This is a genomic window from Bacillus sp. AY2-1 (assembly GCF_008368965.1).
Lineage (GTDB): Bacteria > Bacillota > Bacilli > Bacillales > Bacillaceae_G > Bacillus_A > Bacillus_A thuringiensis_S.
Map to the genome: position 1 here is coordinate 1 of NZ_QPEL01000070.1, position 57,671 is coordinate 57,671.

The window sequence follows — 57,671 nt, forward strand, 5'->3', positions numbered from 1 at the left end:
GTTTTCCTCAAAATATAGAATTATTTATCTTACACCTAAAACATTAAAAATGGCTCTATATTTTTCAAAAGCACATAGATTAAACACACTTCTAAAAAATCAGAATCCCATAAAAATATATACTCACCATCGTTAGATTAGGAAAAAATTATAACACAAATTTTTGAGAATTATAAGCTACTTTCCCACTATATATACTATATTAATATAATATTACTTTAGTACTATCTGGCTGACGTGTTAAATAAAATTCATTATTCTTTTTATAAATCTCAATACCTTTTGTAAGTATCTTTACGTTATTTATAAAAATAGTTGAATCATTTACCCAAATATTTTCAACCAATTGCAATCCTTGATAAAAGAAATCATTTTCTATCATCATATGAAGTACATGTTTCGCTAATATTTCCGTTTTAAAACTATGTAAATCTATAAGGGTCTCCATCTATTCTAACCTCTTCCATTTATCTCTATTAATTTTCTCCGCAGCACATACATTATATGTAAAAATTACAATTGTTTCACCGAAATACTAATGCGCCTCTACGAAATAGATAGGAGATGGCTGAAAGAGAATTCCCTCAATATGCTCTATATTCATATAAATTTCAAATAATAAACAGTGAGTGGCGATGAAAAAACACTGATTATTAGCTGAATCAATCGAGCGTTTATAGACACCGCAATACAAATGCGTGTAAACGAAAATATAAAATCGCACCTTTTATATACGTAAAAGACGCGATTCTCTGTGTCATAAACAATAAAAAGACGCCCCTTTAGGAGCGTCTTCCACTATTACGCTTGTTGTTGCGCGCTATATAATTCTTCAAGTGGCTTCATGATAATTTTGTTAACGTCACCGATTACAACGTTTAGGCGTTGCTCAGTTTCCATTAATTTTGTAATTTTAGCATCTTGTTGAATGCGAGCTACAACTTCTTGTGCTTGTTGGTTGTCTTCTTCAGTGATTTCTTGGCCTTGCATCATTTTTTGTTGTAGGCTAAGTTGCATTGTACGGAACTCATCAAATAAGTTCTTTGAAGCCGCATCGGCTTGAACTGCTGCGTAGCTCTCTTTTAAAGTTTTGAAGTCTTCGTTTTCAGCGATTGCTTTTTGTAATTCATATGCAACATCATGAATGTTCTTTGTCATTTTATTTTTCCTCCTTTAGAAGGCTAGCGCTTTTCACTCGCACTGCCTTTTCAGTGCATTTACATACGCACCTCTTCTTACCATATCAAACTATGCAAGAGATGTGAAGAAATTTCACTTTTATTTCTATGTACTCACCTTATTATCTAAGAAACAATAGTAACAATCCTTGTACGAGTCCGATTATTCCACCTAATAATGCTCCTAAATACGTAATCATTTTCAATTCATTTTTCGTAATAGACAGAACTAAGTCTTCTAATCTTTCTGTTGAGAATGTAGACACTTCTTGCTGGACAATTTCCGCAAGATGTAGATTGTTTAGTATACTCTCTACGTTTTCTGTTCCCCACTTCAAGCCTTTCGTTACTGTGCTTGGAACCACTTTTTCAATAATTGTTTCTCGAACTGGCTCACATACTTGCTGAACAGATTGATTTAAAAACTTACTCACTGTTTCCTCTACTTTAACTGCTGACAACACGGAGCTTACAATCATTTCTTTCTCTACAAACGATTCTAATTCTTTTACATCTCTTCCTTTTAACTTTTCCCACTCTTTTTGCAGTACGTCAGTTAAAAGCTGCTTTGTACCATCTTGCCCTAAAAACTTAATAACTTCTGGCTGCACACGATCCACTACACTTACATTTCCTAAAAACATTCCGACTAAGTTAAGTAGCGTTCCGCGAGAAGCAAAGAAATCATCAATCATTTTTGAAAGACGGCCTTTCCCTTCTTCACTTTCAAAAAAGCTAATTCCTCGCTCTAAAATAAACGCCGAGACATTCGGAATCGCATTCTCTACTTTTTCATTTACAGAATGAGGTAAAGCCTGTTCCCATGTATATGTATAATACTCAGCTAAAAATGCCTGTATTTTTTCTGTAATCACATGTTCAATTTTTTGAGTCACTTCTTCTTCTACATGCGCTACATTCCATTTTTCTAACATATGTCGCAGTGATTGTTCATTCTTAATTACTTTATCCACTTCCACTTGCGCCCAGTGGATTAAACCTTTTTGAAACTCTTCATTTGTTAGCTTTTTTCCGATTCCTTCCGGTGTTAACAAATTTTCTACGACCATTTTCCCTAATTGAACAGCAAGTTCATCACGACGTTTCGGAATTAATCCTGGTGTAAATGGAACTTGAAACTTTCCGATATAAATAGGGCGATGAGGACGAAATAACATTTTTATCGCTAAATGATTCGTGTATCCCCCAATAATTGCTCCGAGTCCTGTCGTCGTTAACATATTTAACCATATATTCATTACAATCAACCTTTCACTTCTCCAAAACTATAGCATATCATCATACGGACAAAAGTATAATGGTATAAAAACGTATTTGCAATATATAGCTTCGCCTATTATGCAAATAGTAGTAAAGGAGTGATTTCGTTGGTTCTCGGTCTTTTAGCTTCTAAACTTCATTATGAGCAAACATATTACACCGAAATCGCTAAACGCGCTCGGCTTTATCATAATGTCGTTGCCCAGTTTACGCCATTTTGTATTGATCCTAAAACAGACCTTGTTTCTGGTCTTATTTACGATACAGATACAGGAAAATGGAAAGAGCAAACATTCCCTATTCCTTCTTATATATATGATCGTTATTCTTTTCACGAGGAAACAGACTTTGAAAAAGCAAAATCAATTATTCACTCTTTGCACAATCGTCCTTCCACTACCTTTTTAAATAACACACTTATTGACTTAAGCGAACTACATGATTTATTTCTCACGAATAAAAAATTATCTCCTTATATACCAAAATTTGAAATAGCAACGATACAAAACATTTTCAAACTGTTGTTAAAAACTAAAGATATTATTATACGCCCCACTAATATACATTCTAAGGATAACTTATATCGAATTGCTTACAAAAATAAAACGTTTCATATCGATACAGTAAATGAAAAATACCATACTTCTATTACAATCAAACGGACAGACGAATTTATATCTTGGTGTAAATCTAACATACGTTCATCCCGTTACATAGCGCACACTATGCTACAACCACCAAATCAATTAACATATCCACTCCACATTCGAACCATTTTGCAAAAAAACAAAGAACAAACTTGGAATGTTATCGGTCAATTTATACAAAAAAGCTCATTTCCTAATCAGCTTTTACCCTCAACAACGGACGATGATTCATTACATTCATTTTCAAAAATTAAATACGTACTATCTAGTACGGGTGTGCAACTATTGCAAGATGCTTTACACGACATTGTAAATGAAGTATTCCAAACACTAGATCAGTCTTATTCTTCGTTATTTGAACTAGAACTTTCCACCATTATGGATCAAAAAGGCGCAATTTGGCTTATGTATGTCAACACGATTCCCCCTTACGAACAATACATTCGTCATAGTGATTCATTAGCTGAAAAGATATTTCACGGACCACTTAAATTCAGTCGCTTTACACCATAATGAAAGGAGGTAAACCTATTTTGAAAGAACATATATATACATTAAACATTTCAGATGAACATCCAAATAGTATTACTTTACCTTACGTTTTTTCTATTACGCCACCTATTACATCCCTCTCCTTCGGTATACGTCACATTGCAAGTGAAGAGGTGAAAATTCATTATTCCTTTACTCGCGAAATTATTATCGGAAAACATATTGCTGAAAAACTTTTACTACCTCAATCAACCACTATTCATGCATTCACACAAAACCAAACAATTATTTTCGGACCATTAATCGGCATTTTCACAACTGGCTTTAACGATGATTCTTCTATCCCTTTAGGAAATCGTTCAATTGCCCTCAGTGAGTTGTTAACACCACCATTCTCATTACGACCGTTCGTATTCGTCTTTGGCGTTCAACATATAAACTGGGAAGAAGAAACGATTGAAGGATATTTCTTTCAAGAGAAACAATGGATAAAGAAAAAGGTTCCTTTACCAAATGTCATTTACGATCGATTACCAAATCGACAAGCAGAAAATTACAAACCAATCGTCAGAGCAAAAAGAAAGTTAGAACAAGACTACTCCATTCCATGGTTTAATCCAGGTTTTTTCAATAAATGGGAAGTTCATCAACTTCTTATGAAAGACGAATCAATTAGACCCTTATTACCAAACACAGAAGCATTTCAGCATTTTGAACAAGTAGAACGGTTTCTTGGCACGTATAAATCAGTGTACATGAAACCAATACACGGGAGCTTTGGTAGAAATATTCATCAAATATTTTATTCTCAAACAGAGAATTGCTACTACTGTCGTTATCGCGAAAATGAAGAAAATAAACTGAGAAAGTATCAATCATTAGAAACTCTTCTAAACCACGTATTAAAGGGACATGATTTAAAAAAGTTTATCGTACAGCAAGGTATTTCGTTACTTCGCTTCGATGGGCAACCTGTTGATTTCCGCATTCATACAAATAAAAATCATTTCGGTAATTGGATAGTTAGTGCAATCGTCGCCAAAATCGCCGGCAAAGGCAGTTTAACAACGCACGTAAATAGCGGCGGTGATACAAAATTGCTACAAGAGCTTTTTCCAGATTCAACGAAACAAGTTCAAATTGAAAACAAATTAAAACATACTGCCTTACAAATAAGTTACGCGCTCGATGAACAAGTAACCGGAAATATTGGAGAAATCGGTTTTGATATCGGTTTAGACACAAAGGAAAATCCGTGGCTCTTTGAAGCCAACTCTAAACCTGGGCGAACTGTATTCCAAGATGAAAAATTAAAAGAGCAAAGTGAAATGACGCGCCAGTTATTTTACGAATATGCCGTCTACTTAACTGAACATTCTTTACGTGATACAAAAGAAAAAATGTCTCAAATAAAATCAGGGGCTTCATCAAATACCGAACATATCCCTTCCCCTATGATTCACTCACAAATACAAAAACAAAAACTTCCACCTAGATAATAAGGTGGAAGTTTTCTATTTACACAAGTTTTACTACAACCTCTGTTTCCACGTTACATACTCCGCAATAAAAAATATGATTGCAATATTCATTTGAATTATTATGCGTTAAACCATCTACTGCATTTAATAATTCTTGATCCATATAGGCACTATAATCGTCTATGTAATCTACAGACTTCCCATAATCTTGGAGTATACTTTGGCAATTTTGACAAGAATATGTTTGTGATTCTAATGCGTTGCAAAGCGGGCAAATCCCCATCATGATTCCTCCATACGTTATCGTTTAAAGCCTCTCTTTTTTAGATTGAAGAGAGCACCTACCCATGCATAGGAGCGGTCACTCCATCCCTACTTAAAAATAGAACTATGAAGTTGCTACCGATTTCATTTCAATAAATCATAAATAAGAAGCTAATGATTAGCCTACAAGTAGCAGGCTACAATGAGAAAATTATATTTAATATCCTCCTTAGTTTGGCCTGTTTTCTTAAAAATACAACGATTACTCTTATTTCATAATTTACGAAATCAATAAGTTTTTTTGACAAAATTTACAAATTATTATTTTGTATATCTTTCTAGGTAACATCCATACTATGAGTACAAACTTAATTACCGATGGATTAGCGCCAACCGGGGCGATAATCTGGTTCAACTCCAGCTAGTCCAACCAAAAAAACTTTTATAACTCTAAGGAGGATATATTCCTATGGCAAACCAAAATTCTTCAAATCAATTAGTAGTACCAGGTGCAACAGCTGCAATCGATCAAATGAAGTACGAAATCGCTCAAGAATTTGGTGTACAATTAGGAGCAGATTCTACGGCTCGTGCTAACGGTTCAGTTGGTGGAGAAATTACAAAACGTCTAGTTGCAATGGCTGAGCAAAGCCTTGGCGGATTCCACAAATAAATATATATGGCAAAAAGGTCTCAAGGCATATGCCTTGAGACCTTAATTAATTTAACATTTGTAAAAACTTCTTCGTACGTTCTTCTTTTGGATTTGTAAATACATCTTCTGGTGTACCTTGTTCAACAACGACACCGCCATCCATGAAAATAACACGGTTCGCAATTTGATGTGCAAAACGCATTTCGTGCGTTACAATGACCATCGTCATACCTTCTTTAGCAAGTTCTTTCATTACTTTCAGAACTTCTTGAACAAGTTCAGGATCAAGTGCTGACGTCGGCTCATCAAATAGTAACACTTCCGGCTCCATCACAAGCGCGCGCGCAATTCCAACACGCTGTTGTTGTCCGCCTGATAATTGAAATGGATATAAATCCACTTTATCTGCTAAACCAACTTTTTCAAGGAAGTAGTTTGCTTTTTTCTTCGCTTCTTCTTTCCCTACTTTTTTCACTGTAATGAGTCCTTCCATTACGTTTTGAAGTGCTGTCAAATGAGGGAATAAGTTATGGTGCTGGAATACCATACCTGTTTGCGTACGAAGATTTACAATATCTTTCTTCGATACTTTTTGAGCAAAATTAAGCTCTTTATTGCCGATGCGAATGCTACCGGCGTTTGGTGTTTCTAGTACGTTAAGACAACGTAAGAATGTCGTTTTACCAGATCCAGACGGTCCAATAATAACAACAACCTCGCCTTTCTCAACTGTTAAATCTATATGCTTTAGTACGGTATTATCTCCGAAACTTTTTTGTAAGTGCTGAATTGAAATCATAAAAACAAAAACTCCTTTTGTAAAAGGATTATTTTAATGTGTAGCGTTCTGAACGCTTCTCTAACATCTGTTGTACGATTGATAATAAGAAACAAATAACCCAATAAATAAGACCTGCTTCAAAATAAACAATTAAAAACTCGTAGTTCATCGCCGCAATCTCCTGCGCTTTTCGGAACATTTCTGTTACTAAAATTAATGATGCTAATGAAGTATCCTTCACTAAGCTAATAAATGTATTCGAAAGCGGTGGAATTGATACGCGCGTTGCTTGTGGTAAAATAACACGTTTTAATGCTTGTGGATATGTCATCCCAATTGTGTAAGCTGCTTCCCACTGCCCTTTCGGAATGGAAAGGATAGAAGCACGAATAATTTCAGATGCATATGCACCGACATTTAATGAAAATCCAACAACTGCTGCTGTATATGGCTCAACTTCAATATTAAGAGTTGGAAGACCATAGAAAATAATAAATAACTGTACAAGAAGTGGCGTTCCGCGAATGATAGATACATAGATACGAGCAATCCATTGTAAAATACGACTACCAGAAATACGTGCGAGCGCTGTTAACGTTGCCAGTATAATCCCGATAATAAATGTAATAAGCGTTAATGGAATTGTCGTAAAAACAGCTTCCTTCAGCATAGGCATGAAGGAAGACTGCATAATATCTATCCAAGTAGACAATCGATCTGAAACCAATGCACTACTTAGATACATTTTCACCGAACCATTTTTTCGTTATTTTGTCATACGTACCGTCTTTTTTCATATCTTCTAACGCTTTATCTACTTCTTGTACAAGCTTAGTGCTACCTTTACGGAATAAGAATCCACTTTCTGAAGCTTCTTTTTCAGTATCTACAATTTTAATTTTCGCATCTTTTTTCGTTTCTAAGTAGTTTAGTACTGATAACTTATCATTGATTGTGAAGTCAACGCGTCCTGAAGCTAATAATTCTGCTGCTTGGCTAAATCCTTCTACACCAATAATTTCCGCACCATTTTTCTTAGCGATATCTGCATAGTTACTCGTTAAAGATTGTGCTCCTTTTAGTCCTTTTACATCAGCAAATGTAGCAGGCTTATCTTTATCTTTTGCAATAACTAATGCCGCTGAAGATGAAACGTATGGCTTAGAGAAATCGTATTTCTTTTGACGATCTTCACGAATACCAACTTCGTTTGCAACCATATCGAAACGTTTTGCATCTAGGCCAGCCAGTAAGCTATCCCATTGTGTTTCTTTAAATACAGGTTTTACACCTAAACGTTTTGCAACTTCTTCTGCTAATTCAACATCAAATCCAGTTAATTTATTGCTTGAATCGTGGAACGTAAATGGTGGGTATGTACCTTCTGTACCAATTACAAGTTCACCGCTTTGTTTAATCTTTTGTAACGCGTCTTGACTAGCTGTATCTTTTTTCTCTTCTTTACCGCAGCCGGCTACAATCCCGATCGCTAATGTAGTTACTGCAAGCACTGAAAATAATTTCTTCATGATTGTAATCCTCCAAGTATTCTGATAGGAATTTAAAAACTATATTGATTGTATGCAATCTTGAACAATTTTTCAATGAAAATGTTCTTATTTAGTTTATCCTTTTTCTTCATAATCAAACAAAAGGGAAAAATAACGCCACATACAAAAAATAAGTAACATTTTTTAATATAGCATTTATAAAGAAAAAGGTAAAACAATACTTCTTATTTAACTGTCGTAATTCGCTAAAGAGTCGACATGTTCATCAATAAAAAAGAACTTGTGAAAATCACAAGTTCTCCTCCATACCTATTAAGCACTCTGATTGCCTTCCATTTGCGTTTTATACATATCATAATAACGCCCACGCTTTTTCATGAGTTCATCATGAGACCCTTTTTCCAAAATCGTCCCTCTATCGAGCACAATAATTTGATCTGCGCTTTTAATTGTTGAAAGGCGGTGAGCGATAATAAACGTCGTTCTTCCTTTTTTCACAACTTCCAGCGCTTGTTGAATCATCGCCTCTGTTTCTGTATCAATACTAGACGTTGCTTCATCTAGTATTAAGATAGCTGGATCAAAAGCAAGCGCCCTAGCAAACGAAATAAGCTGACGTTCTCCAGTGGAAAGCGTACTTCCCTTTTCTGTAATTTCTTCATTTATATTGTTTGCAAATCTTTCAGCACCAACATCACGTAGCGCCTTTACAATGCGCTCTTTTGAAATTTTTTCGTTTTCTAAGCTTACGTTGGAAGCGACCGTCCCGCTAAAAAGAAACGGGTCTTGCAGTACGATTCCCATATGCTCACGAGTTGCTTGTTTCGGCATTTCTCTTACATCATGACCATCAATCGTAAGCTTTCCTTTTTCAAACTCATAAAATTGAAAGAGTACATTCATGATAGAACTTTTTCCTGATCCAGTATGACCGACAAGTGCCACTGTCTCGCCTTGTTTCGCTTCAAAAGAAATATTTTTTAACACTTCATCTTTTCCATTATAAGAAAATGATACATTATCAAATTTTACATTTCCTTTTAAACGAGGCATACGTTCTTCTTCTACCGCTTCTCCTTTTTCCTCTAACAATTCAAAGACACGTTCTGATGCAACGCGCGCTTGCTCTAAGTTTGCAAGCTGGTTCACCATATTCGTAATTGGCGAGAATAATCGTGTTAAATAATCGACGAACGCATACAGTACCCCAAGTGAAATAATACCTGTAGCACTTAATGACGCACCGCCGAAATACCAAATCACTCCTGTGAAAGCGATATTTCTTAATACAGCTACTAAGTTATGCGAAGTTGCTGCATTTAAATTTAAAATTTTATTTTGATACTTAAAATAATCGCCGTTTAATTCTTCAAATTCTTTTTTCGTTTCACGCTCTTGACGGAACGCTTGAATAATTGGCATCCCTTGAATGGATTCATTCACTGTTCCGTTAATATCGGATAAACGTGAACGCATTTTATGATTATATACAGACGCATATTTTCTATAAAGAATCGCCCAAACAATTAAAATTGGGATAATTAATAAACATAATGAAGCGAGCTTCACATCTAATAAAAATAGCGCAGCGAATATCCCAATAATATAAATGATACTAGAAACGAATGTTGCAAGTACAGTTACATATAAATCACGAATGGCCTCTGTATCATTCGTCACACGCGAAACAATTTTCCCCGCCGGTAAATGATCGAAATAACGAATCGGCAACGTTTGAATATGAGAAAACACATCTTCCCTCATAATTTGAATAATTTTGTTCGCTGCCTTCTGCAAGAAGAACTGCTTTCCGTATGCAAATAATGATACGACTACTAATAAAGCGAAATAGCCACCACCAAGTAATAATAGACGGTTTATTTCTGGTTTATAAAATGCAAACACTTCTTCTTTCGTTAATGCCTTCGCTTTATACACTTGCACCGCCTTACCATTTTGAACGGTAATCATATCACCTTTTACAGTACGTGACCCTTCAATATTCACTTTATTCGGTACAAAATAATATTGAAAACCGACTTGCATCACACGTACTTCTTTACCTTTTGTCTCGCCTTGTTCAAAGCGATCACTTCGCTTATAAAAAGCGCCATTATATGAAACAGCTTCTTCACTCTTTTCTGTTTCATACCAAGGTTTCTCTATCCCGACGATATGATCATCAATCATCGTTTTAGCGACGAAAGGACCAGCAAGCTCTGCAATGACGAAAATAAATAACATTAGCATCGCTGCAAAAATCGTCCCCTTCACTTTCATCGCATATTGAAACAATCGTTTTGAAACGCTCATATTTTCACCCCACTATCCGCACTTTCACTTTCACCTTGTTGTCTTTCAAACTGCTCAGCATACCAGCCTCCGCTCTGGATAAGCTGAGCATGTGTACCTTCTTCCATTACTTGCCCCTCATCCATAACGAGAATCCAATCCGCATGTTGCACTGCAGATAAACGGTGCGTCGTAATAATCGTCGTCTTTCCGCTTCTTTCTGTTCTTATATTTTCAATGATCGCTGCTTCCGTACGAGCATCTATAGCTGATAAAGAATCGTCCAAAATTAAAATTTCTGGATTTTGAATAACAGCTCGCGCAATCGAGATCCTTTGTTTTTGCCCTCCTGATAAAGAAACACCTTTCTCTCCAACGAGCGTTTCTAATCCTTCTGGTAAAAACTCTAAGTCTTTTTTAAACGCAGCAATTTCAATTGCTTTCTCAAGTTCTTCTTCCGTCGCTTCCCTATTTCCGAATAAAATATTTTCTCTCGCTGTTTTTGAGAACAAAATATGTTCCTGAGGTACATACCCAATCCATCCGAGTACATTTTCATTTGTTATTTTATCTAATGTCACATCAGAGACCGCAATATCTCCATCTCCAAGCGGATATTGACGAAGAAGCTGACGTACAAGCGTCGTTTTCCCGCTTCCTGTTTTTCCGACAACCCCTAGCGTTTCTCCTTGCTTTAATGTGAAAGAAACCTTTTTTAAATTTTCTTCAGTTGATGAAGGGTATGAGAAAGACACATCATCAAACTGAATATAATCCGGATCTTGCACAAGCTTTGGATGTTTTGGATTCTTTACATCTGGCTCATACGCTAACGTTTCATTCACACGGTCAAGCGAAGCATTTCCTCTTTGCATAACATTGATTAATTCACCAATTGCAAACATCGGCCAAATCATCATCCCTAAATACACGTTAAAAGAAACGAGTTCACCAAGCGTCACCTTTGACTGGAACACAAGGTATGCACCGTACACTAAGCCGATTAAATAACTAAGACCGACAAGCATTTTCACAGTTGGTTGGAATAATGCATCAATTCTTGCTACCTTCATATTTTTTTCGTAGACGTCATCTCCTAAATGATGAAATCTTTCCTCGTCTGCATTCTCTTGTACGTATGCACGAATAACACGCACACCAGCAATCGATTCAAGTACTTTATCATTCATATCTCCGAACGCATCTTGCGCGACTGTAAATCTCTCATGCAATTTCTTTCCATATATGTTCATCGCATACGCCATAATCGGAAGCGGTATAAGCGCCGCAAATGTAAGCTCCCAACTAATTGTAAATCCCATCATAAAGACAATCGTAAGCATATATAAACTCGAATCCACGAGCGTTAATATACCGAAACCAGCTGTCATAGCAATTGCTTTTAAATCATTTGTCGCTCTCGCCATTAAATCACCCGTACGATTTTTATGATAAAACGTCGGTGTCATTTTAAGTAAGTGCCCCATAAATTTAGAGCGCATCGTTTTCTCCAGTACGAATGCTCCCCCAAACAGCTGGTGTTGCCAAACGAAAGTAAGACCATATCCAATTACCGTAACCCCTATTAAAATGAGAATAAATTGCATAATCTCCGCATTCGTTAACGTTCCTGTTTTTATATTATCTATCGTAACCCCTAACACTTTCGGGGGAATGACTTCAACTATATTTACAATTAAAAGAGCTCCAATAGCGATACTATATCTCTTCCAATGCTCTTTAAAAAACCATTTTAGCTTTAGTAATACTGATAACAATGTAACCTCTCCCTTCTCGTTCTCGTTTAACTCTCACTTCTTTATCCACTATCCAGACCCATCACATTTACATTTCGTAACCCATACAATCTCATCACATTTTTCCACCTTCCAAAATTTTCATCGTAACCATACAAGGAAAAATAAACAAAAAAAAGCATACCGCCGCTTGACGATATGCACAAAAATGCATAAAAAGCGTACGTTACGATATACGCAACGTACGCTTCTTATAAGACAGAGAATGCCTTATATATCCGCACGGGTTGCGTAATGATATGAATGTTTTCTGCCATTTAACAGAGCTAAGCCCATTACATTTACGATTACAATCATTACGCACACCCCTTTCATTTATTTTCCATTTATAATCTTACAACTTTATTGAGTATTCTGTCAATTATTTTTTTACAAACTGAATAAAAATATACGCTACATCATTTTGAAATAAGAGAATATTCCGTAAGAAAGGGCATACAAAATAAAAAAAGAATAAGAAATCGTTTTCACAAACATTTCATTTGAAAAATGTTATCAAACCCCCTACAATCACCTTATACTCACTCTTACAAGTTGCTATTTTAGGAGGACTAATCATGACAACTAGCAATACGTACAAATTTTATTTAAACGGAGAATGGAGAGAAAGCTCTTCAGGAGAAACAATCGAAATTCCATCTCCATATTTACACGAAGTAATTGGACAAGTACAAGCAATTACTCGCGGAGAAGTAGATGAAGCAATTGCATCTGCAAAAGAAGCTCAAAAATCATGGGCTGAAGCTTCCCTACAAGATCGCGCAAAATACTTATATAAATGGGCTGATGAGCTCGTAAATATGCAGGATGAAATTGCCGATATCATTATGAAAGAAGTCGGTAAAGGCTATAAAGATGCGAAGAAAGAAGTTGTTCGTACAGCTGACTTCATTCGTTACACGATCGAAGAAGCTTTACATATGCACGGAGAAAGCATGATGGGCGATAGCTTCCCGGGCGGAACGAAATCGAAACTTGCGATTATCCAACGTGCACCACTTGGTGTTGTATTAGCAATCGCACCATTTAACTACCCAGTAAACTTATCTGCTGCAAAACTTGCACCAGCATTAATTATGGGTAACGCTGTTATTTTCAAACCAGCAACTCAAGGTGCAATTAGTGGTATTAAAATGGTGGAAGCACTTCACAAAGCTGGCCTTCCAAAAGGTCTTGTAAACGTAGCTACAGGACGCGGTTCTGTAATTGGTGACTACTTAGTAGAACACGAAGGCATCAATATGGTATCGTTCACAGGTGGTACAAACACAGGTAAACATTTAGCGAAAAAAGCTTCAATGATTCCACTTGTATTAGAACTTGGTGGTAAAGATCCTGGTATCGTTCGTGAAGATGCTGACTTACAAGATGCTGCAAACCATATCGTAAGCGGTGCATTCTCTTACTCTGGTCAACGTTGTACAGCTATTAAACGTGTACTTGTACACGAAAACGTAGCGGACGAGCTTGTTAGCTTATTAAAAGCGCAAGTAGCTGAACTATCAGTTGGATCTCCAGAACAAGACAGCACAATCGTTCCATTAATTGACGACAAGTCTGCTGACTTCGTTCAAGGTTTAGTTGACGACGCTGTAGAAAAAGGTGCTACAATCGTTATCGGTAACAAACGTGAGCGTAACTTAATTTACCCAACATTAATCGATCACGTAACAGAAGAGATGAAAGTTGCTTGGGAAGAGCCATTCGGCCCAATCCTTCCAATCATCCGTGTTTCTTCAGATGAACAAGCAATTGAAATTGCTAACAAATCAGAGTTCGGTCTGCAAGCAAGTGTCTTCACTAAAGACATTAACAAAGCATTTGCAATTGCTAACAAAATCGAAACTGGTTCTGTACAAATTAACGGACGCACAGAGCGCGGCCCTGACCACTTCCCATTCATTGGTGTAAAAGGTTCAGGTATGGGCGCACAAGGTATTCGTAAGAGCCTTGAGTCTATGACACGTGAAAAAGTAACAGTATTAAACTTAGTTTAATTTTATATGTAGAAGCTGATCTAGTTTAGATCGGCTTCTTTTTATATCAAATAATTATTCATTCCTAATCACAAACTCTTCTCTATAATCTGATTATTACTATATCCATTGACGTATAAAAATTCATTTGTTACTCTTAAAGACGTTAATTTAATATTTAAATCCTCATTCGTATCTCGGTGAGGTAGAGGTTGCAATCATTAAGAGTATCATTTCAGGAGATGTAGTGGCATTGATGAATGAATGAGAAAGGAATGGTTGCCGAAGTAAGTCGTGTCCACCATGCACGCTTGCTGGGTCTGCATTTAATAAGTGCAGAACTGTCACAAACGTTTCGTTTGTGGAGAGCTATCGAGAGGTATGTCGTGGGTTTCTTATAAGATAGAAAGCATGTAGCGGCAGATTACGTGCTTTTTTTGTTTTGTTTGGGACTTCTCTTCCTGACTCAGGAAGACATACATATCTCCTCGCTTGACTTGGTTATACTAACTTTGGAGGTATTTTTCTATGCAACAAAAAAAATGGGGCTTTTGGGTACTAACAGCTTTCGTTGTCGGTAACATGGTTGGCGCTGGTATTTTCATGGTGCCAAGTACGTTGGCACAAACAGCAAGCCCACTCGGTGTCACTTTAGCTTGGTTAACTACAGGGTTTGGTGTTTTAATGCTAGCTCTTGTTTTCGGTAATTTAGCAATTCGTCGTCCTGATTTAACGACAGGGCCACAAAGTCATGCATATGCTTTATTCTCAACACCAAAAAAGAAAAAAATGGCTGGTTTCAGTATGGTATGGGGATATTGGGTTGCAAACTGGGCAAGTAACGTTGCCATCATTACATCATTTGCGGGATATTTATCACTCTTCTTCCCAATTATGAAAGATACGCGACTACTATTTTCAATCGGCTCGTTTAACGTAGAAGTCGGAAAACTAATTACATTTACGATTTGTTCCATCTTACTTTGGGGAACTCATATTATATTAACGAACGGTGTAAGCGGAGCTGGAAAACTAAACTTCTTAGCAACAACAACGAAAGTAACTGGATTCCTTTTATTCATCGTCGTTACGTTATTTGCATTCGAAGCTTCTAAGTTTGGACAATGGTACACACCGATGATTGATAAATCAGGTGCATCACACGGTCTTCTTTCACAAGTAAATTTAGCTGCTCTTACAACGCTTTGGGCGTTTATCGGAATTGAATCAGCCGTTCTTTTATCAAACCGTGCTGTTTCTCCAAAAACGGTAAAACGTGCAACAGTTGCGGGATTACTTATTACAGTTGCGATTTACTTAGGAATTACAATTTTAACAATGGGTGTACTTCACGTTGATAAATTACAAACTTCTGAACGTCCATTAGCAGATGCACTAAACGCTGCAATGGGTCATGGCGGCGGGAAACTTATGGCATTACTTGCTCTTACTTCCCTGTTCGGTTCTATCTTAGGCTGGATTTTATTAAGCTCAGAAGTACCTTATCAAGCAGCAAAAGAAGGTTTCTTCCCTTCCTTCTTCACGAAAACAAATAAAAAAGGAAGTCCAATTTACTCATTACGATTAACAAACATTATGTCGCAAGTATTCCTATTCTCAACATTATCAGGAACTATTGCGGAAGCTTATACATTCGTTATTACCGTATCAACACTGGCCTACCTCATTCCATATCTCGTTTCACCAATCTTCCAGTTAAAACTAGTCGCAACTGGTGAAACATATAAAAATGAAATGCGGGCAAGAATTACAGATGGTATAGTCGCAGTGATCGCACTTTGCTACGCACTATGGGTTATTAAAACCGGCGCATCCGATATAAAAACGTTCCTTCTCGGAATTGGTTTATTCGTAATTGGATTTGCTTTCTATCCATTAATGAATCGTGATCAGAAAAAAAATAACGAAAAGAAAAACGGGCAAGTTGCATAACGCAATTTGCTCGTTTTTTCTTTTGTAAAACATATATAATAGAACAAAGAGGTGAAAAACATGTCAATCGAATCGCTATGGAGCAGTCGCTTCCAACAACATATTCAAAATATCATTACATACTTTGCACGTATGATTAACGGTTTACTATATAGCTTTATCTTTATTTCATGCGTTGGTGCATATTATTATGCTCAGTTTCTAAAAGCATCTCCTTCTAAAGGAATATCTTTAATAATTATAACGATTGTACTTACGTTCATTATAACGAGATGCCCTATCCGTACATTTATTCAAAAACCTGATGCTGTCTATTTGCTTGCATTAGAAGAGAAACTAACATCCTATTTCAAAAAATCTCTTCTATATAATTACATCATTCAGCTTTTCCCATTATTATTTACGTTCCTTATTCTCGTACCACTTGCTATGCAATCATTACAATTAACTGTACCTTTTTTATGTACAATCTTTATCGTGTTAATGATTACGAAAGCCTGGAACATGTACATACATTGGATGTGGCGTGATAGTCACGAAAAAAATATATGGCTGATCATTCGTATTACTTGTAACGCCCTAATCATTTACATGCTGTTTTATTCCGCAAATGTTCTCATATTGGGCGGACTACTCTTACTACTTGCTTTCCTACTTCTATATACGAAAAAACAGCCTACAAAACGAATACCGTGGGATTACATAATCGAGCAAGAAGAAAAAATGAACGTTCGTTTTTATCAATTTGCTAGCATTTTCACAGATGTTCCGCAACTGAATAAACAAGTAAATAAAAGAAAATGGCTTACAAATTGGATTGAACCTTTATTACATAAAAAACGAGCAACTTTCTTCTACTTACATACACTAGCATTTTTACGTGGAAATGATTATTTCGGTATATATATTCGCTTAGGATTGATCGGTGCTTTCGCCTTATATTTCATACCAAATATATACGTAAAAGGTGCTATCACTTACATCGTTCTATATATGATCTCTATGCAGCTTCGTTCACTATGGAAATATTTTTCGGGAAATATTATTGCAGCATTATATCCAATCCATACTGAAGAAAGAATGAAACAATTTCTTAGCTTAATCTTTATATTGCTAAGTATTCAACTCATTGTATTTTCGAGTGTTATACTCATTGCTACAGGTCAATTTTTACATAGCCTTATCATTATGATTGTCGGGTTACTCTGGATCAAATTTATTATTGTACCAAAAACGAAGCAACGCGTTTCTTCGTTTTAACGAAAAGAAATCTCTTAAACGCCAAGGAGAAAATAAATTATCCTTGGCTTTTTTATTTTGCTTCCTCAAACAAGAATCACTGAAACAACCGATATTTTATGATTTTTACATACAAAAACGATAATACATGTTTACGACCTAATAAAAAGGGTATCTATTAATTAACAGAGTAAAGGAGGGGCCTATATTGTGAATAAAAAAACGGAACAATTGAAGCATCACGTTACTGACAATCAATGCAAACATGCTTTAACAACAAATCAAGGGGTAAAAATAGCTGAAGATGAATTTTCTTTAAAGATGGGCTTAAGAGGCCCAACCTTAATGGAGGATTTCCACTTTCGCGAGAAAATGACTCATTTTGATCACGAACGAATTCCCGAAAGGATTGTTCATGCACGCGGGGTTGGCGCTCATGGTTATTTTCAGCTTTATGAATCTTTAGAAACATATACGAAAGCAGATTTTCTTACTAATCCTTCAAAGAAAACACCTGTATTTGTACGGTTCTCAACCGTTCAAGGTTCTAAAGGATCCAACGACACAGTAAGAGATGTACGCGGATTCGCCACAAAATTTTATACAGATGAAGGAAACTATGATTTAGTGGGTAATAATATGCCAGTATTCTTTATCCAAGATGCTATTAAATTTCCTGATTTTGTCCATGCAGTTAAACCAGAACCACATAATGATATTCCTCAAGGAGCTAGCGCTCATGATACCTTTTGGGACTTTGTTGCGCATAATCCTGAGTCCACTCATATGGTCATGTGGCAAATGAGCGACCGAGCTATTCCGCGTAGTTTACGAATGATGGAAGGTTTTGGAGTTCACACATTTCGACTCATTAACGCAGAAGGAAAAGCCCATTTCGTAAAGTTTCACTGGAAACCTACCCTCGGGGTTCATTCATTAGTATGGGATGAAGCTCAAAAGATTGCTGGGAAAAATCCTGATTTTCATCGTCAAGATTTATACGAAGCAATTGAAAAAGGGGATTATCCTGAATGGGAACTTGGATTACAGTTAATTCCAGAAGAAGATGAACATAAATTTGATTTTGATATTTTAGATCCAACGAAATTATGGCCAGAAGAAAAAGTTCCCGTAAAATTAGTTGGTAAAATGACATTGAACAAAAATGTTGATAACTTCTTTGCTGAAACAGAGCAGGTAGCTTTTCACCCTGGTCATGTCGTACCAGGTATTGATTTTTCAAATGACCCTCTTCTGCAAGGAAGATTATTCTCCTATACAGATACACAATTATCTCGTTTAGGGGGCCCTAATTTCCATCAAATCCCTATCAATCAGCCCGTATGTCCTTTTCATAATAATCAACGTGATGGTATGCATCAAATGCAGATTCATCGCGGTCAAACAAGCTATCATCCTAATGGATTAAATAACAATCAACCTGCAACCGTCCAAGCCGAACAAGGAGGATATGAACATTATCAAGAAAAGATTGATGGGCATAAAATTAGAGGTCGCAGTAAAAGCTTTCTTAACTTTTATTCTCAGGCTAAACTTTTCTACAATAGTATGAGCCCTATTGAAAAGCAGCACATAAAAGAAGCTTTTTGCTTTGAAGTTGGGAAGTGTAAATCAGACATGGTGAAGGCAAATGTAATTGCTCTCTTAAACCACGTCGATCGTCAATTAGCACAAGAAGTCGCTAACATTATTGGAGCTCCTTTACCTAAGGAAAATCACGAAGTAAATTCAGATGCAAAATCACCTGCACTAAGTATGTCCAATACTATTTTTAAATCTGATTCCAAAAATGTTGCAATTCTATTAAATGGTGACCCAAGCGTCTCACTTCTGTCCGAATGGATTCAAGCTTTTGTACAACACCGAATTAACTATAGCATCATAGATAATAAAATTTATCAGTTCAATGATTCCATTAAAGTAACTGATACTTATACAACAACAGACTCCTCCCTTTTTGATGCAGTATTAGTGTTTAGTAGTGAGTCTGTCATTCACCCCCCTGTTTTAGAATTTGCAGAAACTACTTTTAAACATTTTAAACCGATAGCTCATGTTCTTAGTAATCCTCATGCTTTGGACCATAGTAAGATTAAACTGGATGGAGCAGGAGTTTACAACTTAACAAACACTTCAATTGAGTCATTTATAGAAGGCATTGCCCAAGGACGATTCTGGAACCGATAATATAATGTAAGGAGCGGATTAGAATGAGTAAAAAAATTGCTATTTTAATAACGGATTATTTCGAGGACACAGAATACACAGAGCCAGTAGAAGCTTTTAAACAGAAGGGATATGAATTAACAACTATTGAAATGGAAAAAGGTAAAACGGTACACGGTAAACAAGAAAAAAGCGAAGTCGTAATTGATAAAAATATTGATGGTGTTTCTCCAGAAAACTTTGATGCACTCTTCATACCCGGTGGATTTTCTCCAGATATACTTCGTGCAGATGAGCGTTTCGTTCGCTTTAGTAAAGCATTTATGGATGCAAAAAAACCTGTTTTCGCTATTTGTCACGGACCTCAGCTACTCATCACTGCACAAACACTTGAAGGACGTGATGTCACTGGATATAAATCTATTGAAGTCGATTTAAAAAACGCCGGCGGAAACTTTCATGACACAGAGGTTGTCGTATGCCAAAACCAGCTAGTCACAAGTAGACAACCAGAAGATATACCGGCGTTTATTGAAGAATCGTTGCGTATATTAGGATAGTTACTTTGACAAAGTTATGGATACAGCCATCCACATATTAACATGCAAAAAAAGCCCCTTACAAAAAGGGGCTTTCCAATAACTTTTTATTCTTATTACTTCGCAAAACTTTCAGCCAACTGTTTCTCTCTCCACATAAATGTAATGCCGAGACCAACTATTAAAACAACGCCTGAAAATGCATATGGATAATGAATATTCATATCAAATAATATTCCGCCCATCGCTGGTCCTGCGATATTTCCTAAACTCGTATAAGTCGAGTTCATACCAGCGACGAATCCTTGCTCTTTTCCGGCTGCTTTTGATAAAAACGTCGTTAAAGCTGGACGAAGTAAATCAAATGCTAAGAAAATGAAGCAAGTAACGAGAAGTACAATCCAATAATTAAAGACTACAGTCGAGATGAATGCTAATACTGCCCCTACAATTAAACATATTTGGATTAATACTTTCTCACCGAACATGTCTACCAATTTGCCAAACATAAATACCTGTACAACTACCCCAAAGATTGAACTAATTGTAATAATCGCTGCAATATCTTTCGGCGAGAAACCAAATTTATGATCAGAGAACAAGCTAAACACTGTTTCATACGCTGATAATCCGAATGCGAGTACAAATACAATAATAAATGCAATTGCATACATTGGATGTAATGATTTTTTTAAATCACCAATAAAACTTGATTCCTTCGTATTAGAAGAAATCTCTGCAAGTTCTTCTTTCGTTAAAGGTTCTTTTAAAATAAAAATCGAAATCACACATGCTATAAAGGCAATTGCTGCTGCAACGAAAAACGGCACACGTATACCGTATTCTGCAATAAATCCGCCGATTCCAGGCCCTATAATGAATCCAGTACTAATCGCTGCAGATAAGTATCCCATCGCCTTTGGACGTTCCTGAATAGATGTAATATCCGCAACATATGCCGTAACACCAGGCATAATAAACGCAGCACTAATTCCGCCTAATACCCTTGCTACATAAAGCATCCATACATCTTTTCCTAATCCAAAAAGAAGTTCTGAAACACCAAAAATAAATAATCCAATGATGATCATTTTCTTCCTACCGTAAAGGTCAACCCATCGGCCTGTAATAGGTGAAGTAATGAGCTGGGCCATTGCAAATACTGCAACGAGATATCCCATCGTCTTCCCTGTTAAATGCATGTCATTCATAAAGGACGGCATAACCGGAATGATTAATCCAATCCCTAAAAAAGCGATAAATATATTACTCAAAAGAATGACCAATACCATCTTTTGTTCTTTTATCGGTTTCTTCACTTTTAACACCTCTTCCCGTAAGCTCCTCTCAAAAAATAATGCCCAAGAAGCTTTTTCTTTATCCTGCTATTTGTGGGCTAATCATGAGTAGAGATGCCTCCACTCATTAGAATTTCACTCTATCCTTCCACACATACATAAATATTAGGTGAATGACTATCATTCATTTCCCCTCAAAAATAAACCTACCTTTTCAGACAGGTTCATCTCACTATTTCTTTATATGTAGTGCATGTGTTAAAAAATCTAGTACTTCTGCCTTTTGTAGCTCGACCTGCTCATCATCTTTATGATCATATAAATAAACTTGTTCCGCTGCTGATTCAACAAGAGCAATAAATAACTTCGCTGTTCGCTCTGCGTGAACCGAATCACGAATTTCACCGGCTTCTTTCGCCCCACTTAAAAATTCACTTAGCCACATATAAAGAGGCTCATACACAGCTTCCCATTCTTTTATATGTTCCGTAGATGCAAGACCTGCATACATTAAAGCTTGTATTTCACGATATTCCTCTATAAAGTGAAACACCGCATCGATTACTTGTGCCACTTTATTTGAAAAAGGTACATCTTTTTGTACTTTTTCTTTCACTGCAAGTATCATCTTTTCAACCATCACTTCTGCTATTGCAGGCATAACAGATAGCTTAGAAGGAAAATATAAATAGAAAGTTCCTTGCGCAATGCCAGCTAATTTCACGATATCAGAAATCTTCGTTTTTTCGACGCCCTTTTCCTGAAACACTTCAATAGCTGCATAGACAATTTTCTCTTTTTTATTCATCATCTAAACCCTTTCACACGCGTATTGAATGACTGTCACTCATTTTATAAGATAATCGATTGTACTGTCAATGATAGTGAACTCTAAGAGGAAATCATTTTTTTATAATAAAATCTCCTAATAAACAATTAGGAGATAAAAATACAATATATCTTTAAGAAAGTGCCTTTAATCCTGTCACTCCACATACAATAAGAAACACACTAATGATACGCGCTTTACTTTTCGACTCACCAAACAAGAACATGTTTAACAAAACTGCACCTGCTGTTCCGATACCAATCCAAACCGCATACGCGACACTTACTTGTAAAAATAAGAAGGAAGTATACAAAAATGCGAAGGATGTAGCAAACCCACCTATATAAATCGCACCATTGGCTAATGTCTTATCTTTACTATACATTTTAAGTCCTATCACACCGACTATTTCACTAATTGCAGCACAAAATACGAAAAACCAACCCATTTTTAAGCAGCTCCTTCCACAGTTTCTTCTTTATTGTCAGCTAACTTTAAACCGATAACACCGGCTACTACCATAAGAATGAAGAATAGTTTCCCTGCGCTGAAACTTCCACCGAAAAGAAATACATCCATTAAGAAAGTACCTACCGTACCAGCTCCGGCGAAAATAGCATATACAGTTCCTGTTGCAAGATGCTCACACGCTTTAGAAAGGAAGTGAAAATCAACAGCGATAACTCCTAAAATAATAATCCAATGCCACCAAGTATTAGCCGTATTAAAACCAAACACCCAAAAAATTTCAAAGATACATGTTAATATGACATATAACCAAGCTCTATTTTTCATACCTCTCACCTCTTATGACTGACTATCAGTCATTTTTATTTTAAAAAAATATACTCTTTCATCAATACTATATAAAAACAAATATCATCCTCATTTACCATTTATATTTGTTCCGTTTCCAAGTAAACTGCATCCTGTCATACAAAATGACTGAATGTCATTCATATATATTGTACATGAACATTTTAAAAACTGTCAATGCCGAAAGTTTATTTAAAATTTCTTTCATCTGATTTGTATATTTCCTAATAATCTGTCAATAATGCTAGTAACATAATATTTTCTCCACTCCCCCTTGGAGAGATCCCTTGAATGGAGCAGTTAGCTTTTGCTAGCTGCTCTTTTTTCCTTTTACTTCATCCAACATACCGAACCATCGCCACTTCATCACAATAATCAACCTTTGGACAATGTCTACAATCAATCCATACTTTCTCTGGTAACGCCTCTCTATTCACAAAATCAAACCCGCACTTTTGAAAAAATTCCGTTTCATATGTTAAAGAAATGACTCTATTCACTTTTATTTTCGCTGCTTCATTTATTACATGGTTCACTAACATACGCCCTATCCCTTTTCCTGCATATGTATGCGAAACTACTAACGATCGTATTTCTGCAAGATCTTCCCCCAATACATGCAATCCAGCAACTCCAACAATTTTCTCGTCCTCTTTCATAACATATAAACATTGCAAATATTGATAAAGAGACAAAAGAGAACGTGGTAAAACAACTCCCTCTTTTGCATAAACCTCAATAAGACTATAAATTTCTTTCACATCACTCGTCACCGCATTACAGATTTTCATATTACATCCCCTTGCCCTCGATATTAATATTTATAACTTAAAATGAATTTTAATTCATAATTTTATATAATAATACATCTCTCTTTTCTCCTCGTCAATCAATTTATACAAACAAAAAACCAAGCAATCTAATCGATGCTCGGTTCCTCATTTCGTATCGGCAATACTGTCGAATATTTAATTTCACGAAGTGCTAAACTTGTCTGTATCCTTGTAATACCAAGCTTATTCAGCTTTCTAATAAACTGCTCTAGTTCTTTACGATCACGATTTGCAACCTTTAATAAATAATCGTACTCTCCTGTTAAACAGTGACATTCTAACACTTCCGGCATCGATTCTAATTCTTTCTCCAACACTTCCAACTTGTCAAATTGATGAATATTCGTACTCATAAAAATAAAACATAATAAATCAAACCCAAGCTTTTCTTGATTTAAAATCGCGACTTGCTTATCGATGAAACCTTCCCCATCCAATCTTTTTATTCTTGCATGCATCGCAGCCGGTGATAAATTAACGCGACGTGCCAGCTCTGCATTACTTACTTGTGACTCCTTCTGCAATATATCTAAAATTTGTACATCCAAATCATCCAACACTTTAATAACAGACGACTCCATTACAATTCCCCCTTTTTTCTTACCGATGATTATTCGAAAAAACACCTTATACCTTACACAAAACTGAATATCATTCCGTAAATACCATTCATAACTAAAGATTTTATCGAGTTTTCATCATTATACAAAAGAATATATTACAAAATAAAGAAAAATGCTAAAATTATTTACAATTCGTATTGATTACAAAAAAGGGGATTTTAGCATGCCTTATTTTTACGTCTTTTTACTATTACTAACGAGCTTATTATGGGGAGGAAATTTTGTCGTTGGAAAATCACTCGTCGATCATGCATCGCCGATGACACTGACAAATTTAAGATGGATGATTGCGATTGTTTGTTTATTACCGATGGTATGGTTTAAAGAAAAGAAAATCCTTCCACCACGTACCGCAATACTTCCTTTAATATTGATGGGAATTTCAGGGGTCGCTCTTTTTAACATCTTTCAATTTTTAGCATTAGAAAAAACATCCGCTACGAATGTAGGTCTTATCTCTACATTGAATGCAATTTCAATCGCATTATTTTCAGTATTATTTTTAAAAGAAAAAGTAAATACACTTCAAATCCTATCCATGATTCTTTCATTCTTCGGGGTTATCCTCGTCCTATTAAAAGGTGATTTCTCGCTTTTATTTTCACTACATTTTAATAGCGGCGATTTATGGATGATTGCAGCAGTTTGTATTTGGGGAATCTATTCTGTTTGTAGTAAATGGGCAACAAAAACAACTACACCACTTATGGCAACGTTGTACTCTGGTATTTTCGGCGTTATTTTATTACTACCGTTTAACATAGGTAGCTTCACTGTTTCAAATATAAATACTTCTTTCATCACATCACTTTTATATACTGGACTTATTTCGACAGTTCTTTGTATGGTATTTTGGAATATTGGCGTACAAAAATTAGGCGCAACTACATCAGGTATTTTTCTAAACTTCAATCCAATTTTCACAGCCATTTTAGCATTCATATTCCTCGGAGAAGAATTAACGTGGATACAAATTTTAGGAACAATTGTCGTTGTAACAGGATGTTATTTATTTTCTCATTTCAAAACTGTCGCTGTTCAGCCTGTTAGACCTTTAATGCGAAAACATCCTTAATGAAAAAACATCGTCATCTGGGTTGGCGATGTTTTTATTTACTCTTCATTTCTTTTATATACTGCTTTTCCTCTTCTGGCGATAAACGTTCCGTCGCCTTGCCAGTATCTCCACCTTCGAGGTTCCATAAAAAGTTATGCTCCTCAACAGTTTGAGAAAAATCTCCTTTTTCCCATCTGTTTATAATAGAAAATAACTTCATTTTATATTGAAAACCTGTACTATTTTCAATATCCCTTTTTACATTAGAAATTTCCTTTTTTGTCATTTCTACAAATCCCCATTTTTCAGAGGATTTTACCTTTTGGTGCACCATTTTATGCATGGTAGAAATAATTTCACCTTCACTAATTTGCGGGACTTCTTCTGCAGCTTTTTTCTCTTTTTCGTTTGCCGCTCGCTCGGTTTGAATATTTTTATTTTCTTTTTCCATATATGCAAGCAATTTCTTTCCGCCAACTATAGAAGAGATGATTACAATAATGGTAATACATATACCTACAATCCATTTAAAAAGCATTAGCTCTTCATCGCTTCCCTAACAATATGACTATCTACATATTGCTTAAACTTCACGATTTTTCCATCTTCAAGCTGCCATACATGAACAAATTCTGCTTCAAATGATTTTCCTGTTTCTTTATAAACTCCAGAATACATACCTTCTGCAATAATTACATCTTTTCCGTTTACCTCATGATATGTATTTACACTTGCTTTATAATCATCCCAGTCTGATCCTAAACGGCTAAATACATTTTCCATTATAGCTTCTACGCCTTTATATGTTCCGCCGTATGGGAAACCTTCTGCCTCTGTCCATTCCACTTTTTCAGAGAAGGCTTCTGCTAAATGCTTTGCATTCGAAGAAGCTGATCCTTCATACGTGCTTTGAATAATTTCTAAATTTGATTTAGGCATATTACTTCCTCCCGTTTATTTATTTTTACACAAGATGTAACCCAAACAGTTACATCTTGTGTAAAAAAATATTTAAATTATTTTATTCTTAATTCATCAGTTGTAATCATTATAGTTACAATATTTCTTCAAGTCAACAATTTATAAATAAAATTTACTTCGTTTTCATTACTTTCTCTTTTAAGAAACGATCTACATATCCTTCTGCTTTTACTACGAATAAATACGCACCCATTGATAATAATGCAAGATCTAATTCATATCCTGGATTCTTTCCATCTCCTAATAAACCAGCTGCTCCATTTACCTTTACGATAGCTCCAGCTAAAATAAGAGCGAATAACAATCCTACATATCGTACACCTAAACCGATAATTAATAATATACCACCAACTAATTCAACTGTTGCTACGCCGTATGCAAGGCCACCTGGTAAACCGATGCTTGTAAACCATCCTGCTACGTTATCGATACCTGATTGAAACTTTGCTAAACCATGTGCAAAGAACGTAACTCCTAACACGATACGAATAATTAAATTCCCAATATATTGATTCATTTTGAACTCTCCTTTTTGTTTTGTTATGGTGAACTTTTATTTACAAGTCAAAACAATACGGTATTTTATTTCATTCGTCAAATACTTTTTTAAAGAAAACAAAAAACATTATCCGTTTTACGGATAATGTTTTCCTACAAAATAGCGCTAATTCAAGCTTTTATTCTATCGCATAGAAAAAGTTGAAACATTTTTCCAGCGCCAATATAAGGTAGTAAAGAAACGTCCTCTTCCACAACCATTCCAACAACATTCACTTTCTCATCTACAGGTAAATCATGTGTAGCAACTTGCATCTCCCCTGCATATCTACCGTACAATTCATTATCAATTGTAATGCTGCCTTTCTTTCTTACAATTGTATGCATCGGCTGTAACACCACTCTATTTCCTTCCCTTGATTCTACAGATCGAATAACATCACGAGCCGGATCTAGTCTATTTGTATGCACTTGCTCCACCACTTTTAATACTTCTTTATCAGTTATAAATGATTTGTAACGCAATGGAATAATCCCTCTACTTGCACTAGCTACTTCTTGCATACTTTCCAAACTCGCGCTTATATCTCCAATCAACACTTTATCAACACCACAATCTTGAACAAGTTCTACGTACGCTTCAAGCGGGCGCATATTGCGATGTTTTTCTAACGTTGGTAACCCTTCATATAACGGACCACGTTTTTCCGCATCTCCTGGAATAAATGCCATCGTCTTTATTCCGCACTTCTGTAAATATTGATTTTGTTTTTGTAAGAAGGACTTTGCTAGTCCCGTCTCTGGACGTGGGTAAAAATTATGCCACGCTTCTACATTCTCTACTCTTATATGTTCTGCAAGTAACTCTTTCCAAAATGACTTTGTAATCGTACTCGCATTTAAAGCTACTTTCATCTTGTGAGATACGCGGGCGATTTCTTTTGGCGTGATACCATAGTCCATTCTTAAACCGGTAATGCCCCAGTTCAATAACTCTTCCACATTTTCATATGTTAGCCCTAAATGGTGTAACGATTTTGGAAAAACATCAACCATTAACTCCATTTCATTTTCAAGAGCCTGCTTCCCAAGTATCTGAATTAACTCTTTATACGTACCAGGATCATCCTCTGGTATATGAAGTGATGTAAAAATAGACAAAAATCCATTTTCCTTCGCCACTTTTAGCCACTCTTCTTGTTTCTCTACTCGTTCTTTTGAAAGATAAATGGAAACTCCGATCATATAAATCTCCCTTTCTATTAATAGAAAAAGAGAAAGGAATCCCTTTCTCTATATGTTTTCTGCCATTTCTTCTTTAAATCCGAAGAAGTACGTAAAGATAAATCCGAAAGTATATGCAATTACTAAACCTAAGAAATATAGTAAATATTTATTGTCAGCAATTAACGGAATTAAAGATAGCCCTGATACGCCAATTCCAAGTGAAGCCGTTTGCATAACTGCTTGGAATGCACCACCGACAGCCGCTCCTAAACAAGCAGTAATAAACGGTTTCCCAAGTGGTAATGTAACCCCGTATAATAACGGCTCACCAATTCCTAAAAAGCCAACTGGCAATCCACCTTTAATTACATTTCGAAGTCGTTTGTTTTTTGTTTTCACATAAATCGCAATTGCTGCGCCCACTTGGCCAGCACCAGCCATTGCGAGTACTGGTAATAAAGGTGTTACGTGTGTTTGATTAATAAATTCCATATGAATTGGTGTTAAACCGTGATGCAATCCGACCATAACGAGAGGTAAAAATGTTCCCGCAAGTACTGCGCCAGCAAATGCTCCGCCAATATTTAAAATCGCATTAATTCCGCTCGTAATACCATCTGATAAGAAACCTGCTAATGGCTGAATGGCTAACATTGTTACAATACTTACAACTAATACAGTAATGAGTGGTGTCACGATAATATCAACTGCATTCGGCACTGCTTTTCGAACTTGTCTTTCCACTACAACCATAAGCCATGCTGCAAAAATAACTGCGAACAATCCGCCACGTCCGGGCACTAATGCTTCACCAAACAATTTTACGTTTGCCATCGCTGGGTTGAAAATTAAAATGCCAGCAATTGCCCCAAGAACCGGTGTCCCGCCGAACTCTTTCGCTGTATTCCAACCGACTAAAATTCCTAAGAATGTAAAGATACCGCCGCCAATGAGTAGTAACATTTGTAACCACGTTGCATTTGGATCAGCACCAGCGTTTTTCGCAAAGTTAGCAACCCCGTTTATAATTCCTGACGCAACAAGTCCTGGAATTAACGGAATGAAAATACTTCCTATTTTTCGTAAAAAGTTTTTCACCGGTGTATTATTTTTCTTCTTAATCTCTGATTTCATCTCTTGCCCAATATCTTCAAGGTGATGATCTGCTACCTCACCAATTCGTAGTCCTGTTAAGCCTTCCATTTCAGCTGCTACTTTATTTACTGTTCCTGGACCAACGACAACTTGAAGCGTCTCATCTTCTATAACACCCATAACGCCTTCAACTTTTTTTAAAAGGTCCATATTTACTTTACTTTCATCATGAAGCGTTAATCGTAGTCTCGTCATACAATGAGCAATACTACGAATATTTTTTATTCCTCCAAGTTGCTCCGAAATTTCCTTGGCCATTCTCTCTTCTTTCTTCATAATAGAATCCCCCTCCCTATTATTTTATAGTGCTTTCTTCACAAACCCTTTAGCGTATTTTAGTTTCTCCAGTGCTTCCCCATATTCACACTGCAACAACACCATAACAATGGCAGCTTTTACGTTACGTTCTGCCTTTTCATAATACTCTGCCGCTACTTCATAACTAGCGCCTGTTGCTTCCACAATAATTCGTTTTGACCGTTCTACTAACTTTTCATTTGTGGATTGAACATCTACCATTAAGTTTTTATATACTTTTCCTACACCAATCATCGAAGCTGTTGAAATCATATTCAACACTAATTTTTGTGCTGTACCAGCTTTTAAACGCGTTGATCCTGTTAATATTTCTGCACCTGTCTCTACTTCCACATTTAACTTTGCATATTTACTTATTTCAGCATTTTTATTACAAGAAATACTCGCTGTACTCGCTCCTACACTCTGTGCGTATTTCAAGCCGCCAATTACGTAAGGAGTTCTGCCACTTGCAGCAATTCCAATCACTGTATCTTTCTCATTTAATCCAATACTTTTTAAATCTTCTTCTGCTAACTCTTCGCGATCTTCGGCACCTTCCACCGCTTTAGTAAACGCTTTCAATCCACCTGCTATAAATCCTTGCACCATTTTATCATCCGTGCCAAATGTCGGCGGACATTCCACTGCATCTAGAATACCTAAACGACCACTCGTACCAGCACCAATGTAAATTAAACGTCCCTCTTCTTCAAAAGATTTAATAACAGTCTGTACAACCTTTTCAATTTGTTCTATCTCTTTTTCAACTGCTAACGCAACAGTTCGATCTTCTTCATTCATACTTTGCAACACTTCTTTTATGCTCATCTCATCCAAATTCATTGTTTTCTCATTACGATGTTCTGTCGATAAATTTTCTAACATATTGCCACCCTCTTTGAAATTATATTTCACACTTTTATTATAACTTTAAGAAACTAAAAATCAATATCCCTTTCTTATTTTATGAAATAAAATTTCACAACATGACATATTTGTGTCAAAGATAATAAAAAAGATGAGTCTCCTCATCTTTTCTTCTACTTTAACTTCCGTAACCGCAACGCTTCTTCTCGCGTCTCCATAAATTGATCCAATACTTTATTACCAATTCGGTTGAAAGTAATCACATATAAAGCATCAATCATATTCAGTTGCGTCATTCTCGACGCAATACTTGCAATACGATGATCTTGTTCTACATCTGGCATACAAAGACGAATGTCCGCTTCTTTATATAAGGGGGATGATTGATCTAGCTTCGTAATTCCAATAACAGTTGCACCTTGTCTCTTTGCATACTGCGCCATTTCAAGCACATCTCTCGTTCGACCAGATGTTGAAATCGCAACAAATATATCGCCTTCTTTTAAATTCGTCACAAGCGGCAACATCATATGAAAATCAGATAGCATCATCGCTGTAAATCCAAGCCGTGTAAATTTATACGCCCCATCCATTGCTGGCGTAGCTGATCCACCTACGCCGTAAAATATAATTTTACCCGCATTGACAATACGATCTGCAGCTTTCTCAAGTTCCTTCTTATCTATCGCAGTAACGCTCGCCTCAATTGCAGCTTTATTCACATAAGTGACTTTATTAAACAAATCGTACGGTCCATCTTCCGTATTCATCACTGAAAAATCGTTAATATTATAATCAGCAATCGTTAATTCACGAACGAGTGCTATCTTAAATGCTTTAAAACTTCCGATCCCAATCGACTTACAAAAACGAACGACACTCGCCTCACTTGCGCCTGCATTCGTTGACACTTCTTTCGTCGTTAAGTTCGGAACAATCTCTGCATTCTCCATTATGTACATGGCAACCTTCTTTTCAGCTGGTGAAAATTGATCCATATTACTTTCAATTTTAAATAGTAATGTTGAAGCTTTCACTATTTAACCTCCACTTCTTACGGTTGCGTTCACTTATTTTCTCTTGCTTCAAGAAGGTAAAAACCATCATCGCCAGGAGGATGAAACACATTTACAATGCGATTCCCTTTTTGATAAACAGTTCTTTCTCCTTCTGTCCACTTCTCTTTCCAACCGTTCATCCAAATCGCAACATCAGGTAAAAAAGCAGTATATTTCAGCTTCTGACCGTACTCACCATCTGCTTCTTCCGAAAAAATAGAAACCGGAAAATCTTTCACTTTTGATTCTTTCCATGCAGTAAATGGTATACATACTGCAATAAGTACGATTACACCGATAACCTTCTCCTTCGTAATCTTCACACTTCCCTCTCCTTGTCATATCACATACATAGATTTTACCATAATTACAAACCCTTCATGCTATATGACCATTGCTTTTTGGAATAAAAAAAGAGCTTACCTACATCAGATAAGCCCTTCCTCTCTATACAAAATATTTCTTCAAAAGTGGCGGTGTAATAATCGTCGTCAATATAACCACAATAACAATCGCTGTGAAATTTTCTTTCGCTAATAAATTCGCCGTAAGTCCATTTGCTGCGATGATAAGTGCTACTTCACCACGTGATACCATCCCCGCGCCAATACTAATAGAAGATTGGAGATTAAAACCTGTCAATCTCGCTCCTAACCCTGATCCAATTAACTTTGTGAAAATCGCAATGAGGGTCATAATAATAATGAACCAAAGCTGGCTTCCAATGCCTTGAAATGTAATTTCCATTCCGATACTTACGAAGAATACTGGAACAAATATTGCATAAGCAATCGGTTCAATTTTATGTTCCACTTCATGCTTATACTCTGTTTGAGAGATAGCAATTCCTGCTGCAAATGCTCCAATAATGCCTGCAATTCCCATCATTTCACTGTAATAAGAAAAAGAGAAGCAAATAATAAGAGCCGCGCTAATTAACGCTTCTGTTACACGAAGCGGGACAAGCATTTTCATAATCCAAGGAACGACTTTCCAAGCAATAAAAACAATACTTACAAAGAAAATAATTTTCTTTGCAATGACAAGTGTTATATTTACATCTTGTGTTCCTAAAAAACTCATTACAAATGCCAATAAAATAACGACAATGACATCATCAAATACGGCAGCACCTAAAATTGTTGTACTTTCTCTCGTATTCATTTTTCCTAAATCACGTAGCGTCTGCACCGTAATACTAACCGATGTTGCGCAAAGTAATAATCCTAAAAAAATGGCATGGGACTGCATTAATCCAAACAGCAATCCTGTTACATAACCACCGATGAAAGGAAAAATAATTCCACCAGCCGCTACTGCAAATGACGATTTCAAATTCCGATTTAACTCTTCTAAATCTGTTTCAAGTCCCGCCATAAACATAAGTAACAAAACACCAATCTCACTCAGTTCATCAATTAGTTCAGAACTATTAATAATACCGAGTACAGCTGGACCGATAATAATACCGACAATTAACTTACCAAGTACAGAAGGCTGACCAAGTCTCACGCTAATGTCACCAGCTAATTTCGTACAAAGTAAAATGACGACAAGTTCAAAATAAAATAACATAGCATCTGCTCCTACTTTAACTTTAATCAGTGGGTCGTTAACCCCCGTTCATTTCTGCAAGTAGTTTCCCCTATTGATCCGAATTTTATTTTTCATATTTTTATTTGACAAAATATTCTGAATTATATTAAGATTAATCCAGCAATTTTAAAAAACTACATACCATAACTGTACCTCCATTTCCTTACATACTCTTTTTTAATGGGCTCATACTATAGTCGCAGTTATGGAAATGAAAAAACGGGGGGAGAGTCCAAAGTGAAGTCATTATTACGAAAAAAAGCGCTTAGTACTGAATCACCAAAGCAGCTAGATAGAACATTAACTGCACTCGATTTAACGTTTTTAGGGATCGGCGCCGTAATTGGGACAGGGATCTTTGTATTAACAGGTATTGTTGCAGCAAAACATTCTGGTCCTGGTATTATGCTATCATTCCTTATTGCTGCATTTACTTGTGCTTGTGTAGCCTTTTGTTATGCTGAATTTGCTTCTTCTATTCCTGTCTCAGGAAGTGTGTATACTTACGCATACATGACAGTCGGAGAAGTCGTCGCCTTCATCGTCGGATGGTGTTTAATGCTCGAATATTTACTTGCCGTTGCAGCAGTAGCTGTCGGTTGGTCTGGTTATTTGCAATCATTACTACAAGGGTTCAATATACACCTACCCGCCATAATCGCCTCGGCCCCCGGCGTAGGAAAAGGTGGTCTCATCGATTTACCAGCTGTCTGCATTTTACTTCTTATTACTGGTCTTTTAAGTTTTGGTATACGTGAAAGTGCACGCATTAATAATATTATGGTTCTTATTAAACTAGCTGTTATCATTGCCTTTATCGTAGCAGGCGCAAAATATGTAAAACCTGAAAACTGGACACCGTTCATTCCATTCGGATACGACGGTATTATTACCGGAGCTGCCACTGTATTCTTCGCCTTTTTAGGTTTTGATGCAATCGCAACCGCTGCAGAAGAAACGAAAAAACCGCAGCGTGACTTACCAATTGGTATTATCGGTTCTCTTCTTATTTGTACTGTTTTATATATGATCGTATCTTTCGTTTTAACAGGTATGGTTCCTTATACGCAATTAGACGTTTCTGATCCAGTTGCATTTGCATTGCATTTCGTTGGTGAGGATGCAATTGCAGGACTACTCGCTGTTGGAGCGATGACTGGAATGACAACCGTTCTCTTAGTCGTTATGTATGGACAAGTTCGAGTTTCGTATGCGATGAGCCGTGACGGTCTACTTCCAAAAGCGTTAGCACGTGTAAATAAAAGAGTAAAAATCCCTTTATTAAATACGTGGATTACTGGCGTTATTGCCGCTTTATTAGCAGGACTTTTAGATTTACATTTGCTAGCAAATTTAGTAAACATCGGTACGTTAACAGCCTTTACATTCGTTTGCTGCGCGGTACTTATTTTACGAAAAACACATCCTGATTTAAAACGTGGATTCCGTACACCTTTCGTACCTGTATTACCAGTTGTCGCGATTCTTTGCTGTTTATATTTGATGGCTAATTTATCTAAAACGACATGGATTAGCTTTATAGCTTGGCTTATAGTCGGTTTATGCTTCTATTTCTTCTACTCTAGAAAGCATAGCCATTTAGCTACCGAAAAAACGAATGATGAACAGAAAAAAGCATAACAAAATAGCTCGCCGTTTTAGCGGCGAGCTATCTTTCTGTACAATTATATTTTTTCGTTAACGATTGTAAAATGAAAAATATGCCGATGCAAGCTGTAAACCACGCCCAATTTCCTATTGGTGTAGAATATTTAAAAACGCCAATACCTACAAGCACTATGAAAATGATTACTTGATATATGAGCTTCCACTTTTGCATATATTCCCTCCTTTACTTCGTTCCCTTCTTTTTATTCTTCCAGGCATTCAAACTATCAAAGAAAAAGTTAATAAATAACGTTCCTAGTCCTGCTAATAAGAAAGTCATTAAAAATAAAACCCAAATACTTTTCTCTTTTAAGAAATAATATCCTACAAGGAGCACAACCGCGATCCATACATATTCAAGAATTCTTTTTAGCTTTTTCTGTTCCAAATTATTCGCTCCTTCTTTCTATGCTACTTTTAGTATAACAAAAAAGAAGCCTATCATGATAAGCTTCTTTTCTTCTCTCTTATTTGTTCATACTTTTTTCAACGAGTGAAATCGCATATTCTAATGTACGATTCATCGTTTCTACCTGTGCATCTTTTACCTTCGCATCTTTTAATACAGCTTCTGCAACTGTAATTTTTTGTTGCAATGATTTCACTGAACCATCTGTTACATTTACGGCTTGCGCTTTCTTCACTACTGCTTTTGCAGATTCAATATTGATCTGTAATTTTTCTTTCGGTGTTTTTGGTTGTTCTTCTGCCACTTTTGATTGTACGAATGTTACATTAGCTGTTTTTAATTCGTTATATGTTTGAATAATTTGTTCCCCAGTACTTCCTACATTTTCAAATGCTTGCTTAGCAGTGTTATAGCTTTTTTCTAGTTCTTGAAATGCTTCCTTTGAATATTGACCTGGCTTACCACCAAACTCATACGTACCATCTAACACTTCCTTTACTTTTCCTAGCTCCTCATATAATGCGTTGACTTGCTCTAACTTCGTACGGTTAGAAAATTCATTGTACGCTGCTAATACTTCTGAAGAACTTAACGCTTTACTATATAATTTTGCAAGCGCGATTTGACCGTTTAATGGAATGCCGCCATTTCCATTGCTATCAGGATCCGCTCCAAATGCAAATGGTACGTTCGGGCTATAAACTTTTCCTTGAGCTAACTGACTATTTACTTTTTTACCATCTACGTAAATTGCCACTTCGCTTCCGTTATATGTTCCTGTTAAATGATACGTTTTGTTCGCTTCCAATTGAACGCCAACACGTTTGTAGCTACCGCCAATGTGAGCCCATAATTCAACATATCCACTTCCTGTAGACTCAAAACCAATTCCGCCGCTCTCTGTATTTTGCAAAATACCTTGTCCGCGAATTTCATTCATTGAAAACACAGTTTCTAACGTAAACGTATTTGCTATTTTCTCTTTTTGTGCTGCTGAAAATGGAATATATCCAAATGTATTAGCTTTTCCATTTAACTTCATAACATTCTTTTTCAATGCTTTATCATATTCAATAGTCACATTACCCTTCAATTCACCTTTTGTACCAAATGGTGAATTGTCTTTAAATGTACCATCTGAGAAATTCACATCAAAAATATCAGCCTTTGGTACTTTCACATTCGGATCAATGTTATCTTTTTTCGTAGTAATTTCTGCCGTTAACGGTTGCACACTTTCATTACCAAATGAATCAATCGCGACTACTTCAAACGTATATGTTCTCCCGCCATCTAATCCTGCAAGTGTAAATGTCAGTTCTTTCGGCACTGGGTCACGATAAAACTCTGAAAATGCTAGTAATTTATTTTTTATTTCTCCAGTTTGCTTATCTCTAGCTTGTACGCGATAAGAATGAACAAGAAGGTTGTCCAATGCTTGCATGAATGTTACTGTTGCTGCATTTTCTGTTACATTCGATACTGATAACTTTGCATCTTTTGCAAAAGATGGCTTTTCTTTATCACGATCTTCTACATGTGTAAAAGTTTCTTTCTTTGATGGCAACTGAATTTTCCATGGCTCGCCTGTCCAAGAATTCGTATGGAAATCGCGTCGATTAATCGTTACTTCTTTATCGTCTACTTCTACTAATAAACCTTGGCTTAATGCACGCGATTCTGAAGGAATATTCCCTTGCACTTTGCCACCCTCTACCTCCATATAGCTTACAGAAGAGGTACCAACAGATGTAAAGTCCTTTTGATGAATCGATCTTGGATCATCTAGTGGATAATGCGAATGACCTGAAAACGTAATGACTTGTGGATATTCTTTTAATACTGCATTAATTTTTGCACTATCCTTCGTTCCCCATTCTTGGCTACCGTACACTGTATCTTTAATATGTTGATGTAAAAATACAAAAATCGGTTTTTCTGGATCATCTTTTTGCGCCTTTGCCATTTCTTCTTTTAACCAATTAATTTGTTTGTCCGAATAATACCCATGTGTCGTTTCATTTTCTGGAGACATTACGATAAAATGATACCCTTTTACCACTTTATGATAATAAATTGATTCCATTCCTGTTTTTTCTAAGAAACGCTTCTGTGCTCCCTCTACTGATAAACCGTTCCAATAATCATGATTACCTAGAGAATTCATTCGTACCGCATCTTTATTTGCATTGTCATTATACACTTGCATGAAACGATCATATTGCTGCACAGACCCTGAATCAGTAAAATCACCTACAATAACAAAAGCATCTTGCTTTGGTGCGATTGAATTAAATTGCTCAATTGCTCGTTTCCAGCGGAACATATCATCCGTTTTATTATCTTTAATATGCACATCACTTACAACTGGGAAAACGATTTTCTTCTCACTTGATGCCTTTTCTTGCTTTTTCTCTTCCGCTTTGACTGATGTACTCCACGGAAATGATACAAATGCTAATACAAAAACCATCAATAATCCAATAAGACCTTTTACTTTTCGTAAAGCAATTCTTTCCACGTGAATCCTCCTCATAATAATTGATTCATTACAAGGGCTATTTTATCTAATACATGTTAATGTCGTTTAAATAACAAATGAACTTTATTAGATTTTTGTAAATATACAGTTAATTAGAAATTAAGTCCAACATTCCTCGTACTATTGTATACAACCACCTTTTGTCTAAAAGAGTCTGATCATTCTTTTCCTATGACTATTCACATATAATCTTTTCTATAACACTAATGATAAGTTAAGGTTTAAGCCTATTAGACAATCTTAATTTTTAATATTTCCTTCTTTTTTTAACACATCGGCCATGCTTTTACATTTAATAGTAGTAAAAGACCACTTAAAAGGAGGGGTTGTATTGAAGAATAAAAAAAATATCGGCTGTTTCGCTCCTTTATCTATTATTTGTCCAGCCCCTTGTCCACCGCCCCCTCCTCCAAATCCAAATTGCGAGCGAGTAACAAATGAATTTGCAGGGAATTTCCTTATAACTAATAACACCATTCCTTCTACCAAAGATGCATCACAATCAATGATACTGTGGCAAAGTGATGGGATACTACTTATATCAGGTACTGTTTCGGTTTACAATAGTACTAGCAGCACAGAATCAATTACAATTCAAATCGTTGGAGCCGCAACCAATATTTTCACTGTGTTTCCTGGTAATACAATATCGTACACAGGAAAAAACTTACAGTCAGTCAGTATTATCAATATAACAAGTAATCCTTCACTATATTTAGAAGGCAAGTACTGTTGCGAATTTACATGTTGCTTATAGAATACCAATTTCATTACTTTCTCAAAAAAAAAGCATACCGTTCACGGTATGCTTTTTATGAGATTGGATAACGTACTGTAATACAAAACTCACCTTGATTAACAGTCGTTCCTGTCGTAGTAATTCGGACAGTAGTAAAATATCGGACAGTGAAAGTACCACTACTTTGTGGTTGTACAGTAATTGTATCAACTACTGTTGCCCCTACTAAAAAATCAACTGTAATCGGGTTGGCTCCCACATCGTATTTCACGTAACCTGAACCATATACTTCTTGCGTGATATTATTTGTATATACAATTTGAGTACCAGCACCTGTAATAGACCAGTCTGTACATACTTGGTCTTGCACAAGTGTTTTATTAGAACAACAAGACAAACTGGAACTTCTCATTCCCATTTTGAACCTCTCCTATTCTGCTATGAAAGTGGATAACGTGTTGTAATACAAAATTCTCCCTGATACGTTCCAGCAGGTGTTGCAGGTAACACAACTTGTATACTATCAAAGCGGCGATACGTAAAAGCAATACTCGTTCCTGGGTTTAATGTTTGTGTATCAATTGTACCCCCAGCAGAATCAAGTACCTCTACAGTAATTGGGCCTGGTCCAACATCATATTTAACAAAACCAGTACCAACTACGTTTTGGTTAATATTATTTGTATAGAGAACATTATCAATTGCTGTTGCAACTACAGTAGCAGACCACGGACTACACACTTTATCTTGCACATAATTTTTATCTGGACAACAAGTTAATGCTGACCCTGAGCACTCACAAGACATAGTTGTTTCCCCTCTCTCTTTTATATTCCCTATATGTGTATGTCCCTCAGAGTCTTTTGCCTGTACTATTCATCTATTTTCAAAAAATATTCAAATGACTAGATAGATTCCGTTTTATTTCTTTTCTTCATATATTTATAGACAAAGATACTAGCAACGATAAGAATAACGCCTCCTAATATCGGTAGCATATATTGCCCAACAACGTCCGCTGCTTTTTCCCAATGAGGACCTAATTTCATTCCAAAATAAACATATAAAGTCGTTAATGGGAACATTGCTACAAATGTATATATACTAAATTTCCATATGTTCATTTTCGCCATACCACACGGAACAGAAATAAGCGTTCGAACTCCTGGCACAAAGCGTCCAACAAATGCTACAACCGGTCCATATTTCTCAAAGAAATCATCTGCTTTTTGAATTTGTTCTTCTTTAATGAAGAAGTATTTCCCGTATTTTATTAATAGAGGACGACCGCCGTAATAACCGAGTGCATATAACGTTAAAGGTCCTGTCGTTCCGCCAAGGGTTCCGGCTAGTACAGCAAGCCAAAAATTCATATCTCCCTCGTACACCCAATAACCAACCATGGGCAAAACTACTTCTGCTGGAATAAATTCAAACGTTAATGCTAACACAACTCCAAAATAAGAAAACTGCTTTAAAAACTCGATTATATCTAAAATAATTTGCTCCATATTTTTAACTCCTATCCTACGTTTACGTTATGCTTTTCTTGTAATTGAACTGGCGCCATTTTTACAATTCGGTTCAAAATAAATAACACAATTCCAATATCATCTAAAATACTGATAAACGGTAAGAAGTCTGGAATTAAATCGAGCGGCATCGCAACATAACCAACTAAAAACGCAATAGATAAAATTTTCTTCTTTATTGAAACCTCTTTTGAAGTGAAAAAGTCAAATAGAAATGGAACAAATCGGCGAACATGAAATACAACTCTTAATCTACTAATAAGTTTTTTCATTTTTATATCTCCTCTCTTTGTATACAAAAAGGACCCTACCAAACATGGTAAGGGTCCTAAAAAAGACAATAAGGGGCCTTTACCATTGCTGGTAAAGGTCTCACTAACAACGGAACGTTGCCAATAAAGCCGAGGGTTTCTCCCTGTAATGACGACTTTACTGTAATAAGTTACTCCCCTTTATAGACAATTTTATACACTCACATTAAAATATTTCGAAGGGCTTGTCAATATATTTTATATCTCAGGCTCTCCCGCTTACTCTTCACTAAAAAAGCAAATAAACGTATAGGAAATTTCTTACTATCTCATAATATACATAATCATTTGTAAGGAAAGGAGAGACTTCATTTGCATACCGTATGGAAAGGTGCACTCTCACTTGGATTATTAAATATAGGAATTAAACTATATAGTGCTGTAGAAGAAAACGATATAAAATTTTTAAGTCTCCATAAAGAATGCTTAACACCTATTAAATATAAAAAATTTGCTCCCGATTGCACGGATGAAGAAATCGATGATACAGATATTGTAAAAGCCTATGAATACGCACCTCATAAATACATTATTATAGATGAAAAAGAATTGGCTGAATTACAAAAAGCTCACGAACCACGCTCCATTCGTATTATATCTTTTGTCCAAAATAACGAAATCGATTCTGTTCTTTATGACCGTTCTTATTTTATAGGCCCTACCCCAGGACATGAAAAATCATATTTATTATTAAAAGAGGCTCTTGAACGTACAAATAAACTTGGGCTTATTCATATTTCTATTAGAAAAAAACAACATTTAGCTATTATCCGTAACTTTGAAGATGGGCTTATGTTACAAACTATTCACTATCCTAATGAAATTCGCGATACAACAAATACACCTAACTTACCAAGTAATGAAAATTATCCTATTCAAAAACAAGAACTCACAGCAGCAATTAATTTAATCCACCACCTTACAAATCCTTTTGAACAAGAAATGTATACAGATGAGTATAAAGAAGCACTTACCGAACTAATCGAAAACAAAATTGAACAACAGGAAAAAACCGAAACAATCTCTCCAACTCCAAACATCATCAATATTATGGAGACATTACAGGCAAGTATTGAACAAGCGAAAATAAAAAGAGAAAATAAAACAGAAAAAGAAGCCAAATAAAATTGGCCTCTTTTTTCTTTAAAGCGGATTACATTTTGGTATCTCAAGTCCAGATGATTGCGCTAATTTTAATAAGTAATAACATTCTTCTCTTGCCATATGATCCGCCATTCTAGCAGATAATGTACTTAATATTTCATTCGATAACTCTAGCTCTTCAACTTCATGGAGAAAATGTGAAAATAATTTCAACTCAAGTGAAACATCTTTTGTAAACTTCTTTAATGCAGGAAAATGATGAAGCTCTGTCCGTAAATACCCTGTCATCTCAACTGCCTTTAAGTAAAATTTTTCAAAGTGCTTCGTGAATTCTTCACTTTTCTCTTTTAATCTTTTTTCAACAAGATCTAGTCCACCAGAAATAGATCCTGCATGACCAGCCGCATCTGTTAACCAAACGAGGTGATAATGTAATTCATGAAAAACAGGCGGAACTTCTCCTTTCTTTAAAAATTCTAACACTGTTATATACTCTTCTACTTCGTTTACCATATGATTGATGAAAGTTGGCGTAAAATGAATAGTGATTTTTCCCTCGAGTTGTTTCTGTATAATACTTAATTTAAACATTCTTATTTCCTTTGCGGCTCGTTCTGCCTCTTTTGAAAATGTAATGAGATTCACATTATGTACTTTATTTAAAAGATTCGTAAATGTTTCAAGAAAATAAGCGGCCTTCTTTATATCCTCTTTTTCCTTCGGAGCTAATGCATCAAGTAAAAATTGCGAATGATCAGTAAGAACCTTTAGCCAAAATTGATGCTCAAACAACGCACTTTCTTCATAATTTCTCTCCACTAAATCCCCTCCTTTTATTCGGCCTTCTCTATCACTTGAAGTTTGTATCCATCTGGGTCTTGTACTACAATACTCTTCTCACTTTTGTTTTCCATATATAAAATTTCATAAAACGCTAGCTTCTTTTTTAACTTCTCTATGTTAGAAATCGAAAATGTTAAACCATCGCATGAATTCGTAACACTCTTCTCTCTTCCTCCTAACATGCGATTCATAACAAAACTAATTCTCGTTGAATCGGCATCATACCAAACACCTGTAATATCTAATTGCGGCCTCAATGAACTAGGTGTTATTCCTAAAATTCCTTCGTAAAAATACAGAGTTTCCTTTAAGTTCTTTACTTCTAACACAATTAAATTTTTTACATTCTCCACATTCATTCCCCCTGCACTTATTACTTTTTTATATGTGTCATAAAGGCCTATTATGTCTGAATATAATACGTAGTAATGAACATTTAAGGAGGTTTATTCGTGAATAAATATATGAGATCATTCGTGCCCTATCATAGTCCTCTCGATCCTTGTCCTCCTATCGGAAAAAAATATTATTCTACTCCTCCTAATTTATTTTTAGGCTTTCAACCGCCAAACTTACCGCAATTCACGCCAAAAGAAGCACTACAAAAAGGGACTTTATGGCCTGTTTTTTATGACTATTATGAAAATCCTTATAAAAAAGGGCGGTGACTACTGACGTGACTCAATCGCTACCAGAAGAATACTATCAGCTTTTACTGGAGCTTCAAGAACTGGACTTTGTACTAGTTGAACTCACTCTTTATTTAGATACACATCCAGATGACACCGCTGCGATTAATCAATTTAATGATTTTTCCTATAAACGGAGAGTATTAAAACAAAAGATGGAAGAAAAATACGGACCACTCCAACAGTTTGGAAACAGCTATTCTAATGCCCCTTGGGAATGGAGCAAAGGTCCTTGGCCATGGCAAATATAAAGGAGAGAAACTATGTGGATTTATGAAAAGAAATTACAATACCCAGTTAAAGTGGGAACTTGCAATCCAGCACTTGCAAAATTATTAATTGAGCAATACGGCGGTGCAGATGGCGAGTTAGCTGCTGCACTACGTTACTTAAATCAACGTTATACAATTCCTGATAAAGTCATTGGCCTTCTTACTGATATTGGCACAGAAGAATTTGCTCACCTTGAAATGATTGCTACGATGGTTTATAAGCTGACGAAAGATGCGACTCCTGAACAGATGAAGGCAGCTGGTCTTGACCCTCATTACGTCGACCATGACAGCGCTCTTCATTACCATAACGCTGCTGGTGTTCCATTTACTGCAACCTATATACAGGCTAAAGGTGATCCAATTGCCGATCTATACGAGGATATTGCAGCTGAAGAAAAAGCACGCGCAACATATCAATGGCTCATTAACTTATCAGATGATCCAGATATAAATGACAGCCTACGCTTTTTACGCGAACGAGAAATTGTCCATTCACAACGTTTCCGAGAAGCAGTTGAAATTTTAAAAGAAGAACGTGATAAAAAAATATTTTTTTAAAACATGTATCCTAGCGGTATGTGTTTTTTTATGTTAAAAGTTAAATCCTTCCTATTAAACATATAAATAGTATATTTATTCGATTTAATGCATTATTTTTTAATATTTTCAAAATTCCCTATTGCTTTCTAATCATCAGACCTTTAAAATAATAACAGTTACTCGACAAATTATTTGAATTTTCGACAAAAAATACTCATTAGGAGGATTTTCTTTATATGCGTACAACTTTAAAACCAGCGCAAATACTTTCGATTAGTTTATTACTATTCGCAGTTTTCTTCGGTGCTGGTAATATGATTTTCCCGCCCCTTCTTGGTCTTTCTTCCGGAGAAAATATGTGGGTTTCCATTACAGGGTTTATTATTACAGACGTCGGTTTATCTTTACTTGCTATCGTTGCTGTTGCCCTTGCTGGTGGTAGTTTTAACACTTTAGCGAGCCGTGTTCATCCAAAATTCGCAGCAGTATTCGCTATCATTATTTATCTTTCAATCGGCCCACTATTTGTTATTCCACGAACTGGATCTGTATCTTATGAAATTGGGATTGTACCACTTTTCCCAGATCAATGGTATTCTATGTTAGTTTTTAGTGCGATTTTCTTTACAGTCGTTTACTTCTTATCATTAAATCCATCCAAGCTAGTAGATCATATCGGTAAAATATTAACGCCAATTTTACTTGTAATTATTGCAATTATGGCAACAAAAGCGATTCTTTCACCAGGAACGTTTGCAGAACCTATCGGTGACTATAAAGACATCCCGTTTTTCAAAGGATTTCTTGAAGGATTTTTAACGTTAGATGCAATTGGGGCTCTCGTACTATCAACAATTGTTGTAAATGCAATTCGTCAAAATGGTATACAAGAGAAGAAATCTATCGCAAAATATACAATCATTTGCGGAAGTATCGCTGCTCTATTCTTAACAATTGTTTACTTCTTACTCGGTTATATTGGAGCTTCAAACGGAAACTTAGGACAATTCGAAAACGGTGGGCAGCTATTAGCTACTGTTATGTATCAATTCTTTGGGACAAGCGGTAATATTTTATTAAGTATCGCCATTATCTTCGCTTGTTTAACAACGGCAATTGGTGTTGTGAGTGCATTTGCAAATTACTTCACAACAGTGCTAACAAATGTTTCATACAAAAAGCTTGTACTATACGTTTGTATCTTTAGTTTCGTTATTTCAAACTTAGGATTAAGCTTATTAATTAAAATCACATTACCTGTATTAATTATTTTGTACCCAATTACGATCATTTTAGTTTTCGTATCATTTATCGATAAATATACGAAACGTAAACCTTCTGTCTACATTGGAGCGATGATCGCAGCGTTTATTATTAGCTGTATTCATGCACTTGATAATGTGGAAATGATACCAGATTTTATCGCTAATATCGTACACACCATTCCTTTTTATAACTTAGGAATTGGCTGGATCATTCCAGCAATAATCGGTGGTATAATTGGATACTTTATTCCGCAAACAGAAGCTGCAGGTGAAGTTTCTACAAAATAAAAAAAAGAAGCAAGCATGAAATCCATGCTTGCTTCTTTTTCTCTTCACATCGTATGTTTAAAAGTAAATAAATCTTCTTTTGACTGCACAACAGATTGTTCCGCTTCTACTACGTCCTTCTTTATCTCTCCTCCTAATCTTACTTTCAACATCGCCTCTTCTATACTTTTTACAATCATATTTCCTGAAAAAATAGTAAGTCCAAAAAATGTAATCGGAACGAGAGGGATCCACGGATTCACTGTTAATGATCTAAAATAGACTCCAATTAAGCCTGACCATTCATGTGTGTATGATTCTATTTCTTCTATCGGTCCTAAAAACTGAACTGTTCCGCCAAAGAATATTTCTAGTAACCCTAAGTGCAGTAAAATAGTAAGAGTTTGCGTAAACTGCTGAAAAAATACAAGTATAAACGTCATATAGAGATGTGGGAAAATATGCTTTATAACAATATGCCTTCTCGATCCACCTAATATGCACGCAGCTTCAATAAATTCTTCGGTTCTCAACTTACGGACTTCCTTCGCAACATACAGTGCAATAACTGGCATCACAAGCATTACAAGTAATAAAACTTGAAACGAAGCCCTTTCAAAAAAGGTTGTTGTTTCCTCTCCACTCCCAAATGCATTTGCAAAGTGAAGAAAAAAGTACGCAATCATAACTGTTGGAATAACTGTAAAACTATCAAAGAAAGCCTCAATTTTTGAAAACCCTCTTTTTACATATGTTCCAAGCACAACACCAAAAAACACACCTATCACCATTCTAAGTGCCGCAATTAAAATAGATATACCAATCGTCCACTTCGCACCTTCAATGACTAAATGTAACAGGTCGTATCCTTTCCGGTCTGTCCCGAGTAAAAATTGTAATGAAGGTGAAAACGGTGGCACTTGTGGATTTTCATCTGCATCATATTGCAATGTAACTTGCCTAATGTGTCCATCATTCCATAACGTATTTCCGATGCTCAAAAGAACTAATATGAGAAGAAACCCAATACTTATCCAAAATCTTTTATCGCGTTTTATATACATCCACATATTATAATCTCTCCTTCATCGCAGTTGGAATGAAATAATGAAACAGCTTGAATAAAATAAATATCGGGATATATATAAGCAGCATACTAACGATGAAAACCTCAACTCTAATACCCTCATACGATTTCAAAAACATAAAAATACCACCCGTATTAAAAATCCATTCTATAATATATAAATTAGATAACATAAAAAAGATATTCGTTTTCGCAAAGAATAATGTACTAAGCAACACATTTCGTAAAATATGACGATTTAAAATATGAAAACGCCCCAGCCCTTTCGCCTTAGCAAATAGTACATAATCTTTTTCTAGTTCATTTTCAAAACGAATCACTACCATTTTTACAAACATAATCGTAGTCGGGATGCTCAAACACAATATTGGCAACCCTCTAATCGACTCGCCTCCAATTGACGCAATTTGAAAAGGTAAAAAACCTGTTTGTTTAAAAAACCATACAACTAAGATTTGTGATACTAAAATAAGAAGAATATCTGGAATGGATTCTAGGAAGATAAGAAATGATTTAATTCGATGTTGTATACGCGGTGAACTACTCATAATTACATAAACAATGCAAAATGCTACAAATAATGAAATGAAAAAAGCAGCCAAAAAAATAATAATCGTTTCTTTATAATGGACGAACAACTGTGGAAATAAAAATTTACCTCTCACATATTGCAAATTGGAAATATCCATTAAGTTCACAAACACTTCTTTTAAAGTCTGTATGTACTTTGATACATCCACCTTAAATCCATAAAATAATTTCGGCAAAGCCCCTAAAATAATAATCCCCAAAATCGAAATAAGAAATTGAATCGTCACTTCCATTCCATTTAGAAAAACTTTTTTGACCACGTTTTCCCTTCTCTCTATATATAATTTACCCCCTAATTTTATTCTTAATTTTCAGAATTGTAAATATTTTAAAGATAAAAAATCACTAGGCTATGATCCTAGTGATTCTTTATGCGCATGCCTCTCTCTTTTCGCAAACGGCATATACAAAGTGTAACATCCAATAAGCGCAGCTATTTCTAATGAAATAATATAGTAAGGATGCGGCCCTAACATATCGAGTAATGAAGCAGTTTCTGGCTTATGAGCTAAAAACATATAATTACCGCCTGTTTTGTAATTTACAAACGAAACAATCAGAATCAATATGTTTAAAAATATCATCGTACGTTTAATAGATTGTAATGTAGGACGATACCCTTCTACCCAAGTCATAAAGAGCGGTGCCCAAATGAGCAATACATGTGCGATGAAATATTCAATGAAACGAAAATGTGGAAAAGTATACTGCAAGTTCGGCGTTAAAATGGCTTGTGATGCACCAATAATTCCTGTAAAAAATACAATCTCATATATGCGGTAACTTTTCGTTACAATCATAATCGACGCTAATAATAAACTAATCGTACATAACTCAAACGGTAATGAAGTAGCTAGCTCAAAAATCCCCGCTTTCCACTCCCACATATAGAGCCCAATTTCACTACCTATAAATAAAAATGCAATCGCATATCGAACCGTTATATTCCACTCACTTTGACGCAATAAATCTTGGTATTGATACAGAAAAAATATCCCCACCAACATAATAAATAATATAAGGACGTGTTGTCTTGAGTATGGAATAAACGATTTTAATGGATGCGCACTAAAATAAGCTTCCATCTTCCTTCCTCCTCTCCTTCATACAATATTATTGTAAGAAAGAAACAACGAGTCAATTCATTTGCTTATACTAGGACAACCTCTACCTTACATTTACATATTCATACCTTACAAAACTGTAAGGTTATTGTAAGCTAAAACGATTTGTCAGATTCTTCACCTCTTCTATACTTAATGTAGATACTAAAACGAACGAAAAGGTGATAAATAGATGAAAAAGAAAAATAAAGTGTTAATTACTAGTGTAGTAGCAATTGGAATTGCAGCTGGATCATACTTTGCATTTGCTGGTGGTGGCGGTTCAGAAGTAGCAATGGCATATAGCGGATATAAAGTAACTGAAAAACAAATCCAAAACGCGCAAAAATTTGGTGGCGAAGTTATTCCAAACGGAATTGAAACTATTTCATTCGATCCAACAAAAGGAACATATGAATTAGCTGTAAAAAAAGGCGATGAAGTGAAAAAAGGTCAGCTTCTGTTTAAATACAATGACCCTACTGCTAAACAAGGTGTAACAGAAGCAGAAATGCAAAAGAAAATCGCACAAAAAGAAGTAACGTTGTTTCAAAAACAAATTGATGCAGCGAAACAAAAATTACAAAAAGATAAAAATGCAGGCCTTCCTTCTGAAGCATTAAAAGCATCAGAAGTTGAAGTTGGGCAATTAGAATCACAACTTGAAATGAAAAAGTTTGAAGTTGAAAAAGCTGATGAAATGATTAAAGCAGCAAAAGAAAAAGTAAACACACTTTCTGTAACAAGTCCTGCTGATGGCGTAATTGATGATATCGTGAAAACTGCTGACGAAAAAACAGGTATGAGCGGAATTACTCTTCGTCACGCTGGTCAATTCAAGGTAAAAGGTCAACTTTCTGAATATGAGCTTGCTAGTATGAAAGTTGGGCAAGAAGTAACTGTTTCCTCAAAAACTGTCGCTGGTAAGACTTGGACAGGAAAAGTAACAGAAATCGGTTCTACACCATTAAAGAGCATGGATGAAAATAAAACTGTTTCTAACTATCAATTCACTGTCACATTAGATAATAGTGACGAACTACAAAACGGCTTCCACGTATACGTAACAAGTAAATCTGGCGAAGCAACTGGTACAATTGTTCCGAAAAGCAGTATCGTGAAAAAAGGTGACAAAAATGTTGTCTTCGTTGTAAAAGACGGTAAAGCGAAAGAACAAGCAGTTACTGTTGAATTCGAGACTGATAGCGAATCAAAAGTTTCTGGAGTGAAAAAAGGAGAGGAAGTTATCTCTAAACCTGAAAAAGACTTAAAAGATGGTATGGAGGTTGTCGCCCAGTGATTAACTTAAAAGGCATCACGAAATCCTTCCAAAATGGTGCAGAATCCGTTCAAATATTACACGGAATTGACGTAACACTGAATCAAGGAGAATTCACTTCTATTATGGGACCTTCTGGTTCTGGTAAATCAACATTAATGAACATTATTGGTTGCTTAGATAAACCGACGACGGGTACGTACGAACTAGCTGGACAAAACATTTCAAACATGTCTGAAACAGAACTTGCACATGTTCGTAATAAAGAAATCGGATTCGTATTCCAAAACTTCATGTTATTACCGAGACTTACAGCACTTCAAAATGTAGAGCTACCTCTTATTTACGCTGGAGTTGATAAAAAAGAAAGACGCGAACGCTCATTAGCCGCTTTAACAAAAGTCGGTTTAGCTGATCGCGCTACTCACTTACCAAACGAATTATCCGGTGGTCAAAAGCAACGTGTCGCCGTTGCCCGCGCAATCGTAAATAACCCAAAATTCATTTTAGCCGATGAACCGACGGGAGCACTTGATACGAAAACAAGTACACAAATTATGGACCTCTTTTACGAATTAAATAAACAAGGCTCAACAATCATTATGATTACCCATGACCGTGAAATCGGGGAAGCTGCAGCACGTCAAATTGTAATTCGTGACGGAAATGTCGTCCAAGATTGGAGAGGTTAATTTTGAATACGAGTGAAAATATACGCATGGCCCTTTCCTCTATCTTTGCTCATAAAATGCGTTCCATCTTAACGATGCTAGGTATTATTATCGGTATTAGTGCCATTATTACTATCATTTCAATGGGTGATGGTACAAACGCAAAGTTTAAAAAAGAATTAGGCCAAGGAAAAGATAACGAAGTAACGATTTACTACAACAATCCTGATTACGGAACAGATAGTGCCAAAATCACACCTGATATGCTAAACCGTCTGCAAACTGTACCAGGCGTTAAAGATGTATATCCAGACGTAAGTATGAAAGTAAAAGCATCTGCTGGTTCAAAAGATGTAAATCTTGATTTAAAAGGTGGAACAGGCGCCTTTATGAAAGATTCGAAAATAAAATTAGTTCACGGTCGTGAATTAAATGACAGTGAACTAAACCAAGCAATCCCTGCTGTTATATTAAATGAAGAAGCTTTCAACAAATTATTTAGTGGTTGGGAATCAAACCAATACACAGATATAAAAGGAAAGCCTTATAAAATAGTCGGTGTATACGAAACGAAAAACGACTTTGGAATGCCTATGCCTGAAGGTTATACATCACTTGAAAATGCACCTGTAATTTCAGGAGTAAATGAGTATGACTCCGTAAGATTAACAATGACCTCTCCGACAGAACGTAAAAGTGTAGAAAAACAAGCCGTTTCTGTCTTAAACGAACTGAAAGCTCCTAAATTTGAGCACAAATTCGAAGCACAAGACTTAGGTGAATTTACGAAACAACTAGACGAATCAATCGGTATGATGAAAATGGTATTCGGTGGTATTGCTGCTATCTCCTTACTTGTTGGTGGTATCGGTGTAATGAACATCATGCTCGTATCTGTAACAGAACGTACACGTGAGATTGGTATTCGTAAAGCTCTTGGTGCAACACGTGGTAAAGTATTAACACAATTCTTAATCGAATCTTGTATTTTAACAGGACTTGGTGGTTTCATCGGATTCATGCTCGGTATTTTCTTCGCTTGGATCGTCTCAATCTTTGCTGGATGGCCACTCGTTGTCTCAAAAGAACTTGGACTTCTTGCAGTAGGTATTTCAATGCTGATCGGTATTGCATTCGGACTACTACCAGCTAACAAAGCTGCAAAACTTGATCCAATTGAATGTTTACGATATGAATAAACAAAAACGTAGGAGTTTACACTCCTGCGTTTTTTATTTACCTATTAAATCGAGTTTCTTCTATTATATATGTTTCACGTTACAACTATCATTCTATTACTCTTCATTATTTATAGGTACTAAGGCTATTATCTAATCCTATTATTGCAAAAATATTATGTAACAGACGAAAATCAAGGCGTAATTTTTTCCATACATCGACTGATTTTGTAACAATTATATCGATATTTTATTAAATTTCACCTCGTTTATATGTTTTCACACCTAAAAACATTATCATTTCATAACTAATTTTTCATTCAAACAGTAAAATACATCATTCTTGTAACACTACAGACACTCACGAGAAACATTACTGTAATATTATTAATGTTACAGTAATTGAAATGCTACTCATTTTGTGTTTTATATGCCCTGATACGCCAAAAAACAACAAGGAAGCGCTATCAGGATATTTATGGAATTGTTACAGAATATTAATGCCCCGTTACGAAAGCTTTGTAATTATATGTTTTTCGCAAATAAGAAAATAATGGTTGCTATAATGAGGTCAACGAAAACAAATGCAATGGAGGCTATTATGAAAAAATTTATGGGTATAGCAACAGCAGCGGTTTTTGGTCTTGGGATTTTCACAACATCTGCTAAAGCAGAAACAATCGTAACGACTGACGTACTAAACGTACGAGAAAACCCAACTACTGAATCAAAAGTTGTAGGAAAATTATTAGATGGATATAAAGTAAATGTTTTACATACAGAAAATGGTTGGTCAAAAGTTCAATTGAATAGCGGTAAAGAAGCTTTCATAAACGCTGACTATACAAAAGACACTTACTACGTAACAGCAAACGTATTAAACGTACGTGCTGGTGCAAACACAGATTCAGAGATTCTTGGTAAGTTGAAAAAAGATGATATAATCGAAACAACACACCAAGTACAAAATGATTGGATTCAATTTGAATATAACGGAAAAACAGCTTATGTTCATGTTCCTTACTTAACAGGTAAAGCTCCAATTAAAGTTCAGCCAGTAGTTAAAGTTGAAAAAACAACTACAGTTCAAGATACAGCTAAAGTTCGTGAAGCAGTTAAAGCTCAAGAAGTAGCTGAAACTCAAGCAAAAGCTAAGGCCGCGGAAGCAACTAAAGCTCGCGAAGCAGCTGAAGCTCAAGCAGAAGTTAAGGCTCAAGAAGCGGCTAAAGCTCGTGAAGCAGCTAAGAAGCAGCTAAAGCTCAGGCAGATGCTGAAGCTCAAGCAGAAGCTAAAGCTCAAGAGGCGGCTAAAGCTCGTGAAGCAGCTAAAGCTTAAAGCTCGTGAAGCAGCTAAAGCTCAAGCAGATGCTGAAGCTCAAGCAGCGGCTAAGGCTCAAGAAGCAGCTAAAGCTCGTGAAGCGGCTAAAGCTCAAGAAGCAGCTGAAGCTCGTGAAGCAGCTAAGGCTCAAGAAGCAGCTGAAGCTCGTGAAGCGGCTAAGGCTCAAGAAGCAGCTAAAGCTCGTGAAGCGGCTAAAGCTCAAAAACCAGCTACACAACAACCTGCTGCAAAAGAAACTGAAACAAGTACACCATCATCTTCTCGTGAGTTACGTGTTGTAGCAACAGCTTACACAGCAGATCCACTTGAAAATGGTTATAAAGCAGGCGACCAAGTAAAATCAGCTATGGGTCATAACTTAACAGCTAATCCAAACATGAAACTAATTGCAGTTGATCCAAGTGTCATTCCATTAGGTTCAAAAGTATGGGTTGAAGGTTACGGAGTAGCAATCGCTGGTGATACTGGTGGGGCTATTAAAGGTAATAAAATCGACGTTTTAATGCCAGATAAAGGCACATCAAGTAGCTGGGGACGTAAAACAGTTACAGTTAAAGTATTAAACTAGTTATAAAAAAGAGTCAGTCTCATCGTTGAGGCTGGCTCTTTTTTTACTCTATTAAACTACTGAAAAATGACATAGTAAATGAAACTATATCAACGATTTTTCGAATATATCTATCGTAACTTATAATATATCAACGATTCGACAAGAGATATCGATTTACCGACAAATTTCGACGTTAAAAGTACTTTAATATTAAAAAGGCGGTCCAAAATTTGGACCGCCCCCTATCTTCTCTATTCCACACAAGTAAACTGCGTCCAAGCTCCTACATAATTTAGTAAGAATAACTCCTCTTCCGCAATTGTACCGACGATATTTTTCCGTTCATCTATCGGCATTTCTTTTAAAATGATTTGCAGTTCACCTTTATACTTTCCGAATGAGTTATTACCAATTACAACTTGCCCTCTTTCCTGTAGCACACTTTCGCGCACTGGGAAGTCATAGTCTTTATATTTTTTACGCACTTCTGTAGAACGTATCATATACTCTGTTATGTCGCCGCGTCTTACATGTAATTCTTGCAGCGTAGCTCTCTTCTCTACTTCAGTCGCTTCGTCTACAAAGTGCACTTTTAGCTGTAACATGTAGCGATTTAAATTTCCTAGTTTTTCTAACTCCTCTTCACTTGCATAAGCATTTCCGATAATGACATCATCAATTAGCCCTGTTGCCCATAAATGCTTCGCTTGTACTTCAATTGGTAAATTACGATGCTCTTCTAACGTACATAATCCGTCGTTAATATCCCATGGACCGATGTTTGCGGCATGTGATGTAATAAAGGCTGCACTGCGAATACCATGCTTTTTAAAGCGTTCACTACAGCGAATGAAATAATCGTACGGAAGACCAGTGAATTTTTGCGGATAAAAATTATGGCAACCAATTAAAGCTGATTTATTCGCTTGATGCGAAAGAATATTTTCTAAGTACGCAATATCGTTACTTACATTTAACTCGATTTTTAAACCGTACGGATTATTCGTCATTTTCGCTTCCGTCAATCCGTCAAAGCCTACATCTAATCGAATACCATCTGCACCTAACTCTGCGAAAAATGATAGATCACTATAACTAATACCAAGCTGATCAAACACAGCTGGAGCTACATCTAAAATAACTTCCATATTGTTATCTTTCGCATGATTAATAATCTCTTTAAATTCAGCTATAATTTCTTCTTTCGGACGATTCACAGATAACAAACAAGTAAATATTCTTGAAAAACCGTGTCGTGCCGCTGACGAAATATAAGCCATATCTTTTTCTTTCGTTGAATGTTCTGGATAAAGTGAAATCCCTAATTTACGCTCCATGCTTTTGCATCTCCTTCACACGTTGTATTAATGCCATGCTCGTAAATCTATATTTTGCAGATAAACATGTTGCACATAAAATTGTCGGTACAATAATTACGTACGGTGAGTGTAGACCTAACATTACATATGCACCCATTGAACAACCGATAAATAAAACTGATACTAGTAGTAACACTAATAAGGATTTACTTTGTACCCATTTCGAATAATGGGCAATACACTGTCCGATCACAAATGTAATTAAGATGATAATTGCTCCGAGCATTCTGTTTTCTCCTCTCCTGCTAATTGTTGTTTCTCATACATTTTGAAGAATGGATAGTAAATAACGAATGAGATTACAAAGTTAACAAGTACAAGTACACCAGCCATAATTGTCCAGTCCGTACTAATCACCGCTGCAATTGGTGCTAACATCGTAAATGGCAATTTCGCCATCATGAGTGGAATCATACCTGAAACAACTGCGAAATATGATACTGTCGTTGTCACTAACGGTGTAATAACGAACGGAATAATTAAGATTGGGTTCATTACAATTGGTGCCCCGAAAATAATTGGCTCGTTAATATTGAATAAACCTGGTACGAATGATAATCTACCTAACTCTTTTAGGAACTTAGATTTAGAGAACATAAACATAATTACTAAAGCTAACGTTGAGCCAGATCCGCCAATCCATACGAACCATTGAATGAACTGCTCTGTAAATAAGTTTGGTAACTGATGTGCATTTCCTGTAGCCGTGAACACTTCCATATTTTCAAGAATTGCGGAATCCCACATCGGACGAATGATTGGTCCTAAAATTGCCGGTCCATGTATACCAAATGACCAGAAGAACACGATTAAGAATACTGTTAATAAACCACCGAATAAGTTATTTCCTACTAGTACTGATTTTAATGGTGCGATTAAGTATGTAATTGTTGTATTTACATCGAATTTCAAACCGTAGCGAATGCCCCAGAATAAAAGAATAACTACTAATGTTGGAATTAATGCTGCAAACGAATTTGAAACTGCTGGTGGTACACTGTCTGGTAATTTTATTGAGATATTATGCTTAATCATAAAATGATAAATTTCCACTGCAATTAATGCTGTCACAATTGCGCCGAATAAAGACGTTGCACTTAATGTTCCTACTGAAATATATCGACCTGCATCAATAACACCTGGTACAGCTTTCGTAATTTGAATTGGTTCAACTGATGCTAGTAAAAAGGCGAGTACAGATAGTAGCCCTGCACTTAATTGATTGAGCTGATAAAAGTTCGCGAGCGAAGCCCCTACTCCAAACGCTGCGTATAAGGCCATTAGTCCTACTGTAAATCGGAATGGAATATCTAAAATATGGCGAAACGGTGCAATCCATTCCATATATGCATCAATTGGTAAATTTAAAAAGATAACGAAAAATGACCCGACGATCGTTAACGGTAATGTAGAAATAACCCCATTTCGAATTGCCAATAAATGTCGTTGTCCTGCAATCTTTTGCGTTGTTGGCATAATCTTTTGTTCCATAAAACTCATAAACCCATTCATCAATAGCCCTCCTCTTTCTCTCTACTATAAAAGAATGAAATAAACTTTATAACATTATAATGTTTATATTTAAAAAGATATAATTATGCTAAAACTAATTGTTCTGCTTGCCTAAGCACTTTCAAACCATCACACATGCCATAATCTCGTTGGTCTATAATTGCAACTGGTATGTTGTATGAGTTTGCAAGAAACTCTACAGCTGGAAATAAATATTTCACTTGTGGACCGATTAAAACGACATCGGCTTCTTTTATTTCAAGTTTCACAAGTTCTGAATCAACCGCCTTAATTTTATAATTCTTCCCCTGTTTCTTTGCCTCTTCTTGCATTTTTCTTACGACCATACTCGTTGACATGCCTGCTGCACAACATAATAAAATATACATCTTATACTGTCACTTTCTCTTCTACTCGTTTATGAAGAGTAATAAATTCTTCAGCTAGTTCTTTCACTGTAATTGCATTCATTAAATGGTCTTGTGCGTGCACTAACAGTAAACTGATTTCTGCATGATTTCCTCTTGCCTCTTCTTGAATTAAATCCGTTTGAATACGATGTGCTGCTGAAATTTCCTCACTAGCAAGTTTCATCTTTTCACCCGCATTCTCAAAATCTCCTTGTCTTGCAAAAGCGATTGCTTCAAGCGCTGCACTTCTCGCATTGCCACCATGTAAAATTAATGCAAATGGAGTTTGCATATCAGCCATTTTAAATTCCCCCAAGCTATATGTTTTCTATATTTTTATATTATTATGAAAACGCATACAATTAAACATAAAAAACTTCCGTTATGTAACGGAAGTTTTTATATACTTTTTCAAAATGATAATAAAATCTCTTGAAAATCTTCAATTACCTCGGTCTGAGTAAGTTTCTCTATCGTAGTTTGACTAGACATAATATCATATAAAAAATCATAAAGCCTTTGCAAATCTTCATTATTACTGCGCTTTACACTAAATAAAATAATTACTTGTACTTTTTTATCTCCCCAATCAACAGCCTTTTCAAGTGTGCAAAACATCAAAAAAGTTTCCTCACTTAATAACTGCATCGGATGCGGGATTGCAACTGAATTCCCAACCGCTGTCGGAGACGTATTTTCTCTTTCCATAACAGAAGCATAAAAGTTTTCTTGTACATAATGTTTCTCAGCAGCTTTCTCACATAAAAACTGAATAACATCCTCTTTCGTAGAAGCACTATGATTTAAAAAAATTAAATCTTCCTTAATATAAGGCTGCACACTATTATTCACATGCGTAAACAACCGCTGACCAATCGATTTAATCTCTTTATCATCAAATATTGAATTCACTTTTATAACTGGAACAGGCAAGCCACTCGGTATATGAATCGTACTA

The 57,671-nt window shown here is 35.9% G+C and carries 63 protein-coding genes and 1 riboswitch (1 of these 64 running past the window's edge); of the genes, 20 read left to right on the plus strand and 43 right to left on the minus strand.

The annotated features are described in order from the left end of the window. Window positions 1-202: 202 nt before the first annotated feature. From DN403_RS17310 to DN403_RS17320, 3 genes are all read right to left on the minus strand, one after another. Window positions 203-448, minus strand: a complete 246-nt coding sequence (locus tag DN403_RS17310; protein WP_149185639.1) for a hypothetical protein — start codon at window positions 446-448, stop codon at window positions 203-205. 353 nt (window positions 449-801) lie between these two features. Next, the gene (locus tag DN403_RS17315) at window positions 802-1,158 is read right to left on the minus strand and encodes a YlbF/YmcA family competence regulator (protein ID WP_000164612.1); all 357 of its coding nucleotides are present in this window, start codon (window positions 1,156-1,158) and stop codon (window positions 802-804) included. A gap of 142 nt (window positions 1,159-1,300) precedes the next feature. Then, entirely contained in the window at window positions 1,301-2,437 is a 1,137-nt protein-coding gene (locus tag DN403_RS17320) for a DUF445 domain-containing protein (RefSeq protein WP_149185640.1), read from the minus strand. A 129-nt stretch (window positions 2,438-2,566) separates the two neighbouring features. On the opposite strand from DN403_RS17320, the gene DN403_RS17325 reads away from it, so the two are divergent. Next, window positions 2,567-3,619 (plus strand): YheC/YheD family endospore coat-associated protein, encoded by a 1,053-nt coding sequence (locus DN403_RS17325; protein WP_149185641.1) that lies wholly within the window; start codon window positions 2,567-2,569, stop codon window positions 3,617-3,619. Window positions 3,620-3,639: 20 nt separating this feature from the next. After that, window positions 3,640-5,097, plus strand: a complete 1,458-nt coding sequence (locus DN403_RS17330) for a YheC/YheD family endospore coat-associated protein (protein ID WP_000658095.1) — start codon at window positions 3,640-3,642, stop codon at window positions 5,095-5,097. Window positions 5,098-5,116: 19 nt separating this feature from the next. Here DN403_RS17330 and DN403_RS17335 read toward each other — a convergent pair whose 3' ends face one another. After that, window positions 5,117-5,362 carry a hypothetical protein gene (locus DN403_RS17335; RefSeq protein ID WP_000510472.1) on the minus strand — a complete coding sequence of 82 codons (246 nt, stop codon included), beginning with the start codon at window positions 5,360-5,362 and terminating at the stop codon, window positions 5,117-5,119. Between the two features lie 450 nt (window positions 5,363-5,812). On the opposite strand from DN403_RS17335, the gene sasP reads away from it, so the two are divergent. Beyond that, complete coding sequence (gene sasP, locus DN403_RS17340) at window positions 5,813-6,016, plus strand: small acid-soluble spore protein, SasP family (RefSeq protein ID WP_000013338.1); 204 nt, start codon at window positions 5,813-5,815, stop codon at window positions 6,014-6,016. A gap of 46 nt (window positions 6,017-6,062) precedes the next feature. Here the strand turns inward: sasP and DN403_RS17345 are convergent, their stop codons facing one another. The 5 genes from DN403_RS17345 to DN403_RS17370 all read right to left on the minus strand — a co-directional run bounded on the left by DN403_RS17345 (window position 6,063) and on the right by DN403_RS17370 (window position 12,360). Next, window positions 6,063-6,797, minus strand: a complete 735-nt coding sequence (locus tag DN403_RS17345) for an amino acid ABC transporter ATP-binding protein (RefSeq protein ID WP_149185642.1) — start codon at window positions 6,795-6,797, stop codon at window positions 6,063-6,065. A 28-nt stretch (window positions 6,798-6,825) separates the two neighbouring features. Then, entirely contained in the window at window positions 6,826-7,524 is a 699-nt protein-coding gene (locus tag DN403_RS17350) for an amino acid ABC transporter permease (protein WP_000281496.1), read from the minus strand. Next, window positions 7,511-8,308 carry an amino acid ABC transporter substrate-binding protein gene (locus DN403_RS17355; protein WP_000732844.1) on the minus strand — a complete coding sequence of 266 codons (798 nt, stop codon included), beginning with the start codon at window positions 8,306-8,308 and terminating at the stop codon, window positions 7,511-7,513. The genes DN403_RS17350 and DN403_RS17355 overlap by 14 nt, the downstream gene beginning before the upstream one ends. 294 nt (window positions 8,309-8,602) lie before the next feature. Next, window positions 8,603-10,603: an ABC transporter ATP-binding protein gene (locus DN403_RS17365; RefSeq protein ID WP_000116622.1), complete on the minus strand. Its 2,001-nt coding sequence runs from the start codon at window positions 10,601-10,603 to the stop codon at window positions 8,603-8,605. Further along, entirely contained in the window at window positions 10,600-12,360 is a 1,761-nt protein-coding gene (locus DN403_RS17370; RefSeq protein WP_149185643.1) for an ABC transporter ATP-binding protein, read from the minus strand. Before DN403_RS17370 ends, DN403_RS17365 begins: the two co-directional genes overlap by 4 nt. A gap of 596 nt (window positions 12,361-12,956) precedes the next feature. On the opposite strand from DN403_RS17370, the gene gapN reads away from it, so the two are divergent. The 5 genes from gapN to DN403_RS17400 all read left to right on the plus strand — a co-directional run bounded on the left by gapN (window position 12,957) and on the right by DN403_RS17400 (window position 20,314). Next, window positions 12,957-14,396, plus strand: a complete 1,440-nt coding sequence (gene gapN / locus DN403_RS17380) for an NADP-dependent glyceraldehyde-3-phosphate dehydrogenase (protein WP_000213634.1) — start codon at window positions 12,957-12,959, stop codon at window positions 14,394-14,396. 177 nt (window positions 14,397-14,573) lie between these two features. Beyond that, a riboswitch (Lysine riboswitch) is annotated at window positions 14,574-14,755 on the plus strand. Window positions 14,756-14,903: 148 nt separating this feature from the next. Then, on the plus strand, window positions 14,904-16,328 hold the full coding sequence (locus tag DN403_RS17385) for an amino acid permease (protein ID WP_001186305.1): 1,425 nt from the start codon (window positions 14,904-14,906) through the stop codon (window positions 16,326-16,328). Window positions 16,329-16,388: 60 nt separating this feature from the next. Beyond that, window positions 16,389-17,588: an ABC transporter permease gene (locus DN403_RS17390; protein WP_000021362.1), complete on the plus strand. Its 1,200-nt coding sequence runs from the start codon at window positions 16,389-16,391 to the stop codon at window positions 17,586-17,588. 189 nt (window positions 17,589-17,777) lie between these two features. Next, window positions 17,778-19,775 carry a catalase gene (locus DN403_RS17395; RefSeq protein WP_001036539.1) on the plus strand — a complete coding sequence of 666 codons (1,998 nt, stop codon included), beginning with the start codon at window positions 17,778-17,780 and terminating at the stop codon, window positions 19,773-19,775. A 23-nt stretch (window positions 19,776-19,798) separates the two neighbouring features. After that, window positions 19,799-20,314 carry a type 1 glutamine amidotransferase domain-containing protein gene (locus DN403_RS17400; RefSeq protein ID WP_000037535.1) on the plus strand — a complete coding sequence of 172 codons (516 nt, stop codon included), beginning with the start codon at window positions 19,799-19,801 and terminating at the stop codon, window positions 20,312-20,314. A 95-nt stretch (window positions 20,315-20,409) separates the two neighbouring features. Here the strand turns inward: DN403_RS17400 and DN403_RS17405 are convergent, their stop codons facing one another. The 6 genes from DN403_RS17405 to DN403_RS17430 form a co-directional block, all read right to left on the minus strand. Next, window positions 20,410-21,612 (minus strand): MFS transporter, encoded by a 1,203-nt coding sequence (locus DN403_RS17405; RefSeq protein WP_149185644.1) that lies wholly within the window; start codon window positions 21,610-21,612, stop codon window positions 20,410-20,412. 211 nt (window positions 21,613-21,823) lie between these two features. Beyond that, window positions 21,824-22,402 (minus strand): TetR/AcrR family transcriptional regulator, encoded by a 579-nt coding sequence (locus DN403_RS17410; protein WP_002162922.1) that lies wholly within the window; start codon window positions 22,400-22,402, stop codon window positions 21,824-21,826. A gap of 151 nt (window positions 22,403-22,553) precedes the next feature. Beyond that, window positions 22,554-22,868 carry a DMT family transporter gene (locus DN403_RS17415; protein WP_000539671.1) on the minus strand — a complete coding sequence of 105 codons (315 nt, stop codon included), beginning with the start codon at window positions 22,866-22,868 and terminating at the stop codon, window positions 22,554-22,556. A gap of 2 nt (window positions 22,869-22,870) precedes the next feature. Then, window positions 22,871-23,215, minus strand: a complete 345-nt coding sequence (locus DN403_RS17420) for a DMT family transporter (protein WP_000796018.1) — start codon at window positions 23,213-23,215, stop codon at window positions 22,871-22,873. A 356-nt stretch (window positions 23,216-23,571) separates the two neighbouring features. Further along, the gene (locus DN403_RS17425; protein ID WP_000686659.1) at window positions 23,572-24,027 is read right to left on the minus strand and encodes an N-acetyltransferase; all 456 of its coding nucleotides are present in this window, start codon (window positions 24,025-24,027) and stop codon (window positions 23,572-23,574) included. A gap of 128 nt (window positions 24,028-24,155) precedes the next feature. Next, complete coding sequence (locus DN403_RS17430) at window positions 24,156-24,650, minus strand: Lrp/AsnC family transcriptional regulator (protein ID WP_000446097.1); 495 nt, start codon at window positions 24,648-24,650, stop codon at window positions 24,156-24,158. A gap of 205 nt (window positions 24,651-24,855) precedes the next feature. Here DN403_RS17430 and DN403_RS17435 point away from each other — a divergent pair, with 205 nt between their 5' ends. Further along, window positions 24,856-25,767: a DMT family transporter gene (locus tag DN403_RS17435; RefSeq protein WP_001146241.1), complete on the plus strand. Its 912-nt coding sequence runs from the start codon at window positions 24,856-24,858 to the stop codon at window positions 25,765-25,767. A 34-nt stretch (window positions 25,768-25,801) separates the two neighbouring features. Here DN403_RS17435 and DN403_RS17440 read toward each other — a convergent pair whose 3' ends face one another. From DN403_RS17440 to DN403_RS17480, 9 genes are all read right to left on the minus strand, one after another. Then, window positions 25,802-26,287, minus strand: a complete 486-nt coding sequence (locus DN403_RS17440) for a PRK06770 family protein (protein ID WP_137073543.1) — start codon at window positions 26,285-26,287, stop codon at window positions 25,802-25,804. After that, window positions 26,287-26,688, minus strand: a complete 402-nt coding sequence (locus DN403_RS17445; RefSeq protein ID WP_001126696.1) for a nuclear transport factor 2 family protein — start codon at window positions 26,686-26,688, stop codon at window positions 26,287-26,289. Before DN403_RS17445 ends, DN403_RS17440 begins: the two co-directional genes overlap by 1 nt. 154 nt (window positions 26,689-26,842) lie before the next feature. Next, on the minus strand, window positions 26,843-27,247 hold the full coding sequence (locus DN403_RS17450) for a DoxX family protein (RefSeq protein WP_001077751.1): 405 nt from the start codon (window positions 27,245-27,247) through the stop codon (window positions 26,843-26,845). A 152-nt stretch (window positions 27,248-27,399) separates the two neighbouring features. After that, window positions 27,400-28,473 (minus strand): DUF871 domain-containing protein, encoded by a 1,074-nt coding sequence (locus DN403_RS17455; RefSeq protein ID WP_149185645.1) that lies wholly within the window; start codon window positions 28,471-28,473, stop codon window positions 27,400-27,402. A 48-nt stretch (window positions 28,474-28,521) separates the two neighbouring features. Further along, a complete protein-coding gene (locus DN403_RS17460) occupies window positions 28,522-29,886 on the minus strand; it encodes a PTS transporter subunit EIIC (protein ID WP_000711295.1) in 1,365 nt (454 codons plus the stop codon). Between the two features lie 24 nt (window positions 29,887-29,910). Then, window positions 29,911-30,795 (minus strand): N-acetylmuramic acid 6-phosphate etherase, encoded by an 885-nt coding sequence (murQ, locus tag DN403_RS17465; RefSeq protein ID WP_000892345.1) that lies wholly within the window; start codon window positions 30,793-30,795, stop codon window positions 29,911-29,913. Between the two features lie 155 nt (window positions 30,796-30,950). Beyond that, window positions 30,951-31,814: a MurR/RpiR family transcriptional regulator gene (locus DN403_RS17470; RefSeq protein WP_000648168.1), complete on the minus strand. Its 864-nt coding sequence runs from the start codon at window positions 31,812-31,814 to the stop codon at window positions 30,951-30,953. A 29-nt stretch (window positions 31,815-31,843) separates the two neighbouring features. Continuing rightward, on the minus strand, window positions 31,844-32,158 hold the full coding sequence (locus tag DN403_RS17475) for a hypothetical protein (RefSeq protein ID WP_000704960.1): 315 nt from the start codon (window positions 32,156-32,158) through the stop codon (window positions 31,844-31,846). 124 nt (window positions 32,159-32,282) lie between these two features. Then, entirely contained in the window at window positions 32,283-33,410 is a 1,128-nt protein-coding gene (locus DN403_RS17480; RefSeq protein WP_000899807.1) for a cation:proton antiporter, read from the minus strand. 201 nt (window positions 33,411-33,611) lie between these two features. Here DN403_RS17480 and bcaP point away from each other — a divergent pair, with 201 nt between their 5' ends. Beyond that, window positions 33,612-35,072 (plus strand): branched-chain amino acid transporter BcaP, encoded by a 1,461-nt coding sequence (gene bcaP, locus DN403_RS17485; RefSeq protein ID WP_003276830.1) that lies wholly within the window; start codon window positions 33,612-33,614, stop codon window positions 35,070-35,072. A gap of 28 nt (window positions 35,073-35,100) precedes the next feature. Here bcaP and DN403_RS31215 read toward each other — a convergent pair whose 3' ends face one another. The 4 genes from DN403_RS31215 to DN403_RS31780 form a co-directional block, all read right to left on the minus strand. Further along, complete coding sequence (locus tag DN403_RS31215) at window positions 35,101-35,271, minus strand: hypothetical protein (RefSeq protein ID WP_001174833.1); 171 nt, start codon at window positions 35,269-35,271, stop codon at window positions 35,101-35,103. Window positions 35,272-35,283: 12 nt separating this feature from the next. Further along, window positions 35,284-35,487 (minus strand): hypothetical protein, encoded by a 204-nt coding sequence (locus DN403_RS17490; protein ID WP_000435797.1) that lies wholly within the window; start codon window positions 35,485-35,487, stop codon window positions 35,284-35,286. Window positions 35,488-35,566: 79 nt separating this feature from the next. Then, window positions 35,567-38,029: a LamG-like jellyroll fold domain-containing protein gene (locus tag DN403_RS17495; protein ID WP_149185646.1), complete on the minus strand. Its 2,463-nt coding sequence runs from the start codon at window positions 38,027-38,029 to the stop codon at window positions 35,567-35,569. 261 nt (window positions 38,030-38,290) lie between these two features. Next, a complete protein-coding gene (locus DN403_RS31780) occupies window positions 38,291-38,539 on the minus strand; it encodes a hypothetical protein (protein WP_003276823.1) in 249 nt (82 codons plus the stop codon). On the opposite strand from DN403_RS31780, the gene DN403_RS17500 reads away from it, so the two are divergent. Next, window positions 38,427-38,807 (plus strand): S-Ena type endospore appendage, encoded by a 381-nt coding sequence (locus tag DN403_RS17500; protein WP_229172956.1) that lies wholly within the window; start codon window positions 38,427-38,429, stop codon window positions 38,805-38,807. The genes DN403_RS31780 and DN403_RS17500 overlap by 113 nt on opposite strands. A gap of 55 nt (window positions 38,808-38,862) precedes the next feature. Here the strand turns inward: DN403_RS17500 and DN403_RS17505 are convergent, their stop codons facing one another. The 4 genes from DN403_RS17505 to DN403_RS17520 all read right to left on the minus strand — a co-directional run bounded on the left by DN403_RS17505 (window position 38,863) and on the right by DN403_RS17520 (window position 40,593). Further along, the gene (locus DN403_RS17505) at window positions 38,863-39,207 is read right to left on the minus strand and encodes a DUF3992 domain-containing protein (protein ID WP_000525819.1); all 345 of its coding nucleotides are present in this window, start codon (window positions 39,205-39,207) and stop codon (window positions 38,863-38,865) included. A gap of 20 nt (window positions 39,208-39,227) precedes the next feature. After that, entirely contained in the window at window positions 39,228-39,596 is a 369-nt protein-coding gene (locus tag DN403_RS17510; protein ID WP_001277542.1) for a DUF3992 domain-containing protein, read from the minus strand. Window positions 39,597-39,694: 98 nt separating this feature from the next. Beyond that, window positions 39,695-40,300 (minus strand): DedA family protein, encoded by a 606-nt coding sequence (locus tag DN403_RS17515; protein ID WP_000435017.1) that lies wholly within the window; start codon window positions 40,298-40,300, stop codon window positions 39,695-39,697. 11 nt (window positions 40,301-40,311) lie between these two features. Then, entirely contained in the window at window positions 40,312-40,593 is a 282-nt protein-coding gene (locus DN403_RS17520) for a YkvA family protein (RefSeq protein WP_149185647.1), read from the minus strand. 351 nt (window positions 40,594-40,944) lie between these two features. Between DN403_RS17520 and ku the strand changes: the two genes are divergently transcribed. Continuing rightward, on the plus strand, window positions 40,945-41,757 hold the full coding sequence (gene ku / locus DN403_RS17525) for a non-homologous end joining protein Ku (RefSeq protein ID WP_149185648.1): 813 nt from the start codon (window positions 40,945-40,947) through the stop codon (window positions 41,755-41,757). Between the two features lie 18 nt (window positions 41,758-41,775). Here ku and DN403_RS17530 read toward each other — a convergent pair whose 3' ends face one another. Beyond that, window positions 41,776-42,555: a DUF2935 domain-containing protein gene (locus DN403_RS17530; protein ID WP_000440984.1), complete on the minus strand. Its 780-nt coding sequence runs from the start codon at window positions 42,553-42,555 to the stop codon at window positions 41,776-41,778. A 14-nt stretch (window positions 42,556-42,569) separates the two neighbouring features. Beyond that, window positions 42,570-42,938 carry a VOC family protein gene (locus DN403_RS17535; RefSeq protein ID WP_149185649.1) on the minus strand — a complete coding sequence of 123 codons (369 nt, stop codon included), beginning with the start codon at window positions 42,936-42,938 and terminating at the stop codon, window positions 42,570-42,572. A 93-nt stretch (window positions 42,939-43,031) separates the two neighbouring features. Between DN403_RS17535 and DN403_RS17540 the strand changes: the two genes are divergently transcribed. The 4 genes from DN403_RS17540 to brnQ2 all read left to right on the plus strand — a co-directional run bounded on the left by DN403_RS17540 (window position 43,032) and on the right by brnQ2 (window position 45,636). After that, a complete protein-coding gene (locus tag DN403_RS17540; RefSeq protein ID WP_001046257.1) occupies window positions 43,032-43,247 on the plus strand; it encodes a spore coat associated protein CotJA in 216 nt (71 codons plus the stop codon). Between the two features lie 8 nt (window positions 43,248-43,255). Further along, window positions 43,256-43,519 carry a spore coat protein CotJB gene (locus tag DN403_RS17545; protein WP_000194492.1) on the plus strand — a complete coding sequence of 88 codons (264 nt, stop codon included), beginning with the start codon at window positions 43,256-43,258 and terminating at the stop codon, window positions 43,517-43,519. Between the two features lie 12 nt (window positions 43,520-43,531). Continuing rightward, on the plus strand, window positions 43,532-44,101 hold the full coding sequence (gene cotJC, locus DN403_RS17550; RefSeq protein WP_000265275.1) for a spore coat protein CotJC: 570 nt from the start codon (window positions 43,532-43,534) through the stop codon (window positions 44,099-44,101). A gap of 218 nt (window positions 44,102-44,319) precedes the next feature. After that, window positions 44,320-45,636: a branched-chain amino acid transport system II carrier protein BrnQ2 gene (gene brnQ2, locus DN403_RS17555; RefSeq protein WP_001260941.1), complete on the plus strand. Its 1,317-nt coding sequence runs from the start codon at window positions 44,320-44,322 to the stop codon at window positions 45,634-45,636. 44 nt (window positions 45,637-45,680) lie between these two features. Here brnQ2 and DN403_RS17560 read toward each other — a convergent pair whose 3' ends face one another. The 3 genes from DN403_RS17560 to DN403_RS17570 form a co-directional block, all read right to left on the minus strand. Next, window positions 45,681-46,685 (minus strand): ABC transporter permease, encoded by a 1,005-nt coding sequence (locus DN403_RS17560; RefSeq protein ID WP_000266973.1) that lies wholly within the window; start codon window positions 46,683-46,685, stop codon window positions 45,681-45,683. Window position 46,686: 1 nt separating this feature from the next. Continuing rightward, window positions 46,687-47,553, minus strand: a complete 867-nt coding sequence (locus tag DN403_RS17565) for an ABC transporter permease subunit (protein ID WP_000239690.1) — start codon at window positions 47,551-47,553, stop codon at window positions 46,687-46,689. A 90-nt stretch (window positions 47,554-47,643) separates the two neighbouring features. Continuing rightward, the gene (locus tag DN403_RS17570; protein WP_000388716.1) at window positions 47,644-48,378 is read right to left on the minus strand and encodes a YwaF family protein; all 735 of its coding nucleotides are present in this window, start codon (window positions 48,376-48,378) and stop codon (window positions 47,644-47,646) included. Window positions 48,379-48,589: 211 nt separating this feature from the next. On the opposite strand from DN403_RS17570, the gene DN403_RS17575 reads away from it, so the two are divergent. The 4 genes from DN403_RS17575 (at window position 48,590) to entC (ending at window position 53,430) form a co-directional block, all read left to right on the plus strand. Next, entirely contained in the window at window positions 48,590-49,696 is a 1,107-nt protein-coding gene (locus tag DN403_RS17575; protein WP_000728803.1) for an efflux RND transporter periplasmic adaptor subunit, read from the plus strand. Further along, on the plus strand, window positions 49,693-50,367 hold the full coding sequence (locus DN403_RS17580) for an ABC transporter ATP-binding protein (protein ID WP_000609101.1): 675 nt from the start codon (window positions 49,693-49,695) through the stop codon (window positions 50,365-50,367). The genes DN403_RS17575 and DN403_RS17580 overlap by 4 nt, the downstream gene beginning before the upstream one ends. Window positions 50,368-50,393: 26 nt before the next feature. Next, a complete protein-coding gene (locus DN403_RS17585) occupies window positions 50,394-51,545 on the plus strand; it encodes an ABC transporter permease (RefSeq protein WP_003309116.1) in 1,152 nt (383 codons plus the stop codon). Window positions 51,546-52,125: 580 nt separating this feature from the next. Further along, window positions 52,126-53,430 carry a cell wall-binding protein EntC gene (gene entC / locus DN403_RS17590; RefSeq protein WP_276568408.1) on the plus strand — a complete coding sequence of 435 codons (1,305 nt, stop codon included), beginning with the start codon at window positions 52,126-52,128 and terminating at the stop codon, window positions 53,428-53,430. A 233-nt stretch (window positions 53,431-53,663) separates the two neighbouring features. On the opposite strand, the gene DN403_RS17595 is transcribed toward entC, so the two are convergent. The 6 genes from DN403_RS17595 to DN403_RS17620 form a co-directional block, all read right to left on the minus strand. Further along, window positions 53,664-54,749 carry a DUF871 domain-containing protein gene (locus tag DN403_RS17595; protein ID WP_000440072.1) on the minus strand — a complete coding sequence of 362 codons (1,086 nt, stop codon included), beginning with the start codon at window positions 54,747-54,749 and terminating at the stop codon, window positions 53,664-53,666. After that, window positions 54,739-55,017 (minus strand): hypothetical protein, encoded by a 279-nt coding sequence (locus DN403_RS17600; protein WP_000900039.1) that lies wholly within the window; start codon window positions 55,015-55,017, stop codon window positions 54,739-54,741. The genes DN403_RS17595 and DN403_RS17600 overlap by 11 nt, the downstream gene beginning before the upstream one ends. After that, on the minus strand, window positions 54,993-56,303 hold the full coding sequence (locus DN403_RS17605) for a PTS sugar transporter subunit IIC (RefSeq protein ID WP_001013060.1): 1,311 nt from the start codon (window positions 56,301-56,303) through the stop codon (window positions 54,993-54,995). The genes DN403_RS17600 and DN403_RS17605 overlap by 25 nt, the downstream gene beginning before the upstream one ends. A gap of 83 nt (window positions 56,304-56,386) precedes the next feature. After that, window positions 56,387-56,692, minus strand: a complete 306-nt coding sequence (locus DN403_RS17610; protein ID WP_000275645.1) for a PTS sugar transporter subunit IIB — start codon at window positions 56,690-56,692, stop codon at window positions 56,387-56,389. Window position 56,693: 1 nt separating this feature from the next. Continuing rightward, window positions 56,694-57,014, minus strand: coding sequence for a PTS lactose/cellobiose transporter subunit IIA (locus DN403_RS17615; protein ID WP_000774623.1), 321 nt, complete (start codon window positions 57,012-57,014; stop codon window positions 56,694-56,696). Window positions 57,015-57,124: 110 nt separating this feature from the next. Beyond that, on the minus strand, window positions 57,125-57,671 hold the 3' end of the coding sequence (locus DN403_RS17620) for a BglG family transcription antiterminator (RefSeq protein WP_000170101.1). 1,394 nt of this gene lie beyond the right edge of the window; only the last 547 of its 1,941 coding nucleotides appear in the window; its start codon lies beyond the right edge, outside the window; the stop codon is at window positions 57,125-57,127.

What these genes read in the sequence shown, in the direction of transcription:
- entC (WP_276568408.1), top strand. Translation starts at nt 52,126, where the DNA reads ATGAAAAAATTTATGGGTATAGCAACAGCAGCGGTTTTTGGTCTTGGG.
- DN403_RS17575 (WP_000728803.1), top strand. Translation starts at nt 48,590, where the DNA reads ATGAAAAAGAAAAATAAAGTGTTAATTACTAGTGTAGTAGCAATTGGA.
- DN403_RS17600 (WP_000900039.1), bottom strand. Translation starts at nt 55,017, where the DNA reads ATGCTCGGAGCAATTATCATCTTAATTACATTTGTGATCGGACAGTGT.
- DN403_RS17480 (WP_000899807.1), bottom strand. Translation starts at nt 33,410, where the DNA reads ATGTTATTTTATTTTGAACTTGTCGTCATTTTACTTTGTACGAAATTA.
- DN403_RS17415 (WP_000539671.1), bottom strand. Translation starts at nt 22,868, where the DNA reads ATGGGTTGGTTTTTCGTATTTTGTGCTGCAATTAGTGAAATAGTCGGT.
- DN403_RS17435 (WP_001146241.1), top strand. Translation starts at nt 24,856, where the DNA reads ATGCCTTATTTTTACGTCTTTTTACTATTACTAACGAGCTTATTATGG.
- DN403_RS17605 (WP_001013060.1), bottom strand. Translation starts at nt 56,303, where the DNA reads ATGAATGGGTTTATGAGTTTTATGGAACAAAAGATTATGCCAACAACG.
- DN403_RS17440 (WP_137073543.1), bottom strand. Translation starts at nt 26,287, where the DNA reads ATGCTTTTTAAATGGATTGTAGGTATATGTATTACCATTATTGTAATC.
- DN403_RS17310 (WP_149185639.1), bottom strand. Translation starts at nt 448, where the DNA reads ATGGAGACCCTTATAGATTTACATAGTTTTAAAACGGAAATATTAGCG.
- DN403_RS17320 (WP_149185640.1), bottom strand. Translation starts at nt 2,437, where the DNA reads ATGAATATATGGTTAAATATGTTAACGACGACAGGACTCGGAGCAATT.
- brnQ2 (WP_001260941.1), top strand. Translation starts at nt 44,320, where the DNA reads ATGCGTACAACTTTAAAACCAGCGCAAATACTTTCGATTAGTTTATTA.
- sasP (WP_000013338.1), top strand. Translation starts at nt 5,813, where the DNA reads ATGGCAAACCAAAATTCTTCAAATCAATTAGTAGTACCAGGTGCAACA.
- gapN (WP_000213634.1), top strand. Translation starts at nt 12,957, where the DNA reads ATGACAACTAGCAATACGTACAAATTTTATTTAAACGGAGAATGGAGA.
- DN403_RS17535 (WP_149185649.1), bottom strand. Translation starts at nt 42,938, where the DNA reads ATGAATGTGGAGAATGTAAAAAATTTAATTGTGTTAGAAGTAAAGAAC.
- DN403_RS31215 (WP_001174833.1), bottom strand. Translation starts at nt 35,271, where the DNA reads ATGCAAAAGTGGAAGCTCATATATCAAGTAATCATTTTCATAGTGCTT.
- DN403_RS17450 (WP_001077751.1), bottom strand. Translation starts at nt 27,247, where the DNA reads ATGAATCAATATATTGGGAATTTAATTATTCGTATCGTGTTAGGAGTT.
- DN403_RS17355 (WP_000732844.1), bottom strand. Translation starts at nt 8,308, where the DNA reads ATGAAGAAATTATTTTCAGTGCTTGCAGTAACTACATTAGCGATCGGG.
- DN403_RS17460 (WP_000711295.1), bottom strand. Translation starts at nt 29,886, where the DNA reads ATGAAGAAAGAAGAGAGAATGGCCAAGGAAATTTCGGAGCAACTTGGA.
- DN403_RS17455 (WP_149185645.1), bottom strand. Translation starts at nt 28,473, where the DNA reads ATGATCGGAGTTTCCATTTATCTTTCAAAAGAACGAGTAGAGAAACAA.
- DN403_RS17515 (WP_000435017.1), bottom strand. Translation starts at nt 40,300, where the DNA reads ATGGAGCAAATTATTTTAGATATAATCGAGTTTTTAAAGCAGTTTTCT.
- DN403_RS17365 (WP_000116622.1), bottom strand. Translation starts at nt 10,603, where the DNA reads ATGAGCGTTTCAAAACGATTGTTTCAATATGCGATGAAAGTGAAGGGG.
- DN403_RS17510 (WP_001277542.1), bottom strand. Translation starts at nt 39,596, where the DNA reads ATGTCTTGTGAGTGCTCAGGGTCAGCATTAACTTGTTGTCCAGATAAA.
- DN403_RS17445 (WP_001126696.1), bottom strand. Translation starts at nt 26,688, where the DNA reads ATGCCTAAATCAAATTTAGAAATTATTCAAAGCACGTATGAAGGATCA.
- DN403_RS17570 (WP_000388716.1), bottom strand. Translation starts at nt 48,378, where the DNA reads ATGGAAGCTTATTTTAGTGCGCATCCATTAAAATCGTTTATTCCATAC.
- DN403_RS17615 (WP_000774623.1), bottom strand. Translation starts at nt 57,014, where the DNA reads ATGGCTGATATGCAAACTCCATTTGCATTAATTTTACATGGTGGCAAT.
- DN403_RS17585 (WP_003309116.1), top strand. Translation starts at nt 50,394, where the DNA reads ATGGCCCTTTCCTCTATCTTTGCTCATAAAATGCGTTCCATCTTAACG.
- murQ (WP_000892345.1), bottom strand. Translation starts at nt 30,795, where the DNA reads ATGTTAGAAAATTTATCGACAGAACATCGTAATGAGAAAACAATGAAT.
- DN403_RS17345 (WP_149185642.1), bottom strand. Translation starts at nt 6,797, where the DNA reads ATGATTTCAATTCAGCACTTACAAAAAAGTTTCGGAGATAATACCGTA.
- DN403_RS17560 (WP_000266973.1), bottom strand. Translation starts at nt 46,685, where the DNA reads ATGTGGATGTATATAAAACGCGATAAAAGATTTTGGATAAGTATTGGG.
- DN403_RS17400 (WP_000037535.1), top strand. Translation starts at nt 19,799, where the DNA reads ATGAGTAAAAAAATTGCTATTTTAATAACGGATTATTTCGAGGACACA.
- DN403_RS17335 (WP_000510472.1), bottom strand. Translation starts at nt 5,362, where the DNA reads ATGGGGATTTGCCCGCTTTGCAACGCATTAGAATCACAAACATATTCT.
- DN403_RS17430 (WP_000446097.1), bottom strand. Translation starts at nt 24,650, where the DNA reads ATGGAGTCGTCTGTTATTAAAGTGTTGGATGATTTGGATGTACAAATT.
- cotJC (WP_000265275.1), top strand. Translation starts at nt 43,532, where the DNA reads ATGTGGATTTATGAAAAGAAATTACAATACCCAGTTAAAGTGGGAACT.
- DN403_RS17390 (WP_000021362.1), top strand. Translation starts at nt 16,389, where the DNA reads ATGTCAATCGAATCGCTATGGAGCAGTCGCTTCCAACAACATATTCAA.
- DN403_RS17315 (WP_000164612.1), bottom strand. Translation starts at nt 1,158, where the DNA reads ATGACAAAGAACATTCATGATGTTGCATATGAATTACAAAAAGCAATC.
- DN403_RS17350 (WP_000281496.1), bottom strand. Translation starts at nt 7,524, where the DNA reads ATGTATCTAAGTAGTGCATTGGTTTCAGATCGATTGTCTACTTGGATA.
- DN403_RS17425 (WP_000686659.1), bottom strand. Translation starts at nt 24,027, where the DNA reads ATGAAAATCTGTAATGCGGTGACGAGTGATGTGAAAGAAATTTATAGT.
- DN403_RS17410 (WP_002162922.1), bottom strand. Translation starts at nt 22,402, where the DNA reads ATGATGAATAAAAAAGAGAAAATTGTCTATGCAGCTATTGAAGTGTTT.
- DN403_RS17505 (WP_000525819.1), bottom strand. Translation starts at nt 39,207, where the DNA reads ATGGGAATGAGAAGTTCCAGTTTGTCTTGTTGTTCTAATAAAACACTT.
- DN403_RS17595 (WP_000440072.1), bottom strand. Translation starts at nt 54,749, where the DNA reads ATGGAGCGTAAATTAGGGATTTCACTTTATCCAGAACATTCAACGAAA.
- DN403_RS17385 (WP_001186305.1), top strand. Translation starts at nt 14,904, where the DNA reads ATGCAACAAAAAAAATGGGGCTTTTGGGTACTAACAGCTTTCGTTGTC.
- DN403_RS17420 (WP_000796018.1), bottom strand. Translation starts at nt 23,215, where the DNA reads ATGAAAAATAGAGCTTGGTTATATGTCATATTAACATGTATCTTTGAA.
- DN403_RS17610 (WP_000275645.1), bottom strand. Translation starts at nt 56,692, where the DNA reads ATGTATATTTTATTATGTTGTGCAGCAGGCATGTCAACGAGTATGGTC.
- bcaP (WP_003276830.1), top strand. Translation starts at nt 33,612, where the DNA reads ATGGGCTCATACTATAGTCGCAGTTATGGAAATGAAAAAACGGGGGGA.
- DN403_RS17520 (WP_149185647.1), bottom strand. Translation starts at nt 40,593, where the DNA reads ATGAAAAAACTTATTAGTAGATTAAGAGTTGTATTTCATGTTCGCCGA.